This is a genomic window from Ruegeria lacuscaerulensis (assembly GCF_013034745.1).
In the GTDB taxonomy this organism is placed as follows: domain Bacteria; phylum Pseudomonadota; class Alphaproteobacteria; order Rhodobacterales; family Rhodobacteraceae; genus Ruegeria; species Ruegeria lacuscaerulensis_B.
The window spans coordinates 1-54626 of record NZ_WQGP01000006.1 but is presented as its reverse complement, the minus strand read 5'-3'; the positions used below and the strand labels follow the sequence as shown (position 1 = coordinate 54626).

The 54626-nt window shown below is 58.0% G+C and carries 61 protein-coding genes and 1 pseudogene (1 of these 62 running past the window's edge); 41 read left to right on the top strand and 21 right to left on the bottom strand.

The genetic code is table 11. The features are described from left to right. The 3 genes from GOV79_RS12950 to GOV79_RS12940 all read right to left on the bottom strand — a co-directional run. A protein-coding gene (locus tag GOV79_RS12950) for a lytic transglycosylase domain-containing protein (protein WP_170790091.1) crosses the window boundary here: on the bottom strand, positions 1-619 show its 5' portion. 68 nt of this gene lie to the left of the window's left edge; the window shows 619 of its 687 coding nt (coding positions 1-619); its start codon is at positions 617-619; the stop codon falls past the left edge of the window. A gap of 73 nt (positions 620-692) precedes the next feature. Beyond that, the gene (locus tag GOV79_RS12945) at positions 693-1121 is read right to left on the bottom strand and encodes an Lrp/AsnC family transcriptional regulator (protein ID WP_170770997.1); all 429 of its coding nucleotides are present in this window, start codon (positions 1119-1121) and stop codon (positions 693-695) included. A gap of 33 nt (positions 1122-1154) precedes the next feature. Continuing rightward, positions 1155-2375, bottom strand: a complete 1221-nt coding sequence (locus GOV79_RS12940; RefSeq protein WP_170790090.1) for an MFS transporter — start codon at positions 2373-2375, stop codon at positions 1155-1157. A 163-nt stretch (positions 2376-2538) separates the two neighbouring features. Here GOV79_RS12940 and GOV79_RS12935 point away from each other — a divergent pair, with 163 nt between their 5' ends. From GOV79_RS12935 to GOV79_RS12905, 7 genes are all read left to right on the top strand, one after another. Further along, entirely contained in the window at positions 2539-3153 is a 615-nt protein-coding gene (locus tag GOV79_RS12935) for a ribonuclease D (protein ID WP_170790089.1), read from the top strand. Further along, positions 3150-4118: a KpsF/GutQ family sugar-phosphate isomerase gene (locus tag GOV79_RS12930; RefSeq protein ID WP_170770991.1), complete on the top strand. Its 969-nt coding sequence runs from the start codon at positions 3150-3152 to the stop codon at positions 4116-4118. Before GOV79_RS12935 ends, GOV79_RS12930 begins: the two co-directional genes overlap by 4 nt. 12 nt (positions 4119-4130) lie before the next feature. Next, entirely contained in the window at positions 4131-4730 is a 600-nt protein-coding gene (lptC, locus tag GOV79_RS12925) for an LPS export ABC transporter periplasmic protein LptC (RefSeq protein ID WP_170790088.1), read from the top strand. A 3-nt stretch (positions 4731-4733) separates the two neighbouring features. Beyond that, entirely contained in the window at positions 4734-5225 is a 492-nt protein-coding gene (locus tag GOV79_RS12920) for an LptA/OstA family protein (RefSeq protein WP_170770987.1), read from the top strand. Then, positions 5225-5983 carry an LPS export ABC transporter ATP-binding protein gene (gene lptB, locus GOV79_RS12915; protein WP_170770985.1) on the top strand — a complete coding sequence of 253 codons (759 nt, stop codon included), beginning with the start codon at positions 5225-5227 and terminating at the stop codon, positions 5981-5983. The genes GOV79_RS12920 and lptB overlap by 1 nt, the downstream gene beginning before the upstream one ends. 252 nt (positions 5984-6235) lie before the next feature. Continuing rightward, entirely contained in the window at positions 6236-6799 is a 564-nt protein-coding gene (gene hpf / locus GOV79_RS12910; protein WP_170770983.1) for a ribosome hibernation-promoting factor, HPF/YfiA family, read from the top strand. A 60-nt stretch (positions 6800-6859) separates the two neighbouring features. Beyond that, complete coding sequence (locus GOV79_RS12905; RefSeq protein WP_170770981.1) at positions 6860-7324, top strand: PTS sugar transporter subunit IIA; 465 nt, start codon at positions 6860-6862, stop codon at positions 7322-7324. 61 nt (positions 7325-7385) lie between these two features. Here the strand turns inward: GOV79_RS12905 and dalA are convergent, their stop codons facing one another. Beyond that, positions 7386-7901, bottom strand: coding sequence for a divisome-associated lipoprotein DalA (gene dalA / locus GOV79_RS12900; protein WP_170770978.1), 516 nt, complete (start codon positions 7899-7901; stop codon positions 7386-7388). Positions 7902-8070: 169 nt separating this feature from the next. Here dalA and GOV79_RS12895 point away from each other — a divergent pair, with 169 nt between their 5' ends. Both GOV79_RS12895 and GOV79_RS12890 read left to right on the top strand, forming a co-directional pair. Next, entirely contained in the window at positions 8071-8670 is a 600-nt protein-coding gene (locus GOV79_RS12895) for a L,D-transpeptidase (RefSeq protein WP_170790087.1), read from the top strand. A 139-nt stretch (positions 8671-8809) separates the two neighbouring features. Next, complete coding sequence (locus GOV79_RS12890) at positions 8810-8992, top strand: hypothetical protein (RefSeq protein WP_170770974.1); 183 nt, start codon at positions 8810-8812, stop codon at positions 8990-8992. 88 nt (positions 8993-9080) lie between these two features. On the opposite strand, the gene hemH is transcribed toward GOV79_RS12890, so the two are convergent. Further along, entirely contained in the window at positions 9081-10130 is a 1050-nt protein-coding gene (gene hemH / locus GOV79_RS12885; RefSeq protein ID WP_170770973.1) for a ferrochelatase, read from the bottom strand. Between the two features lie 58 nt (positions 10131-10188). Further along, on the bottom strand, positions 10189-11019 hold the full coding sequence (locus tag GOV79_RS12880; protein ID WP_170790086.1) for a methyltransferase domain-containing protein: 831 nt from the start codon (positions 11017-11019) through the stop codon (positions 10189-10191). Positions 11020-11065: 46 nt separating this feature from the next. Here GOV79_RS12880 and GOV79_RS12875 point away from each other — a divergent pair, with 46 nt between their 5' ends. From GOV79_RS12875 to GOV79_RS12860, 4 genes are read left to right on the top strand one after another with little or no spacing between them, the layout of a single operon-like run. Then, entirely contained in the window at positions 11066-11764 is a 699-nt protein-coding gene (locus tag GOV79_RS12875) for a ComF family protein (RefSeq protein ID WP_170790291.1), read from the top strand. A gap of 37 nt (positions 11765-11801) precedes the next feature. Further along, positions 11802-12059 (top strand): glutaredoxin 3, encoded by a 258-nt coding sequence (gene grxC, locus GOV79_RS12870; RefSeq protein ID WP_170790085.1) that lies wholly within the window; start codon positions 11802-11804, stop codon positions 12057-12059. Next, positions 12056-12886 (top strand): carbon-nitrogen hydrolase family protein, encoded by an 831-nt coding sequence (locus GOV79_RS12865; protein ID WP_170790084.1) that lies wholly within the window; start codon positions 12056-12058, stop codon positions 12884-12886. Before grxC ends, GOV79_RS12865 begins: the two co-directional genes overlap by 4 nt. Positions 12887-12900: 14 nt before the next feature. Next, a complete protein-coding gene (locus GOV79_RS12860; RefSeq protein ID WP_170790083.1) occupies positions 12901-13341 on the top strand; it encodes a MarR family winged helix-turn-helix transcriptional regulator in 441 nt (146 codons plus the stop codon). 2 nt (positions 13342-13343) lie between these two features. Here the strand turns inward: GOV79_RS12860 and ubiG are convergent, their stop codons facing one another. Next, positions 13344-14090, bottom strand: a complete 747-nt coding sequence (gene ubiG / locus GOV79_RS12855; RefSeq protein WP_170790082.1) for a bifunctional 2-polyprenyl-6-hydroxyphenol methylase/3-demethylubiquinol 3-O-methyltransferase UbiG — start codon at positions 14088-14090, stop codon at positions 13344-13346. Positions 14091-14138: 48 nt separating this feature from the next. Between ubiG and pip the strand changes: the two genes are divergently transcribed. The 6 genes from pip (at position 14139) to infB (ending at position 21421) form a co-directional block, all read left to right on the top strand. Further along, positions 14139-15116, top strand: coding sequence for a prolyl aminopeptidase (gene pip, locus GOV79_RS12850; protein ID WP_170790081.1), 978 nt, complete (start codon positions 14139-14141; stop codon positions 15114-15116). Then, on the top strand, positions 15113-15931 hold the full coding sequence (locus GOV79_RS12845) for an ABC transporter substrate-binding protein (RefSeq protein WP_170790080.1): 819 nt from the start codon (positions 15113-15115) through the stop codon (positions 15929-15931). Before pip ends, GOV79_RS12845 begins: the two co-directional genes overlap by 4 nt. A 158-nt stretch (positions 15932-16089) precedes the next feature. Beyond that, positions 16090-16680 (top strand): ribosome maturation factor RimP, encoded by a 591-nt coding sequence (gene rimP, locus GOV79_RS12840; RefSeq protein ID WP_170770957.1) that lies wholly within the window; start codon positions 16090-16092, stop codon positions 16678-16680. Then, on the top strand, positions 16680-18290 hold the full coding sequence (nusA, locus tag GOV79_RS12835; protein WP_170770955.1) for a transcription termination factor NusA: 1611 nt from the start codon (positions 16680-16682) through the stop codon (positions 18288-18290). Before rimP ends, nusA begins: the two co-directional genes overlap by 1 nt. Before the next feature lie 24 nt (positions 18291-18314). Next, entirely contained in the window at positions 18315-18938 is a 624-nt protein-coding gene (locus GOV79_RS12830; RefSeq protein WP_170790079.1) for an RNA-binding protein, read from the top strand. Positions 18939-18946: 8 nt separating this feature from the next. Next, positions 18947-21421 carry a translation initiation factor IF-2 gene (gene infB, locus GOV79_RS12825; RefSeq protein ID WP_170770950.1) on the top strand — a complete coding sequence of 825 codons (2475 nt, stop codon included), beginning with the start codon at positions 18947-18949 and terminating at the stop codon, positions 21419-21421. A gap of 426 nt (positions 21422-21847) precedes the next feature. Here the strand turns inward: infB and GOV79_RS12820 are convergent, their stop codons facing one another. Continuing rightward, on the bottom strand, positions 21848-22132 hold the full coding sequence (locus GOV79_RS12820; RefSeq protein ID WP_237215888.1) for a winged helix-turn-helix transcriptional regulator: 285 nt from the start codon (positions 22130-22132) through the stop codon (positions 21848-21850). A gap of 213 nt (positions 22133-22345) precedes the next feature. Between GOV79_RS12820 and GOV79_RS12815 the strand changes: the two genes are divergently transcribed. The 5 genes and pseudogenes from GOV79_RS12815 to GOV79_RS12795 all read left to right on the top strand — a co-directional run bounded on the left by GOV79_RS12815 (position 22346) and on the right by GOV79_RS12795 (position 26411). Then, complete coding sequence (locus GOV79_RS12815; protein WP_170790077.1) at positions 22346-22954, top strand: NAD(P)H-dependent oxidoreductase; 609 nt, start codon at positions 22346-22348, stop codon at positions 22952-22954. Continuing rightward, positions 22941-23660 (top strand): glutathione S-transferase family protein, encoded by a 720-nt coding sequence (locus tag GOV79_RS12810; protein WP_170790076.1) that lies wholly within the window; start codon positions 22941-22943, stop codon positions 23658-23660. Before GOV79_RS12815 ends, GOV79_RS12810 begins: the two co-directional genes overlap by 14 nt. Before the next feature lie 63 nt (positions 23661-23723). Then, positions 23724-24458, top strand: a pseudogene (locus GOV79_RS12805) (DsbA family oxidoreductase). Positions 24459-24515: 57 nt separating this feature from the next. Continuing rightward, positions 24516-25706, top strand: a complete 1191-nt coding sequence (locus GOV79_RS12800; RefSeq protein WP_170790075.1) for a low temperature requirement protein A — start codon at positions 24516-24518, stop codon at positions 25704-25706. Positions 25707-25862: 156 nt separating this feature from the next. After that, complete coding sequence (locus GOV79_RS12795) at positions 25863-26411, top strand: potassium channel family protein (RefSeq protein WP_331252630.1); 549 nt, start codon at positions 25863-25865, stop codon at positions 26409-26411. On the opposite strand, the gene GOV79_RS12790 is transcribed toward GOV79_RS12795, so the two are convergent. Next, entirely contained in the window at positions 26403-26993 is a 591-nt protein-coding gene (locus GOV79_RS12790) for a TetR/AcrR family transcriptional regulator (RefSeq protein ID WP_170790073.1), read from the bottom strand. The two genes, GOV79_RS12795 and GOV79_RS12790, sit on opposite strands and share 9 nt — an antisense overlap. A 92-nt stretch (positions 26994-27085) precedes the next feature. Here GOV79_RS12790 and GOV79_RS12785 point away from each other — a divergent pair, with 92 nt between their 5' ends. Continuing rightward, a complete protein-coding gene (locus GOV79_RS12785) occupies positions 27086-28234 on the top strand; it encodes an aromatic ring-hydroxylating oxygenase subunit alpha (RefSeq protein ID WP_170790072.1) in 1149 nt (382 codons plus the stop codon). Positions 28235-28384: 150 nt separating this feature from the next. On the opposite strand, the gene GOV79_RS12780 is transcribed toward GOV79_RS12785, so the two are convergent. From GOV79_RS12780 to GOV79_RS12760, 5 genes are all read right to left on the bottom strand, one after another. Further along, entirely contained in the window at positions 28385-29212 is an 828-nt protein-coding gene (locus GOV79_RS12780) for an alpha/beta hydrolase (RefSeq protein ID WP_170770934.1), read from the bottom strand. Between the two features lie 3 nt (positions 29213-29215). Continuing rightward, the gene (locus GOV79_RS12775; protein WP_170790071.1) at positions 29216-30097 is read right to left on the bottom strand and encodes a tryptophan 2,3-dioxygenase; all 882 of its coding nucleotides are present in this window, start codon (positions 30095-30097) and stop codon (positions 29216-29218) included. A gap of 63 nt (positions 30098-30160) precedes the next feature. Next, positions 30161-31189: an L-threonine 3-dehydrogenase gene (gene tdh, locus GOV79_RS12770; RefSeq protein WP_170790290.1), complete on the bottom strand. Its 1029-nt coding sequence runs from the start codon at positions 31187-31189 to the stop codon at positions 30161-30163. A gap of 19 nt (positions 31190-31208) precedes the next feature. Next, the gene (locus GOV79_RS12765; protein ID WP_170790070.1) at positions 31209-32159 is read right to left on the bottom strand and encodes a PLP-dependent cysteine synthase family protein; all 951 of its coding nucleotides are present in this window, start codon (positions 32157-32159) and stop codon (positions 31209-31211) included. Then, positions 32156-33343 (bottom strand): glycine C-acetyltransferase, encoded by a 1188-nt coding sequence (locus tag GOV79_RS12760; RefSeq protein WP_170790069.1) that lies wholly within the window; start codon positions 33341-33343, stop codon positions 32156-32158. The genes GOV79_RS12765 and GOV79_RS12760 overlap by 4 nt, the downstream gene beginning before the upstream one ends. Positions 33344-33537: 194 nt before the next feature. On the opposite strand from GOV79_RS12760, the gene GOV79_RS12755 reads away from it, so the two are divergent. After that, positions 33538-33855, top strand: a complete 318-nt coding sequence (locus tag GOV79_RS12755; RefSeq protein ID WP_170786457.1) for a hypothetical protein — start codon at positions 33538-33540, stop codon at positions 33853-33855. Positions 33856-33902: 47 nt separating this feature from the next. Here GOV79_RS12755 and GOV79_RS12750 read toward each other — a convergent pair whose 3' ends face one another. Then, a complete protein-coding gene (locus tag GOV79_RS12750) occupies positions 33903-34472 on the bottom strand; it encodes an XRE family transcriptional regulator (protein WP_170770923.1) in 570 nt (189 codons plus the stop codon). 118 nt (positions 34473-34590) lie between these two features. On the opposite strand from GOV79_RS12750, the gene GOV79_RS12745 reads away from it, so the two are divergent. After that, entirely contained in the window at positions 34591-35766 is a 1176-nt protein-coding gene (locus GOV79_RS12745; RefSeq protein WP_170790068.1) for an acetyl-CoA C-acyltransferase family protein, read from the top strand. Between the two features lie 96 nt (positions 35767-35862). Here GOV79_RS12745 and ubiB read toward each other — a convergent pair whose 3' ends face one another. Together ubiB and ubiE are read right to left on the bottom strand one after the other, a co-directional pair. Continuing rightward, a complete protein-coding gene (gene ubiB / locus GOV79_RS12740) occupies positions 35863-37392 on the bottom strand; it encodes a 2-polyprenylphenol 6-hydroxylase (protein WP_170790067.1) in 1530 nt (509 codons plus the stop codon). Then, positions 37393-38145, bottom strand: a complete 753-nt coding sequence (gene ubiE, locus GOV79_RS12735) for a bifunctional demethylmenaquinone methyltransferase/2-methoxy-6-polyprenyl-1,4-benzoquinol methylase UbiE (protein WP_170790066.1) — start codon at positions 38143-38145, stop codon at positions 37393-37395. It abuts the gene before it with no gap. Between the two features lie 86 nt (positions 38146-38231). Between ubiE and mutM the strand changes: the two genes are divergently transcribed. The 6 genes from mutM (at position 38232) to recF (ending at position 44865) form a co-directional block, all read left to right on the top strand. After that, entirely contained in the window at positions 38232-39083 is an 852-nt protein-coding gene (gene mutM, locus GOV79_RS12730; protein ID WP_170790065.1) for a bifunctional DNA-formamidopyrimidine glycosylase/DNA-(apurinic or apyrimidinic site) lyase, read from the top strand. 66 nt (positions 39084-39149) lie between these two features. Continuing rightward, a complete protein-coding gene (locus tag GOV79_RS12725) occupies positions 39150-39926 on the top strand; it encodes an acryloyl-CoA hydratase (protein ID WP_170790064.1) in 777 nt (258 codons plus the stop codon). Positions 39927-40151: 225 nt separating this feature from the next. After that, positions 40152-40415: a 30S ribosomal protein S20 gene (gene rpsT / locus GOV79_RS12720; RefSeq protein WP_170351928.1), complete on the top strand. Its 264-nt coding sequence runs from the start codon at positions 40152-40154 to the stop codon at positions 40413-40415. Positions 40416-40975: 560 nt separating this feature from the next. Continuing rightward, a complete protein-coding gene (gene dnaA / locus GOV79_RS12715; protein ID WP_170790063.1) occupies positions 40976-42361 on the top strand; it encodes a chromosomal replication initiator protein DnaA in 1386 nt (461 codons plus the stop codon). 228 nt (positions 42362-42589) lie between these two features. Then, a complete protein-coding gene (gene dnaN, locus GOV79_RS12710) occupies positions 42590-43711 on the top strand; it encodes a DNA polymerase III subunit beta (protein ID WP_170790062.1) in 1122 nt (373 codons plus the stop codon). Positions 43712-43770: 59 nt separating this feature from the next. After that, positions 43771-44865 carry a DNA replication/repair protein RecF gene (gene recF / locus GOV79_RS12705; RefSeq protein WP_170790061.1) on the top strand — a complete coding sequence of 365 codons (1095 nt, stop codon included), beginning with the start codon at positions 43771-43773 and terminating at the stop codon, positions 44863-44865. Here the strand turns inward: recF and GOV79_RS12700 are convergent. After that, complete coding sequence (locus GOV79_RS12700) at positions 44862-45428, bottom strand: carboxymuconolactone decarboxylase family protein (protein WP_170790060.1); 567 nt, start codon at positions 45426-45428, stop codon at positions 44862-44864. The genes recF and GOV79_RS12700 overlap by 4 nt on opposite strands. Before the next feature lie 100 nt (positions 45429-45528). Between GOV79_RS12700 and GOV79_RS12695 the strand changes: the two genes are divergently transcribed. Then, complete coding sequence (locus GOV79_RS12695; protein ID WP_170790059.1) at positions 45529-46101, top strand: TetR/AcrR family transcriptional regulator; 573 nt, start codon at positions 45529-45531, stop codon at positions 46099-46101. A gap of 102 nt (positions 46102-46203) precedes the next feature. Further along, the gene (gyrB, locus tag GOV79_RS12690; RefSeq protein WP_170790058.1) at positions 46204-48621 is read left to right on the top strand and encodes a DNA topoisomerase (ATP-hydrolyzing) subunit B; all 2418 of its coding nucleotides are present in this window, start codon (positions 46204-46206) and stop codon (positions 48619-48621) included. A gap of 370 nt (positions 48622-48991) precedes the next feature. Here the strand turns inward: gyrB and GOV79_RS12685 are convergent, their stop codons facing one another. From GOV79_RS12685 to GOV79_RS12675, 3 genes are all read right to left on the bottom strand, one after another. Further along, on the bottom strand, positions 48992-49528 hold the full coding sequence (locus GOV79_RS12685; RefSeq protein WP_170790057.1) for a hypothetical protein: 537 nt from the start codon (positions 49526-49528) through the stop codon (positions 48992-48994). After that, positions 49512-50282 carry a hypothetical protein gene (locus GOV79_RS12680; RefSeq protein ID WP_170790056.1) on the bottom strand — a complete coding sequence of 257 codons (771 nt, stop codon included), beginning with the start codon at positions 50280-50282 and terminating at the stop codon, positions 49512-49514. The genes GOV79_RS12685 and GOV79_RS12680 overlap by 17 nt, the downstream gene beginning before the upstream one ends. 73 nt (positions 50283-50355) lie before the next feature. Then, the gene (locus GOV79_RS12675) at positions 50356-50871 is read right to left on the bottom strand and encodes a DUF805 domain-containing protein (RefSeq protein ID WP_170790055.1); all 516 of its coding nucleotides are present in this window, start codon (positions 50869-50871) and stop codon (positions 50356-50358) included. Between the two features lie 568 nt (positions 50872-51439). On the opposite strand from GOV79_RS12675, the gene GOV79_RS12670 reads away from it, so the two are divergent. The 6 genes from GOV79_RS12670 to GOV79_RS12645 form a co-directional block, all read left to right on the top strand. Next, a complete protein-coding gene (locus GOV79_RS12670) occupies positions 51440-51739 on the top strand; it encodes a hypothetical protein (protein ID WP_170790054.1) in 300 nt (99 codons plus the stop codon). Positions 51740-52039: 300 nt separating this feature from the next. Then, complete coding sequence (locus GOV79_RS12665; protein WP_170790053.1) at positions 52040-52402, top strand: hypothetical protein; 363 nt, start codon at positions 52040-52042, stop codon at positions 52400-52402. Between the two features lie 55 nt (positions 52403-52457). Next, on the top strand, positions 52458-53072 hold the full coding sequence (locus GOV79_RS12660; protein WP_170790052.1) for a hypothetical protein: 615 nt from the start codon (positions 52458-52460) through the stop codon (positions 53070-53072). A 402-nt stretch (positions 53073-53474) separates the two neighbouring features. Continuing rightward, the gene (locus GOV79_RS12655; protein ID WP_170493938.1) at positions 53475-53648 is read left to right on the top strand and encodes a hypothetical protein; all 174 of its coding nucleotides are present in this window, start codon (positions 53475-53477) and stop codon (positions 53646-53648) included. Between the two features lie 120 nt (positions 53649-53768). Further along, the gene (locus tag GOV79_RS12650) at positions 53769-54413 is read left to right on the top strand and encodes a protein-tyrosine phosphatase family protein (RefSeq protein WP_170493941.1); all 645 of its coding nucleotides are present in this window, start codon (positions 53769-53771) and stop codon (positions 54411-54413) included. A 19-nt stretch (positions 54414-54432) separates the two neighbouring features. Further along, positions 54433-54626 (top strand): hypothetical protein (locus tag GOV79_RS12645; protein WP_170790051.1); only part of this gene is annotated, 194 nt, incomplete at its 3' end.

The window sequence follows — 54626 nt, the reverse complement described above, 5'->3', positions numbered from 1 at the left end:
GCGTTTGGTCGGTGTCCTGCGGGATCAACGGCGCAGCCGCCCCGGTGAACGGGTCCCGCGCCGCCAGAGGCGCGTCGATAACCTGCTCTAACCCGGCCAGAACGCGCCTGAACCGGCCGGAATAGGCCTGCGCCAGATCCGGCGTGCGCGAGTGATAGGCACCAGCGGCAGCGGTCCATGACCCAAGCTCGGCATGCAGTTTTTTCAGGAACCGGGCGGCGTATTGTGCGTTTTCAAGTGGGTCGAACATCGCGTCGATCGACCGAAAAGCCTTACCGTGCCACCGGTAGTTGATCTGAAAGCATCCGACATCAAAGCTGCGTTTGCCTGCTTTGAAGATGTTAAAAAGATAGGTTTTCGCCTCGTATTCCGAAGTAAACCAGAACCCCTTGCCCTCAACATTGATGGTCCAAGGCCATGGGGCAAGCTGGCCGTCCACCGCACGGCCTGTTTCGACCCGCGATATGGCGCGCAGCACGTCCAGCGGCACGTCATGCGCCTGTGCCGCGCGTCGGGCGGCATGGTCGCAGATCCCGGCAGTGCGGGCATCTGGCGCGGCGGCTAGCGATTGCGCGACGAAAAGCGCGACAACCAGTCCTGAGATGAAACGATGGGGCATTCTGCCGGTCCGGGATTCTGATCAGTCCCGGCCAAGCTAGTCCCGCTTAGGTTTACAGAGGGTTATCGGCCAATCAGATTCGATCAATCCGCCGCCCGAACACGACGCTGGTATTGGTGCGCAGAACGCCGGGGATTTTGGCCAGCTCATCCACCAGAATGTCCAAATCTTCCAATCTTGGGGCTTCGGCGGATAGCAACAGGTCGAACTCTCCGTTAATGGACAGGCACAGTTTGACCTCGGGGTAGGCCTCGAGCCGCTTGATGATGCGCGTGGTTTCCTTTTGCTGCACCTCCAGCAGGACAACGACCTGTACGCGGGGGCTGTCTTCGGGTGTAGTCAGTACGACGGAGTAACCTGCGATCACGCCGCGCTCTTCCATGCGGTTGATCCGCTCGTGCACGGTGGTGCGGGCTACGCCCAGCTTGGCCGCGATCTTGGTGGTCGACTCGCGGGCATTGTGTTGCAGGGCGGCGATGATGCGGCGGTCCAGTTGATCCATGACGCCAGATGTAGTGCAAGGGCGGGCAGAGGCTCAAGGCTTGTTATGGGGCGCAGGGGTCAGGGACCGGGGCCACAGAAAGCCCATAAACCCGATCCCCCAGGCCGCCGCAAAGGTCATCCAGGCAAAGGTTTGGGTTGTGCCCTTGTCTGTCATCAGCCAGCCCGCAAGGGGATAGAGCACCAACCAGCATAGATGCGACAGTGTGAATTGCGCGGCGAAAAGCGCAGGGCGATCCTCAGGCGGGGCCGAGCGGGTCAGCAAGCGGCCTGCCGGGGTCAGCGTTGCCGAATAGCCAAACCCGACGCAGGCCCAGATCAGCGCGAGGCCGGGCAGCGAGATCAGTGACAGCGCCGACATCGCGGCGGCCACGGCCATCGACAACGTGCCAAAGCTCGCGCCGGTCAGCATGACGTCGCGGTCCCGCAGTTTCTCTAACAGGGCGGGCAGGGCAAAAGCGGCCAGCATTGAACCGCCTCCGAACCCGGCCAGAGCCGTTGCCACTGCGCTTTCCGACAGTCCCAGATCGCCGCGCACAATAACCACCGTGTTGACAATAACCGTCGCGCTGAGGGCTGCAGCCGTCCAGTTCAGCGCCAGCAGCCCCCTGAGGCGTGGTGTGGCCAAATAGATGCGCAGGCCGCGGGTGGTGCGGTCAAAGATACCGCGGGGTTGTTTGGGTTTGGGCGAGGGCAGGACGACCGAAACCACCAGCAGGGCCGAGGCGACAAAACCAACCCCAGTGCCCCAGAACAGGCTGTCAAAACTGACAATCGTCAGCAAAGCAGCGGCAAGCAGTGGGCTTACGACGCTCTCCAGATCATAGGCCAGCCGGGACAGCGATAGAGCCTTTGTATAGTCGTGCTCATCCGTAAGCACATCCGGGATCGTGGCCTGAAACGCGGGCGTGAACCCGGCCGAGGCCGATTGTAGGATGAAAATCAGCACAAAAACCTGCCAGATCTCGGTTACGAAGGGCAAGCAGACAGCCACAGCCGCACGGACCAGATCCAACACCACCAGCATTTTGCGGCGATCCAGCCGCTCGGCCACGGCGGCGGCAATGGGCGCGACCAGCACATAGGCGACCATCTTGATCGTCAGCGCCGTGCCCAGCACCATGCCAGCGGCATTGCCCGCAAGATCAAATGCCAGAAGTCCCAGCGCAACCGTCGCCAAACCGGTGCCGGTCAGCGCCACGATCTGGGCAGCCAACAGGTGGCGATAAACGCGGTTTCGCAAGATGCTCAGCATTGTCCGGGCGGTCCTTTCCGGTGGAAACGGATACATGGTTGGTTTTCCCAGCCCAGTCTCGGATGGTCAAGAATCGCGTATCTTTGTTGCATTCTATGGATGGCGTTGAGTTCACGGGCCAAACCGCCTATCTCGGGGGCGATACCGCACAAAGGAAGACCCCGTGGCGAACCATCTTTATCAAAACGACCTGCCGGACGGGTTGGACCTTGGCCCTGTCGTGGCCATCGACTGCGAAACCATGGGGCTTAACCCGCATCGCGACCGTCTGTGTGTGATCCAGATGTCGGGCGGCGATGGCAACAGCCATATTGTGCAGGTCGCCAAAGGTCAGACCGAGGCCCCAAACCTGTGCGCGATGCTGGAAAACCCCGACGTACTGAAGCTGTTCCATTTCGGACGCTTCGATATCGCCGCGATGTATCACGCCTTTGGTGCACTGGCCGCGCCGGTCTATTGCACCAAGATCGCCAGCCGTTTGGTGCGCACCTATACCGACCGCCACGGGCTGAAAAACCTGTGCCAGGAACTGATCGGGGTCGATATCTCGAAACAGCAACAGATGAGCGACTGGGGTGCCGAAACCCTGACAGAGGCGCAGCTGGACTATGCGGCCTCGGACGTTTTGTATCTGCACCGTCTGCGCGAGGCGCTGGACGGTCGGCTGGCCCGCGAAGGCCGGACGGAAATGGCCCAGGCCTGTTTTGAATTCTTGCCGATGCGTGCGAAGCTTGACCTCGCCGGTTGGCCCGAAACGGATATTTTTGCGCACTCATGACCGATACAGACGCCTTCCTGAAAACCGCCCGACAGGTGATCACCGACGAAGCCCGCGCGCTGGACGTGCTGGCCGACAGCCTGAACGAAGACTTTGCCGAGGCCGTGCAGCTGATCCTGCAAGCCACAGGCCGCATTATCATCAGCGGCATCGGCAAATCAGGTCATATCGGCCACAAAATCGCGGCAACTTTGGCCAGCACCGGCACGCCCGCCTATTTCGTTCACCCTGCCGAGGCCAGCCATGGCGATCTGGGCATGGTGTCCAAGGGCGATGTTGTTCTGGCTATTTCGAATTCTGGCGAAGCGCCGGAACTGGCAAACTTGCTGGCCTTTACCCGCCGGTTTGGGATTCCGCTGATCGGCTTGTCCAGCAAGCCTGAAAGCACGTTGATGAAACAGGCGGATGTGCACTTGCTGATCCCCTCGATGGGCGAGGCGTGTGGATTTGGCATGGTGCCCTCGATCTCGACCACGCTGACATTGGCGATGGGCGACGCGCTGGCGATCGCGCTGATGAAACATCGCGATTTCAAGCCCGAGGATTTCCGTGCTTTCCACCCCGGAGGCAAGCTGGGCGCGCGGCTCAGCACGGTGCGTGACCTGATGCATACGGGCGAGGCCCTGCCCCTGCTGGCATCCGATGTCGCCATGAGCGATGCGCTGATAGAGATCAGCCAGAAAGGGTTCGGCGTCGCGGGCGTGACAGAAAGCGGTGGCCAGCTTTCGGGGATTATCACCGATGGGGACCTGCGCCGTCACATGGATGGTTTGCTGTCCAAAACAGCCGCGCAGGTGATGACCGAGAACCCGACGACAATCGGACCCGATGCATTGGCTGAAGAAGCCGTGGCGATCATGAATGACCGCAAGATCACCTCGTTGTTTGTGGTCGAACCGGATACGGACGGCCCCGCGCTGGGTCTGCTGCACATTCACGATTGCCTGCGCGTCGGGCTGGGATAAGAGGGCGGGGCCGTGGACAGCCACTCTCGGATGGTGCAGTTCTTGAAGGTGGTCCTGCCGCTGGCGGCCATTGTGCTGTTGTCCACCGTGTTCCTGCTGTCGCGCAGCATCGAAACCGACGTGACGGTCCCCTTCACCCAACGCGATATCGAGGAACGTCTGGCCGATCAGGTGGTCACCAATCCCAGCTACCGTGGCACCACGCGCAAGGGCGAAGAGGTACTGATCGAAGCCACGCAAGCCACGCAAGGAACCGAGAGCTCTGTGCCCACGGCATCCGAGTTTCAGGGCAGGCTGGGGCTTTTGAATGGCGGTATCATCACGCTGGATTCCAATTCGGGCACGATCCGACCTGACAAGAACACGGCAACCTTCGTGGGAGATGTCGTGATTACCACGACCGACGGTATTCGGGTGACAACCGATCACCTGAACACGGCCTTGGACGAAATTCGGGGTGATACGCCGGGTCAGATTGACGGAACTGGCGCGATCGGCGATTTCTCGGCCGGTCGCATGACATTCGGGGCGGAAAAAAAGGACGGTCCGGTCCATATTCTTTTTACAGATGGCGTGAAGCTGATATACCAGCCGCAACAAGCAGAAAGATAAGCTGTGTTCGATTTTCGTACTGTCCTTCTTACCGTCTCTTTGCTGGCCGGTGCCAATCTGGCTGCGGCGCAGGGAACCCAGGTCGCGTTTGGTGCCGTCAAGGCAGACCCCAGCCTGCCGGTCGAGGTGACATCGGAATCGCTGAACGTGAACCAGGAGGACGGCTCGGCCGAGTTCGTGGGCAACGTGATCGTCATCCAGGGAGAAATGCGGCTGACTGCGGGTCGGGTACTAGTGATCTACAATGAGGACCGCTCGGGTATCGAGCGGATGGAGGCCACGGAAGACGTTGTTCTGGTCAGCCCGCCCGATGCGGCGGAAGGGGATTGGGCGGAATATACCATCGACTCGGGCCAGATCGTCATGCGCGGTAACGTTCTGCTGACCCAGGGCCCCAGCACGATCAGCGGCGATCAGATGAATGCAAACCTGACCTCTGGGTCGGCAACGGTGACGGGCAACGTCAAGACGATCCTTCAGCAGGGGGCCAACTGATGGCGCGACCCAGTCTGAGCGTGACCGAGGGCACATCGGGGCTCAGGATCGAAAAGCTGCGCAAATCCTACCGGAAGAAAACGGTTATCCGCGATGTCTCGATGACATTGGGCCGGTCCGAGGTTGTGGCGCTGTTGGGCCCCAACGGGTCGGGCAAGACCACGACCTTTTATTCAGTGGCTGGGCTGGTTTTTCCCGAGGCCGGAACCGTGACCATCGACGGTCAGGTGGTGACGACCCTGCCCATGTACCGCCGCGCACGGCTTGGTATTGGGTATCTGCCGCAGGAAATGTCGATTTTCCGGGGTATGAGCGTTGAAGAAAACATATCTGCCGTGCTGGATATCACCGTAAGACACGCGCATCGCCGCAAGGAACGGCTGGAAGAGCTGTTGTCCGATTTCTCGATCGAACATCTGCGTCGCGCGCCTGCGCTGGCCCTGTCTGGTGGCGAACGGCGCCGGGTCGAGATCGCGCGTTGTCTGGCGGCTGACCCCAAGTATTTGCTGCTGGACGAACCTTTTGCCGGTGTGGACCCGATCAGCGTGGGCGACATCCGTCACCTTGTGGCCGATCTGAAAAAGCGCGGGATTGGTGTTCTGATCACTGATCACAACGTGCGCGAGACGCTCGAGATCGTAGATCGCGCCTATATTCTGCATGATGGTCAGGTACTTATGTCCGGAACGCCGGACGAAGTAGTCGAAAACGAAAACGTGCGCCGCGTCTATCTGGGTGAAAACTTCCGTATTTCATAGGTTTGCGCGGTATTGCGCCGGATGCATGGCGGAAATCTCGTATATACACGCCTGTTTTGATTGACTCTTCCTCCGTCTCTTGCCTCAATTGGGGCATGGCATTTTCTCGGTTCCAGTCTGGATCACGATGCCCCTTCTTCGAAGGGATCAAGTTCCGGCTACCGCGGAACATGTCGATACCCCCCACCCGATAAAAAAAAGCGCGTTGTATTTCACAGCGTCTAAATGGGTGTGAATTGTGAAGGAGATCACATGCGTTACCAAATCAGCGGAAAACAGATCGACATCGGCGAAGCACTTCAGACCCATGTGCAGACCGAACTTGGCGAGGTGGTGGGCAAATACGCCCAGCGACCGACCGACGCCAATGTCGTCTTTTCCCGTTCTGCGCATGAATATGTGTGCGAGACCACCGTACATCTTTCCACCGGCCTGACGGCGCAGGCCAAAGCCCACGCAACCGAGATTTACGCAGCATTCGAGGGGTGCTGTGACAAGATGGAAACACAATTGCGCCGATACAAACGCCGTCTCAAGGACCATCACAAGGATCGGTCCGAGCCGGTTGAACTCTTTGGAGCTTCCTCTTATATCCTCGCCTCTGACGAATCTGAGTCGGCGGATGAGCCTGAAACTCTGCAGCCGATGATCGTGGCTGAGATGGAAACCAAGATCCCATCGCTGAGTGTTGGTGAAGCCGTTATGCAGATGGAACTGGCTGGTGCCCCGGTGCTGGTGTTCCGGAATGAGAACAAGGATGGATTGAATGTCGTGTATCGTCGGGAAGACGGAAACATCGGCTGGATTGATCCGTAACAGGCAAGATTAGAAAGACGTGCCCCTGCGCCAGTGGGGGCTTCGTCATGGAGCGTTATCATGGAGCTTTCGAGCATTCTGAAGCCCGAAGCAGTGCGTGTGTTATCCGCCGCATCCAGCAAGAAGCGGTTGTTTCAGGAAATCGGCGATGTTGCGGCTGCGACACTGGGTCTGGACGCGCAGGTCGTTGTGGATGCGCTTCTGGAGCGTGAAAGCCTTGGGCCCACAGGCGTGGGCCATGGCGTTGCTCTGCCTCATGCGCGGCTGACCGAGCTACAGGATGTCTCGGGCGTGTTTGTCATGCTGGAAAAGCCGATTGATTTTGGGTCGGTAGACCGGCAGCCTGTTGATATCGCTTTTGCATTGTTCGCCCCCGAAGAGGCGGGAGTGGATCACCTGAAGGCACTGGCGCTGGTATCTCGGACGCTGCGCGATACCTCGGTTTGCGCCAAGCTGCGGGCCAATCCCGATCCAGTCAAGCTCTATGCGATTTTGACCGAAGCGCAATCCATGCAGGCGGCTTAATCGTCTGATTGAAAAAGAAAAGCCCCCGAATATTGGGGGCTTCTTATTTAAGTGGCTGTGGTCAGCCGCCGGTCCCCATTTCCAGAGTCCACCAGATTTTCCCGCCATTCTCCTGATGCCAGGCAAAGCCCATTTGTGTGGCCTTTGGGTCCAGAATAACCGAGCGTGGCCCCGGTTCCTGCATCCAGGCGGCCAGCGTTTCGGTTTCGGTTTCGAATGTCTCGGAAATCGCCTCGCCCAGAAATGTGCCGAAATATCCCACACGCGCCGCCCGGTCGATTGGCGAAGAGCCGTCGGACCCGAAATGCCATGGCCGGTTCTGACGCGCCATGTCCTTGGAGTGGGTCGCGGCAGCGGCGTTCAGCTGGGCATTCAGTTGAACCGGTTGTAGTCCCGACGCCTGACGCAGCGCGTTGACCGAATCAAGCATGCGGAATTGCAGTTTTTCGGGATTGCCTCGAATCTTGTAGACAGTCGGCAAAGGACGCCCGTCGGCACCGTAAGTCGGCGTGCTGCTGGGGGTACATGCTGCCAGAGCAACGAGGCAAGCAAACAATAAAGAAATAATACGCGTCATGGTGGGCCTGATGTTTCTGTTGTCCTAGGGCATAGCGCGCTCGACGGGGTTGGGCAAACCTGCAATAGCCGATTCTCGCGTGATTTTGCCGGTTTGGTTTGCGAAAGACGCATTCTGGCAATAAAATACGTCAGTTTTTCAGATTTGGTATAGAGAGGGACCGCTCGATATGGTCAAGAAACCTATTCCGGTGACAAGTCGCCGCGTATTTCTGACGACCGCCACGGCGGCGCTGGCGTCACCTGCGATTGCGCAATACATCCCCGGTGATCCGCTCAGGCCGGCCCCAGAGCCCGAACCTCAGGTGCGCCGCAATATTTCTGGCTTCCGCGCTTTGGATTGGAAACCCTATTTCGACAACACTCGAAACGGCGCAATTTTGGTCGATACCATCTCACGGGCGCTACATTATTGGTCAGAAGATCAAAGTGTGTACAAACTGTATCCGTCTTCAGTGCCCTTGACCGAGGAATTGACCCGCCGGGGACGCACCAGCGTGATCCGAAAAGTCGAAGGTCCAAGCTGGGCGCCGACGCCGTCGATGAAGAAACGCAACCCGGAATGGCCGGACTATATTCCACCGGGTCCGGATAACCCGTTGGGAACGCACGCTTTATATCTAAGCTGGAAATACTATCGCATTCATGGAACCCACGATACGCGCAAAATCGGGCGTAGATCATCCAATGGTTGCATCGGTCTTTTCAACGAAGATATTGCCGAGTTGTTTTCGATGGCCAATGTTGGCACGCAAGTGTTGCTAATTTGACGACAAAATCGCGCGTGAACCCGCTTGCGACGCAAGTTCCATTTGCATTCCAGTCGGATAGCTGGTTAGAAAAATATACGAGGTAAGTCTTGGGTGTGCGGTTTCGCTAGTTGGAGCCGTACTTATTCTGGAGGTTAATATGAAGAAACTCGTTCTCGCCGCTGCACTGACCGCTGCTGCATCGACCGCTTTTGCTGGCAACCTGGAAGAGCCGGTTGTTGAAGCACCTGTTGTTGTCGAAGAAACTCAGGGTTCGTCGCAGGGCATCATCCTGCCGCTGGTCCTGCTGGTTGTGGTTGCCGCAGCTGTTGCAGCAAGCTAATTCGACGAGCGAAATACATAGAAAAGGCGGTGGAGCATTCCACCGCCTTTTTTTTATGCGCTCATGCAGGCGCCGGATCAGGTCGGGTTTAGTCCAGCCAGCCCTTCAGATTGTCTTCGATGACCTTGCCAAGAGCTGCGATATGCGCGTCGTCGTCATTGAGGCAGGGGATGTAGGTAAAGCTCTCACCGCCGGCTTCTTCAAAGCTTTCCTTGATCTCTTCGTTGATCTCTTCCAGCGTCTCGATGCAATCGGCGGAAAAGGCCGGAGCGATCACGGCGATGTTTTTCTTCCCCTGACGTGCCAGGTCCGCCACGTGATCGACCGTATAGGGTTTCAACCATTCCTCGGGCCCGAATCGCGACTGGAAGGTTGATACAAGCTGATCATCCGCCCAGCCCAACCGTTCTTTCAGCAGGCGAGAGGTTTTTGCACATTGGCAGTGATAGGGATCGCCCTGCTGCAAATAGCGGTCCGGCATCCCGTGATATGAGCAGACCAGAATATCAGGCTTGGTTTCCATCGCGGCGTAAGCCTGTTCCACAGATCCGGCCAGCGCGTCGATATAAGCGGGTTCGTCGAAATAGGCGGGCACGGTGCGTGACGCAGGTTGCCAGGCTTCTTCCATCAGGGCGCGGAAGAACTGGTCATTGGCGGTGGCGGTCGTGGCGCCCGCATATTGCGGATAGAGCGGGAAGAACAGGATGCGCTCACAGCCCGCTGCCACCAATTCGCGCACCTTGGATTTGGTCGAGGGATTGCCGTAGCGCATACAGAAATCGACCATCACCCGATCGCCATAGCGCGCTTGCATCGCATCGCGCATCTTGGCGGTTTGATCCTTGGTGATCGTCATCAGCGGGCTTTCGCCTTTTTCGTGATTCCAGATCGATTTGTAGGCCTCGCCCGAACTGAAGGGCCGCTTGCTGAGGATGATCCCCTGCAAGATCGGCTGCCATTTCCATTTCGGATAGTCGATGACGCGCTGGTCCGAAAGAAACTCGTTCAGATATCGGCGCATTGGCCAATAGGTGTAATCGTCCGGAGTGCCCAGATTGGCCAGCAGGATGCCGACGCGGCCCATTTTGACCTTGGGGTGGTCTTCGGGGGCATGAGCGGGTCGAGTGGCGTCAAACATGGGATTGTTTCCTGAATTCGTCGTGTTCCGAGCTGAGATAAACGGAAATGGTCCGCCGTCAATCGGACAGTTTGCCTTCTTTTGTCCCCAATGCTTCGGCAAGGCGGGTTTGGGCCGATCCCGGGCGAAGGGGCTTTTGCTGACTGTCATCTGGGGACCAGCCGGTCAGGCAAATCAGTTCATAGGTGGTTTTCAACCGCCCTTGGGGGGTTGCGAAGTGTTCGGCGTATATCTGCTGGGCGCGGTCAAAGACCTGTCGCCGAGTGGGGCGTCTAATGCGGTCGGTTAGGCTGTTGGTCTCGCCCATTACGCGCAGATCCTGCATCAGATGTCGCAGGTCGCGGTATTCGGCCGTCAGTCGCGCCGTGTCGGCCACCGGCAGGGCCAGCCCGGCCCGTTGCAGCAAGCCGCCCATATCACGCAGCTCTCCCATCGGCGCGATGCGTGGGCTGAGCCCGCCCGAGACCTCGATCTCGGCCTGACCCAATGCTGCGCGCAGCTCGTGCAGGGTTTCTCCGCCCAGACTGACCACCAGCAGCAGCCCGTCAGGCTTTAGCGCCCGATGGCATTGGATCAACTGGCCTACGGGGTCGTTGGCCCAGTGCAGCGCCATAGCGTGAATCACCAGATCATGCGCACCGGGGGTCAGGGCCAGCACCTCATCATCGGCCACGATCTGTGCCTCTGGGAACACATCCCGCCAGATATGGGCAAACGGCGTCACCACAGCCGGGGCCGTAAAAGTTTTGTTAACCATGCTGAGTCGATCCTGAACCTCGTCCACGGCGGCGCGGTGCAGGAACAGCGCCTCGTCCTGCGCGCGGGCGCGATGCAGGGTCAGGGCCTTGCGGTCGAACAGAGAGGGTGCGTTGGAGGCAGGCAGTTTCATAGGGCGCAAGTATCGCATCTGGCCGCTGATTCAAACCGCCCTTCAGATGATCTATCCACCGCGTTGCATGGGCTGCGGCGAGTTGACCGAGTCTGACTTTGGCCTTTGCGGCGCGTGCTGGCGTGACACGCCGTTCATCGGCGGGGTCGTCTGCGAAAGCTGCGGGTTGCCTCTGCCGGGCGAGGCGGATGGGTACCGGATCGAATGCGATGACTGCATGAAGACGCCCCGGCCATGGCGGGATGGACGGTCGGCATTGTTGTATGACGGCAAGGCGCGAGGACTGATTTTGGCGTTCAAACACGGGGACCGGCCCGAACTGGCGCGCCCCGCTGCGCGCTGGATGACCGAGGCAGGTCGGGATTTGTTCCGCGAAGACATGCTTGTGGTGCCGGTGCCCTTGCATTGGTCCCGATTGCTGAAGCGACGCTACAATCAATCCGCTCTGTTGGCGCAGCACTTGGGCCAGCAAACCGGGCTGGAGGTCTGCCCCGATCTTCTGACCCGCCGGGTCAAAACGCCGGTTTTGGACGGGAAAACCGCCGCGCAAAGGGCCGAGACGCTGGAAAACGCCATCGCGCCCCATCCCAGGCGCATCAGCCGGATACAGGGTCAGGATGTCCTGCTTGTCGATGACGTGATGACCTCGGGTGCGACGCTGGCGGCCTGTGCCCGTGTCTGCATGGATGCAGGGGCAAATCATATTTTCGTGTTGACCCTAGCGCGCGTTGCCAAGGATGCCTAATTCGCGCAGGATTACGCGAAACCCGAAGGGATGATTTATGAAACCGGTTGAGATCTACACATCGCCTCTGTGCGGCTTCTGCCATGCGGCCAAGCGTCTGCTGAAGCAGAAAGGCGTCGAGTTCAAAGAGGTTGACGTCTTCATGCACCCCAAACGCAAGCCCGAGATGATCAAGCGCGCCGGCGGCAAACGCACCGTGCCGCAAATCTTCATCGGCACCCAGCACGTGGGCGGCTGTGATGATCTGTACGAGCTGGACCGTCAGGGCAAGTTGGATCGCCTGCTGGCGGCATGAAGACTGCGCTGCTGCAGATCACCTCGTCGGATGATCCGTCTGACAATCTGAACATGGTGCGCGCCCTGATGGCCGAGGCGGCCACGCAGGGCGCGCTGTTCATTCTGACGCCCGAGGTGACGAACTGCGTCTCGACCTCGACCACGCGGCAACGCGAGGTGTTGCAGCACGAAGAAGATGACCAGACGCTGGCGGGCTTGCGCGAACAGGCTGCTGCGCTGGGCGTGTGGTTGTTGATCGGCTCGCTTGGGATCAAGACGCACGACGCCGATGGGCGCTTTGCCAACCGGTCGTTCATGATCAATCCGCGAGGGCAGATCGTGGCGCGCTATGACAAGATCCATATGTTCGACGTGCAGGTCTCGGAAACTGAAACCTTCCGCGAGTCGAAGAACTATCGCCCCGGCGACCGGGCCGTGATTGCGCAGACCGATTTCGGTAAGGTCGGTATGGCCATTTGCTATGACATCCGTTTTCCGCATCTCTTTGCTGCCTTGGCGCAGGCAGGTGCGCGAATTCTGACCGTTCCGGCGGCGTTTTCTCCGGTCACGGGCAAGGCGCATTGGGAATCGCTGCTGCGCGCGCGGGCGATTGAGACCGGCTGTTGGGTGCTGGCTCCGGCGCAAACGGGTGCGCACCCTAAAACGCGCGGAAAAACACGACATACGCATGGCCATACCATGGCCATTGCCCCGTGGGGAGAGGTCGTCATCGACGCAGGCACTGATCCGGGCATTCACATTTTCGATTTGGATGATAGTTCTGTGTCAGAGGCGCGCCGCCGAGTGCCCTCACTGACGCACCTGCGGCCCTTCGATGGGCCCTGACTCAAGATCGGACCATGGCAAACGACACCAATGCCCTTGCGGTCACGCTGTTCAGCGAGATCCTGACCGCCGACCAGCTATTGCGCAACCGGCTAAGCCGGGTGCTGCCAAAGGGTATGGAGATCTCGCATTTCTCGGTCCTGAACCATCTTGTGTTCGTCGGCGATGAGCGCAGCCCGGCGCAACTGGCCAGCACGTTCCACGTCACTCGCGGGGCGATGACCAACACATTGGCCAAGCTGGAATGGGCCGGATACATCCACATCCGCCCCGACTGGGACGACGCCCGCCGCAAGATGGTTGCCATCAGTCCCGCCGGTCGTCGCGCGCGCGATCAGGCGATTTCGTCGATTGCCCCGCTGATCAACCGCGTGGTCGGAGAGCTGGGGTTGGAGCGCGTCCGCAGCACGCTGCCCGTACTGCGGGATTTGCGGTTGCAGTTGGAGGGGGAGTAGCCTCAGGTAGGCTTCACACTCGCCGTCACATAGTTCACGCTCAAATCCCGGTTCGAGATCGACCAGCTCCACAGGATCGGGTTGAAGACGAAACCCTTGCGGTCCACCGGCTCCAGCCCGGCCTGACGCAGCAGGTCGAATAGCTCATCGGGGGTAATGAACTTGTTCCATTCATGCGTGCCGCGGGGCAGCCAGCGCATGACGACCTCGGCCCCGAAAATGGCCATCGCAAAGGATTTCGGGTTGCGGTTGATGGTCGAACACACTTGCAACCCGCCGGGTTTCAGCAATTGCTGCGTGGCGGTGAGATAGCCGAGGGGGTCGGCTACGTGTTCGACCACCTCCATGTTCAGCACCACGTCGAATTGCTCACCCGCGGCGGCCATGTCCTCGGCGGTGGTGTGGCGATAGTCGATCTCAAGCCCCGATTGTTCGGCATGGATGCGGGCGACGGGCAGGTTGCGTTCAGCAGCGTCGGCACCCACGACCGTTGCGCCCAGACGCGCCATTGGTTCGCTCAGCAGCCCACCGCCGCAGCCGATATCCAGCAGGCGCAGGCCCTCGAACGGTTTTTCGGCCTTCAGATCACGGTCAAATTCACCGGCAATCTGCTGTGTGATATAGTCCAGACGGCATGGATTGAGCATGTGCAGAGGTTTGAATTTCCCATGCGGGTCCCACCATTCGGCGGCCATCGCCTCGAATTTTGCGATCTCGGACGGGTCAACCGTGTTCGGATGCGCTTGCATTCCTGTCTCCGTGTGCTCTTTTACGTTTAAAGACTATATAGGGCCCTAATGGATAAGTACCCGGACCAAAAGCGCGCAGTTCAATATCTGTACCCGCCGATCGACCCGTTCGATCAGCGCATGGTCGATGTGGGCGATGGGCACCGTATTTATATGGAGCAATGTGGCAATCCCGTAGGCTTGCCGGTCGTGATCCTGCATGGCGGCCCCGGTGGCGGGTGCAGCCCAGCGATGCGGCGGTATTTCGATCCGCGTGTGTTCCGGGTGATTCTGTTTGATCAGCGCGGGTGTGGCCGGTCGCGGCCGCATGCCTCGGTGGTGGATAATACGACGTGGGATCTGGTGGATGACATCGAACGCCTGCGGACTCTGCTGGATATCTACGACTGGACGGTGTTTGGCGGCAGCTGGGGGGCGACCTTGGCGTTGATCTATGCACAGGCGCATCCAGACCGCGTCAATCGGCTGGTGCTGCGCGGCGTATTTCTGGCCACTCAGGCCGAGCTGGATTGGTTCTATGGCGGCGGCGCGGGCAAGTTCTGGCCCGAGCAATGGGCGAAATTCACCGCTTTGCTGACCGAGGATGAGCTGTCGGATACCATAGGCGCCTATCACAAACGACTGTTCTCGGGCGATCGGGCGACGGAAATACTGTATGCGCGGGCCTGGTCGGCGTGGGAGAACGCGCTAGCTTCGATCCACTCGCACGGGTCCACGGGGGAAAGCCCCGGAGAATACGCGCGTGCCTTTGCGCGGCTTGAGAATCATTACTTCACCCATGGCGCGTTTCTTGAGAAGGACGGTCAGATTTTGGATCAGGTGGATCGGATCGCCCATATCCCCTGCCATATCGTGCAGGGGCGCTATGACATGATCTGCCCGCCGCAGGCCGCGTGGTCTTTGGCCGAACGTTGGCCCAATGCTGAGCTGAAGATGGTGCGACAAGCAGGCCATGCCCTGTCCGAACCCGGCATCAGCGCCGAGCTGGTGCGCATCATGGACCGCGTGGCGGAGGGCATCGCATGACCCGGATGGACCGTCGTGCCTTATTTGCCTCGGGTGCCGCGGCGGCTTTGCTGGCGGCCACGGGGGCCTCGCTGGCGGATACGCCCAAAAAGGGCGGAACGCTGCGGCTGGCCGTGCCACGTGATGACAGTTTGGAGCAGATTGCGCGTGGGGCTGTCTTTGACACTCTGACCGAGATCGCGCCCGATGGCACCTTGCGCGGCGAATTGGCGACCGGGTGGCACACGAATGCGGATGCGCGGGTCTGGAGCTTTGATCTGCGGGCTAATGTGACCTTCCATGACGGCGCGGCGCTGGATGTTGCAGATGTGGTGTCGGTGCTGCAACTGGTCGGGCGGGCTGAGGCGCTGTCGGCAGATTCACTGCGACTGGAACTGACCGAGGCCAATCCCGGCCTGCCGTTCCTGCTGGCCGATACCCGGTTCGTCATCACACGCGATGGGCAGGGCGTGACGCCTTTGTGCACCGCCAATGGCACCGGGTGCTACCGGGTGGAACGGGCCGAGGACGGGCGGAATTTTCTGGGCCGCCGGGTGGCGGAACACTACAAGGACGGACAGGCCGGTTGGGCCGACGCGCTTGAGGTTATCGTGATCCCTGACGCCCGCGTCCGGGCTGAGGCGTTGCGCGACGGGTACGTGGATGTCGCGGCGCTGCCAGATCGTGATGGGCTGATGGATCAGCGCGGCCTGCGCTATCACCCCAGCCAAGATGACATGGCGCTGGCCGTGGCCGGACAGGTGGGTATGCCACGCCAGATCGGGGGCCGCGCGCTGGACGACGGGCGCATCGCCGAACGGTGGTGGCTGGCCTGACCTGATCACGTTTCACGCCGGGGGTTGCAGACTCGGGAAAGCCTGCGTATATGCAGTTGCAACAGCGGCGCGTTGGACTTCTGGTTCAAGGCTCCACCGGAAAATACGACGGGCCGCGCGCCCGTTTTTTTGTGCCCGATTGAAGGGTAGAGATCTGAATGACAAACGACCTGATTGCCAAAGCTGCCATCGACCGGCGACTGGCCGAGATCATCACCCCGGTGATCGAGGATCTGGGGTATGAGCTTGTGCGCATCCGCCTGATGAGCGGCAAGACCACCACGTTGCAGATCATGGCTGACAAGCCCGATGGTGGCATCGAAGTGGATGACTGCGCTGAGATTTCCAACGCCGTCAGCGCCACGTTGGATGTCGAGGATCCGATTTTGGACGCCTATACGCTAGAGGTGTCCAGCCCCGGTATCGACCGCCCTCTGACCCGTCTCAAGGATTTTGAGAATTTCGAAGGGTATGAAGCGAAGATTGAAACCGCGGAACTGATCGACGGCCGCCGCCGCTTTAAGGGTGAGCTGGCCGGGATCGAAGGGGATGAAGTTCTGATCAATATCCCCGAGGGAGATGAGACGATCACCATCGGTCTGCAATTCGACTGGCTAAGCGATGCCAAGCTGGTTTTGACCGATGACCTGATCAAGGAAATGCTGCGCCAGCGCAAAGACGCTGGATCCTTAAACGAAAACGCTTTCGACGAGATTGAGACCGAAGGGTCCGAAGAGGAGACGAACTGATGGCAATCACCTCAGCCAACCAGCTGGAGCTGCTGCAGACCGCCGAGGCCGTGGCCCGCGAAAAGATGATCGACCCCGGTCTGGTTGTCGAAGCGATGGAAGAATCGCTCGCCCGTGCCGCCAAGAGCCGCTACGGCGCCGAGATGGACATCCGTGTCAGCATCGACCGCAAGACAGGTAAGGCGACCTTTACCCGCGTCCGCACCGTGGTTGAGGATGAAGAGCTGGAAAACTATCAGGCCGAGTTCACCGTCGAACAAGCCAAGCAGTACATGGAAAACCCCGAGGTCGGTGACGTCTTCGTCGAAGAAGTGCCGCCGGTTGAAATGGGCCGGATCGCGGCGCAATCGGCCAAGCAGGTGATCCTGCAGAAGGTCCGCGAAGCGGAACGTGATCGCCAGTACGAAGAGTTCAAGGATCGCGCAGGCACCATCATCAACGGTGCGGTCAAGCGCGAAGAATTTGGCAATGTCATCGTCGATCTGGGCGGTGCCGAGGCCGTTCTGCGCCGCAATGACAAGATCGGCCGCGAAAGCTATCGCCCGAATGATCGCGTGCGCGCCTACATCAAGGAAGTGCGCCGCGAGGTTCGTGGCCACCAGATCTTCCTGTCGCGCACCGCGCCGGAATTCATGGCCGAGCTGTTCAAGATGGAAGTGCCGGAGATTTATGACGGCATCATCGAGGTTAAGGCCGTGGCCCGCGACCCCGGTTCGCGCGCCAAGATCGCCGTGATCTCTTATGACGGCTCGATCGACCCTGTCGGTGCCTGCGTTGGTATGCGCGGCAGCCGTGTGCAGGCGGTTGTGAACGAGCTGCAGGGTGAAAAGATCGACATCATCCCGTGGAACGAAGATCAGCCGACCTTCCTTGTGAACGCCCTGCAGCCCGCGGAAGTCTCCAAGGTGGTTCTGGATGAAGAAGCTGGCAAGATCGAAGTTGTCGTACCCGAAGAACAGCTGTCGCTGGCAATCGGCCGTCGCGGTCAGAACGTGCGTCTGGCCAGCCAACTGACCAACCTGGACATCGACATCATGACCGAGGCCGAAGAATCGGCACGTCGTCAGAAGGAATTCGAAGCCCGAACCCAGCTGTTCATGGAGACGCTGGATCTGGACGAGTTCTTTGCCCAACTGCTGGTGTCCGAAGGCTTCACCAACCTCGAAGAGGTGGCCTATGTCGAGCTGGACGAGCTTCTGGTCATCGACGGCGTTGACGAAGGCACCGCTCAGGAATTGCAGACCCGGGCCCGTGAATTCCTGGAAGCACAGGCCAAGGCGGCTCTGGACGCAGCCCGTGCGTTGGGCGTCGAGGACAGCCTTATTGAATTCGAAGGCCTCACACCCCAGATGGTAGAGGCGCTGGCCAAGGATGACGTGAAGACTCTGGAAGACTTCGCCACCTGCGCCGACTGGGAACTGGCCGGTGGCTGGACCACGGTCGACGGCGAGCGCATCAAGGATGATGGTGTTCTGGAACCTTTCGGCGTGACGCTGGAAGAGGCACAGGACTTGGTCATGACGGCACGCATCATGCTGGGCTGGGTTGACCCGGCCGAGCTGGAGCAGGCGGACGAAGACGGCGAAGCAGAAGAGGAGGCCGAGGCCTGATCTCAGGGCCTCGGGGTGGCGTTAATGGGTCGCGGTGGCGTCCATAAGGATCGGTCGGACGGACCCGAACGCAAGTGCATAGCCACGGGCGAGGTTCAGCCCAAATACGGGCTGATCCGCTTTGTAATGGGTCCGGAGGGTCAGGTCTTTCCCGATGTTGCGGCAAAACTGCCGGGGCGCGGGGTCTATGTGGCGGCGGATCGCGCCGCGCTGGACAAGGCCGTTGGCAAAAAGCTGTTCTCGCGCGGGTTCAAGACGCAGGCGACTGCGCAAACGGACCTGGCGGATGAGGTTGAAAAGCAAGTCGCGCGACGGGTGATCGAGCTGATCAGCTTGGCGCGCAAGTCCGGTGACGCGGTCGCCGGGTATGAAAAGGTCAAGACGTGGCTGGACCGGGAAGAGGCTCAGGTACTGATTCAGGCCAGCGATGGATCGGGGCGCGGCAAGTCGAAACTCAGCACGCCGCACTTCGGAAAATACATCGGATGGCTGACTGCGGATGAATTAGGGGCGGCATTTGGGCGCCAAACCGTGATTCATGCGGCGCTGGCCTCTGGCGGACTCGCCAAACGTGTTGTAGAGGAAGCGCAGCGCCTGCGTGGCTTGCGCGAAACGGATGACGGCGGCAAGGGCCGCACGGAAGGGTAAGAAGCTTTATGAGCGATAGTGACGGCAAAAAGACATTGGGTCTTCGTGGCGGGGCACGCCCCGGAAATGTGAAACAGAGTTTCAGCCACGGACGCACCAAGAATGTCGTGGTGGAAACCAAACGCAAACGCGTGGTGGTCCCCAAGCCGGGTGCCGGAAAGCCGAGCGGCGGTGCAACGCCTTCGGGTGATCCGTCGCGCCGTCCTGCCGGGATTTCCGACGCCGAAATGGCCCGCCGGATGAAGGCGCTGCAGGCCGCCAAAGCGCGCGAGGTCGAAGAGGCCGCCGCCCGTGAGGCTGCTGAAAAGGCGCGTGAAGAAGAACGCGCCCGTCGCCGCGCGGAACAGGAAGCCAAGGAACGCGAACAGCGTGAGGCTGAAGAAAAGGCACGTGCCAAGGCCGAGGAAGAAGAGCGCAAGCGTCAGGAGGCAGAAGAAGCCGCCAAACGCGCCGCCGCTGCCCCCGCGCCCGAAGAGCCCAAAGCCGCGCGCAGCCCAGCCAGCAAGCCCGCACCTGCGGCTGCTCCGCGCAAGCAGGATCGCGAGCGTGAACAGCGCGGTCGTGGCAAGGGCCGTGATGACAACCGCCGCTCGGGTAAACTGACTCTGGGTCAGGCCACCGGTGGCGAAGGCAACCGCCAACGCTCGATGGCTGCGATGAAGCGCAAGCAGGAACGTGCGCGCCAGAAAGCCATGGGTGGTTCGGTTGAACGCGAAAAGGTGATCCGCGACGTTCAGCTGCCCGAGGCGATCATGGTTTCGGAACTGGCCAACCGTATGGCCGAGCGTGTCGCTGATGTTGTCAAATCGCTGATGCAGATGGGCATGATGGTCACGCAAAACCAGACCATCGACGCCGATACCGCGGAACTGATCATCGAAGAGTTTGGCCACAAGGTCACTCGTGTCTCCGATTCGGATGTGGAAGACGTCATCAAAGAGGTCGAGGACAAGGACGAGGACCTGCAGCCGCGTCCGCCGGTCATCACCATCATGGGTCACGTTGACCACGGTAAAACCTCGCTGCTGGATGCGATCCGCGACGCGCGCGTTGTGGCCGGTGAAGCCGGGGGCATCACCCAGCATATCGGCGCCTATCAGGTGAAAACCGATGGCGGCACCACGCTGACCTTCCTGGATACTCCGGGCCACGCGGCCTTTACCTCGATGCGCTCGCGCGGGGCTCAGGTCACGGATATCGTGGTTCTGGTGGTTGCCGCCGACGACGCGGTGATGCCGCAGACCATCGAGGCGATCAACCACGCTAAAGCGGCCGAAGTGCCGATGATCGTGGCGATCAACAAGGTCGACAAGCCGGATGCAAATCCGGACAAGGTGCGCACCGATCTGCTTCAGCATGAAGTGATCGTCGAGAAAATGTCAGGTGAGGTTCAGGACGTCGAAGTCTCCGCCATCACCGGTCAGGGTCTGGACGAATTGCTGGAAGCCATCGCGCTGCAGGCTGAGATTCTGGAACTGAAAGCCAACCCCGACCGCGCCGCCCAAGGTGCTGTGATCGAGGCGCAGCTAGATGTGGGTCGTGGCCCCGTGGCCACCGTTCTGGTTCAGAACGGTACGCTGCGTCAGGGCGATATCTTTGTTGTGGGTGAGCAATACGGTAAGGTCCGTGCGCTGATCAACGACAAGGGCGACCGCGTCAAAGAGGCAGGCCCCTCGGTTCCGGTTGAGGTTCTGGGTCTCAACGGCACGCCCGAAGCCGGTGACGTTCTGAACGTGACCGAGACCGAAGCGCAGGCCCGCGAGATTGCTGCCTATCGTGAGCAAGCCGCCAAGGACAAACGCGCCGCCGCCGGTGCCGCGACCACCCTTGAGCAGCTGATGCAGAAGGCCAAGGAAGACGAAAATGTCACCGAGCTGCCGATTCTGATGAAGGCGGACGTACAAGGTTCGGCCGAAGCCATCGTTCAGGCGATGGAGAAGATCGGCAACGAAGAAGTGCGCGTGCGCGTTCTGCATTCGGGTGTCGGTGCAATCACCGAGACGGATGTCGGTCTGGCCGAAGCCTCCGGCGCACCGATCTTTGGCTTCAACGTCCGTGCGAACGCCTCGGCGCGGAACACTGCGAACCAGAAGGGTGTGGAAATCCGCTATTACTCGGTGATCTATGACCTCGTGGATGACGTGAAAGCAGCTGCTTCGGGCCTGCTGAGTGCCGAGATCCGCGAGAAGTTCATCGGTTACGCCGAGATCCGCGAAGTCTTCAAGGTCACCGGCGTCGGCAAGGTTGCTGGTTGTCTGGTTACAGAAGGTGTCGCACGTCGTTCCGCAGGTGTCCGCTTGCTGCGCGACAACGTGGTGATCCACGAAGGCACGCTGAAAACGCTGAAGCGATTCAAGGACGAAGTGACCGAGGTTCAGTCGGGTCAGGAATGCGGTATGGCGTTCGAAAATTACGACGACATCCGCGCAGGCGACGTGATCGAGATCTTCGAGCGCGAAGAGGTCACGCGGACGCTGGACTGATCCGATTGCTACAGAAGAAATTGACAAAAGCGGTCCCATTGGGCCGCTTTTTTTGCTTTTGTTAAGCTCCAACGACTGAACTGCGGGACAAAGCGGAAATCGCAATGCGTATCGACTGGCCTTTGCGGCCACTTACTTGGCAAAGCCGCTGCCGCGGCGCGGCCGTAAAAGCAGCCGTTTGCTGTAGATGCCAGAACCTAATTCAACAAAACTCTCGGCCTGCGGGACAGGTGTTACGTCACCGTTCTGTTCAAATGGCGCTGAGCGACCGGCAGAAATTTGTTCGCACTACACTCTTCGGGAAAACAAACCCTTGGGAGACTGTTTCAAGTAACCTTGTCACTTCATCCGCAGATTGGTGAAAACCTCGTTTGGTATATGGTCGGAAAAAGCTCTAGCTTTCTGATCATTAAACAAAGACCAAAGTCATCGCTTTAAGCCGTTAGGCAGCTTCTCGCTCCACTTTCGCAATTCGTCGAGAAACCCAAGTGCCGTGCGGCCAAGGTCAGTGATAGAATACTGCACGGAAACCGGCGCGGTATCCATCACGTGTCGGCTCACCAGCCCCTGATCCTCTAGTTGGCGCAGCCGCTCGGCAATCATCTTTTTGCTGGCCCCGCCCAGCAACCGAGCAAGATCGTTGAAACGCACCGGACGATCCTTCAGGTGCCATAGGATGGACCCGGTCCATTTGCCCCCGATGATCCGCATGCCCTGCTCAATTGCGCATGGCTCCTGACAGGCCTCTGTCACAATTTTGCGCCCTTTTTCATCTTCGTCCACCCGCGCCCGCATCGCTATCCATTTCCTTATGCATAAGGTTACAAAAAGTATACTAGTTGATTTTTTTCACCTCAATACTCAAATGCTCTCAACCCCCTCATTCGTCAAGGGGTTCATACAGTGCACATATAGGATATGGACATGAGCAAAATCCTGATCGTGAACGGCACTCAGCCGTATGAGTTCGCCCCCGGACAATTGAACGCTAGCCTGGTCGAACGCGCAGGCAACACGTTGGACGCAATGGGCCACGAAGTACGTATGACCACCGTTGCGGATGGCTATGACGCAAATTCAGAGGTTGAGGCGCATGTTTGGGCCGATACGGTCATCATGCAGTTCCCGGTAAACTGGATGGGCGTCCCATGGATCTTCAAGAAATATATGGATGAGGTCTACACAGCCGGGATGGATGGCCGCCTATGCGATGGTGATGGTCGCACCACCAACGCACCAAAGGCCAATTACGGCATGGGTGGGTCACTGCACGGCAAGACATACATGCTTTCGGTGACATTTAATGCGCCGAAGGAAGCATTCGACAACCCCACCGAGCCGTTCTTTGCCGGGGCAAGCGTTGACGATCTGCTGCGCCCCATGCATCTGAACGCCAAGTTCTTTGGTATGCAGGCCCTCCCGACATTCGCTGCCTTCGATGTTATGAAGAACCCCGAAATCGAGGCTGATTTCGCTCGATTTGACGCGCATCTGAAAACCACTTTTTCCGAGGTCGAACATGTCCCAGCCTGATATTCACCTTTATACTGCAGGCACGATGAACGGCTACAAACCGGTCATTTTTTTGGAGGAGGCAGGTGTTCCCTACGACCTGACTCATATCAATTTTTCCAAACAGGAACAAAAGGCGCCGGACTATCTGGCGCTGAACCCAAATGGAAAGATCCCGACAATCGAGGATCGTTCGGAAGGCCGCGCGATCTTCGAATCCGGTGCGATCCTGTGGCATCTGGCTGAGAAATACGGAAAATTCCTGCCGTCGGACCCGGTCAAGCGGTCCGAGGTTATGCAGTGGATGCTGTTTCAGGTCGGCCACGTGGGACCAATGATGGGACAGGCAATGTATTTCCAGCATATCGCCGCCCCCAATGGCCATGAAGAGCCATTCTCGATCCGTCGCTACGTGGACGAAAGCCGCCGGTTGATGGAGGTGATGAATACACGTCTGGAGGGGCGTGAATGGATCGCAGCGGACGAATACACAATTGCCGACATGATGCTGTACCCGTGGGCGCGTGCCTATGTCTGGGCCCGAGTGGATGTGTCGGACTTTCCGCATTTGAACGCCTGGTTCGACCGGATTGATGCCCGACCCGCTGTGCAGCGAGCGCTGACCATCCCCAAGGCCAACCCACAATTCTGGGATGCTGACGCAGATGCCAGCGCTTTTGCCAAGGAAAACGCAGCGCGTTTTTCCGGCGACGTGAAAGGAACCTAAGCCATGCCAGTTGCGCCCTCTATCCGTGTCGATGTCGTGTCAGACGTTGTTTGTCCATAGTGTGTGATTGGCTACCACCAGCTCGCCAAGGCCGCCCGCGACACAGGCGTCGAACTTGATATCCACTGGCACCCATTCGAGCTGAACCCTCAGATGACAGAAGGCGGAGAGAACCTGCGCGACCATCTGGTACCGAAATACGGGACCACTTTGGAAGGCTCGAACCAGGCGAGAGCCCGCCTGACCGAGATGGGCGCGGCACTGGGATTCACGTTCAATTACGCCGATGACATGCGGATGTATAACACCTTCCGCGCGCATCAATTGATTGACTGTGCAGCCGAGCAAGGCAAAGGCCACGACATGTAGCAGGCCCTCTTTTCGGCGTTCTTTACACGTTGCGAAAACGTCTCTGATGTACAGGTTCTGGCCGAAGTGGCTGCAGGCATCGGGCTGAACCGAGCGGATGCGTTGGACATGTTGCAAAGCCAAGATCGAGCCAATCTCGTGCGCCAGAAAGAGCAATTCTGGATCAGCCAAGGTGTTCGGGGCGTGCCCGCAATGGTGTTCGACCAACATCACCTTGTGACCGGCGCACAGGGCGAGCAAAACTACGCCCGCATCTTGCTGGATTTACAAGACGACAGGGCCGCGAAAACCCGTGAATACCGGGCGCTTCCAGCGCAAAAACCCACGATCGGACGGGTGTTGCCCGGCATGCCACCGCTGAGAAACCATAGCGGGGGGTCGCATGACGTAAGTCTCCGCGACAACCTTCCTCTTGTAGAAAAAACCTAGTCGGAGTGGCCGCATGTCGGCCACCATAGCCTTTCAATCTTGAAGAGTTCCCAATTTATGACACTGCATGACCACCCCATGTGGCGAAAGCCCCAACATCACCAGGACCTCGACCACGCACATGATCATGTCCACTGGGCCGAGCTGTTCTACGACCTGATCCATGTCGTGACGATCTTTCTGCTGGGCAACTACTTGTCGCATCATCTTGATCTGCATGGTTTTCTTGTCTTCGCTGGGGTCTTCATCACGCTCTGGTACGCGTGGGGCGAACTCAGCATATTCAACTCGATCTACGTCAGCACCGACTTCTGGCACCGGCTGATTATGGCCGTGATGGTCTGCACGGTGATGTTCATGGCAGCGGCGATCCCGGCTATTGAAGGAAAGGGTTGGGTTTTCTTCGCGCTAGGATTTGCAGCGAACCGGGCCATGATCGCAGCGCTGTACTATCGCGCTCGGCGGGCCAATTCATCAGGCGAGTCAATGTCCTCGGCGCAAATCCGCAATTTCTCGGTCTTTGCGGTGATCTTTGCGATTACAGCATTTTTGCCCACACCTCTTGCTTACTGGGCGTTTGCCGCCGCAATGGTGGCTACACAGGCAATGTACATGATCCCCGGTGTAACAGTCCTGCGTTTCGAGAGGTTTGTCCCGCGCCTTGGTCATATGGCTGAGCGGTTTGCTCTGTTGACGTTGATCATATTGGGGGAAGGGTTCTTCAAACTGGTCGTTACCTTGTCCGAAAAAGGAATTTACAAAGTATCGCCGGACGTATTGGTCAACTTCGTCATCGGCGGCGTCTCGATGTTCGTGATGTGTTGGGTCTATTTCGACTTTGTCGGCAATGCCAAACCAAAGGACAAAAAGGTATCGACGTTGGTCATCTGGTGGCTTGCGCACCTGATCTTGATGCTTTGCGGCGTCATGGTCGGCGTGGCTCTTGCTGCCGAGGTGAAAGTCGGATTTTGGGAACCATACCCAACAGAATATGCTGCCATTGGCTGTTTCGGACTTGCCGGTTACATCGCCATGCTGTGGGTGCTGCAAAACGTAATAGAACATCGTTTGGCGACGGATTTCGGGCGATGGGATGTGCGTGTATTCGGGATAGTGCTGGCAATCATCTGTTTCTTTGTCGTCCCACATGTCCCCTCCTTGGTTGGCAATCTGATCTGGGGGACAGCTTTGCTATCGCAAATCGCGATCCCCCTCACGCGCGCCTGGGCGCAGTTTCGACATGAGTGAGGCAGTCACAAGTTCGGGCTATCTAAGAAGGAAAGTATATTGGTGACTCGAGCGCCCGGACCGGGCGGCCATCGGTCCCTGGTTGCTTGAGATAGCACTGATTGCCCTAATCACGCTGAATGTGGCCGCCGTTATCCTAGAGACGGTCGATTCCATATACACCAGCTGGGGCCTGGCGCATTCTTTGCAGGTTTCTTCATCCTGATGGCGATGCTAATCTTTGCGGCCAGCGGTGCTTGGCTGGCAGAGCACGAGGCACAACCGGAGGCATTCGGCTCGATCCCAGCGGCGATGTGGTGGGCGATGGCAACGCTGACGACCGTTGGTTATGGCAACGTGACGCCCGTGACAGTTGCCGGTAAGGTCTTCGGCGCTGCGATCACCGTGATTGGCATCGGCATGGCTGCGTTGCCTGCAGGGATCATTGCCAGCGGCCTGAACGACCAGTTGCACCGCCGACGGGCCAGCCTGGAACGTGAATTTCGAAAGGCCTTGGAAGACGGCGACATCTGCGAGGCCGATGAGAAAGAAATTGATGCAGTTCGCAAGCAATTGGGTCTCTCGCGCCGCGCTGCAGATCATATCCGAAACCGAGTACATGCCGGAACCATGTCACAGGTTGATCACTGTCCCACCTGCGGTCAGCCAACGAAGCAAAGTGACAAGCCCCGAACGTTCACTTCCGTTCGGCACGCGTCAGTTTGACCGCCCGAACAAGCTGTCTACTGTGTCTGAGATTTGTTTTGAAAACCGAGCCGTCAATTCACCGGCCTGCGTTTTGCCGTACATCCCACCAATCGCATTCATTGAAATGGCAAAATACTGCACCGCTCCGATCAATTGAAATACCCGGGCGCGCAGTTCGGTTTCACTTGCTTCTTGCCCGACCGGGGTATGGCTGGCGATCTCAATCAAACTGTCCAGATAGACCTTCATCGGCCAAACTTTGGCATTCGCCTGAACGTCTAGTAACGCTCGAACAGTCAGCCGCGCGTCGTCGGGCAGCGACAAGTTGGACGCCAGAAATCGATCAAAATAGGTCTTTAGGTGCATCACTGGATCGGGCTGTTTCGCCGCTTCGATTTCAGCAAATTGCCTGTTGGCGAGACCGGATAGAACCTCGGAATACAGCTTTTGCTTCGTTCCGAAGAAATGCAACAAGGCCTGTTTTGACACACCTGCTTCGCCGGCCAAAGCGGCAAGGCTTGCGCCATGATAGCCGTGGGTTGCAAACTGTTTTGTGGCGACCGTCAAATAGCCAGCCCTAGGATCGTTTTGCCTGTTCATGGAACGCTCTGCTTCTGTGACGCTACGTATCAGAGGAATTCTGGCTTACCAAGTGGTAAGTAGATTACCGAACGGTAAGTAGAGGCATATTGATGGACAGGCAAACAGAAATCGAGCTGATAAAAGAGATCATTGGACTGGCCGATCAGAAATCGGCTTTCCTGGATGATGCGATCGCGCATTCCCCGATTTCACGCTACTCCAGCTCGGAACGATTCGAGCGTGAGCGGGCTATGATCTTCACGCGGCGCCCTGTTATCGTCGCGCAAAGCTCGGAGCTTGAAGTGCCTCGTGCTTTTCTGACCAAACGGTTTTTAGACTTGCCTGTTTTGCTGACACGCGACGAAAATGGGAATGTTCGTGCTTTCCTTAACGTTTGCCGTCACCGCGGCGCGAAATTGGAACGCGAGGCAAAGGGCTGCAAGCGAGTCTTTACTTGCCCCTACCACGCCTGGAGCTGGACCAACGAAGGGGAATTGCGTGCAGTGCCGCAAGAAGCGCAGGGTTTTCCCGACCTTCCACGCGCTGAGCGCGGCCTGCGTCGATTGCCCTGCGCCGAGAAAAATGGGTTCATTTGGATCGTTGCAGACCCAGATATCGCTGAGATGCCGGATATTGATGGCTGGCTTGCGGGGATCGGTGCGGAGCTGGATTGGATCGGGCTGGATCAGCACCGTATCGCCGCGATCGAAGAGATTGACATTAAGGCAAACTGGAAGTTGTTGATGGAAGGTGGAATGGAAGCTTATCACTTCCGGGTCGCCCACAAGAACACGATAGGTCCCTATTTCCCCGACAATCTGCTGACCTACCAGATGTTCGGTCCGCATATGCGCGCAGTTCTGCCTCGGATTTCAATGCCAGATATGCGCGATACGCCCGAAGACAAGTGGGAAATACGACGGGATGCCAATATGGTGTATACCTTGATGTCAAACTCTCAGCTTTTAGTGCAACAGGACCATGTTATGTGGTTCCATTTCGAACCCATTGCCCATGACTTGACCCATGTCCGAATGGCAACGCTGGTTCCACGTGCCTTGCCAGATACGGCGGAGATGCAAGCACATTGGGACAAGAACCAAAAAATCACAGTGACAGCATTGATGGAGGATTTCGAATTGGGCGAAGAAATCCAATCCGGCTTTGCCTCGCGCGGCAACCCAAGCCATCTATTCGGACGTTTCGAAGGCGCGCTACACCGATTTAACGCGAGCGTCGAAGAAATGCTTGCAGGCTAAAGACCTTTGACCTTCTTGTTAGCGGCCTGGAAACTCACAGCTACACGGGCTTTGTGCAGTCGTTCGCTGCGGAATGGCGCAGTTTTGTCAATTGAAGGTCCGCTAAGGGCTCGAACCGGACGCTCCTAGCGTCGCAGAAAATGCCCTTGCCTATTTCGTCGCCGCCCAAAACGTCCCCGGATGCATGATGATATCGAAATGCTGCAAGCCCTTTTGCAGATCGAAATTGACTGAATGCCCACCCTTGCGCAGCAGTTCAGCATAGTCCCGGCTTTGGCGAATGAATTCGGGTGTGTCTCGTTCGCCGACGGTTACTCGATAGCGCGGGCCGGGTGCTGGGAGGTGCAGGATGGGGGACAGGTCGTGCACTTCGACAGGGGTTAGTTGCAGAGGATCGTTGACGGGCGTCAGGCTGATCGGCTCCAGATCGTACACCCCGCTGATCAGGATCACATCGCGCACGCGCAGTCCGGCGCGGGCCAGCGCGTCAGCTGAGGTGGCCATGACCATCGCTGCCAGATGCGCCCCGGCGCTGTGACCAGACAGAGTGATGCGCGCAGGGTCAAACCCCAGATTACCGGCGTTTGCGGCCAGCCATAGCAGGGCGGTGCGGCATTCTTCGATCATGTCGCCGATCCGCGCATCGGGGGCCAGAGTGTAGTTGAGGGTGGCAAAGGATTGCTCGGCCTCGATCATCGCCGGGGCTACCATAGCGGACTCGCGCTGGCTTAGCGCCTGCCAATAGCCGCCGTGGATGAACACATGCAACGGTGCGCCTGTGCCTTTTGCTGGGAAGAAATCCAGCACCTGCGTGGGGCTATCACCGTACGCGAGGTTCTCATGACAGTCCAATTGCGCCCGGTGCTGCGCGCTGAGCGCGGCCCAGCTTTCAACATAAGGCGTTAGGTCGCCGCCAATCATCGAGCGGGGGGAATATTCCTGATCCAGTTCGGCCTGTGTGAAACCTCGGTACAGCATGGGCTACTCCTGATCCGCATACATCAATTCGGTGCGTACATCGTAGAGATCATGAAAGAACCGCAAATCCAAGGCTTTGCGCAGGAATGAAACGCCGCTGGAACCTCCGGTACCCGGTTGGTTGCCGATTACGCGCTCGACCGCGGTGACGTGGTCAAAGCGCCAGCGCTGGAACAGGGATTCAACGTCCATCAGTTTTTCGGCCAGCGCATAGAGGTCCCAATACTGCGCGGTGTTGCGGAAGACCTGTACCCACAGTTTCACAACGCGCGGATCGCCCGAATAGGGCTGCGCATAGTCTCGGTCCAGCAGGTCCTGGGGCACATCAAATCCCTGCCGCGCCATCATCTGCAGCACTTCGTCATAGAGCGAAGGTTTGGTCAGCGCGGCGGTCAGCATCTGCATCACTTCGGGGTCATGTGCGTGTACTTTCAGGGTGGCGGCGTCCTTGTTGCCCAGAATGAACTCGATCTGACGGTAGCCATAGCTTTGGAACCCGGATGAACTGCCAAGGGCCTGCCGGAAGGTCATGTAATCGGCCGGGGTCATGGTCAGCAGGGTTTCCCACGCGGCGATCAACTGCCGCTGGATCGCCTTCACCCGGTCCAAATTCTTCATTGCCGGGCCGAATTCGTCCTGTTGCAGAAAGTGGCGCACCTCGACCAGTTGGTGGTGCATCAGCTTCAGCCACAACTCGCTGACCTGATGGATGATGATGAAAAGCATCTCATCGGGTTGGGCCGGGTCTTGAAAGGTTTTCTGCAGGTTCAGCAGCGTCTTGAGCTGAAGGAAGTCGCCATAGCTTTTGCGGTGGGTCTGGGTGAAATCGGTCACAAGGGATGGTTCGATCCCACGTTCCAGATATCTGTCGGTCTTGTCGCTCATGACGCCCCCTTGATGCGGTATTTCGCACCTGTCTAAGGCGTCATTTTGCAACTATCCAGCGCGTCAGGTCCAGTCCAGCACCACCTTGCCCGATTGGCCGGATTTCATCGCTGCGAAGCCGTCGGCAAAGTCGTCGACTTTCATTTGGTGCGTAATCACCCGGCTGACATCCAGACCGTTCTGCAGCATGGCGATCATCTTGTACCAGGTCTCGAACATCTCACGGCCATAGACGCCCTTGATGGTGATGGCTTTGAATACGATCCGCGACCAGTCCACAGGGGATTTGCCGGGCGGAATCCCCAGCAGAGCGATCTTGCCGCCCATCACCAGTGCCTCGACCATCTGGTCCAGCGCGGCTTGCGAACCGGACATTTCCAGGCCCACATCGAACCCCTGCGTCATACCAAGATCCGCGATGACATCTTGCAGGTCTTCCTTCGATACATCGACGCTGCGCACGGTTGGCACCACATGTTCGGCCAGTTTCAGGCGGTCGGGGTTGATATCGGTGATCACCACATGGCGCGCACCGGCATGGCGGGCCACGGCTGCCGCCATTATGCCGATGGGGCCAGCGCCGGTGATCAGAACATCCTCGCCCAGCAGATCAAAGCTGAGCGCGGTGTGAACGGCATTGCCCAGCGGATCGAGGATTGCCCCGATCTCATCCGGGATATCGTCGGGCAGCGGCACCACGTTAAAGGCGGGCAGTTTCAGGTATTGGGCAAAGGCACCCTGTTCGTTCACGCCAATTCCGCGCGTGCCAGGGTCCAGATGGAACTTGCCCGCGCGACTTTGGCGACTGTCATTGGTGATAAGATGCCCCTCGCCCGAGCATCTTTGACCGACTGCCAGACCGGTCACGTTGCGCCCCAATTCCACGATCTCACCGGCGAATTCATGGCCAGTGATCATCGGAACCGGCACAGTGGCCGAGGCCCATTCATCCCAGTTCCAGATATGAATGTCGGTGCCGCAGATGCCAGTCTTGTTGATGCGGATCAGAACTTCATCCGGGCCGATCTCAGGCACCGGGGCCTGTACCATCCACAGACCTTCCTTGGGTTTGGATTTCTCAAGCGCTTTCATGGTGTTGGGTCGCATTGGATTACTCCCACAAATCGGTCGACAGGTATTTCAACCCGCTGTCACACATCACAATCGCAACGCAGCCGCCCTTTTCCGGGCCACGCAGCAGCTGGATCGCGCCGGCAAGGTTGGCACCCGCCGAATAGCCAGCGAAAATGCCTTCGGTTCGGGCCAGCAACCGCGCCCCATCCCGCGCCGCGTCGCCTGACACGGACAGATGCCCGGCCAATGAGATGCCGTTCAGGTGAACCAGATCATCCATTGCGTATCCGCCGCCTTGGATTGGGTGATCGGGGTTTGTGATGGCTTCGCCAGCGATGGCCCGCGCGCCTTCGGGTTCCACGGCATAGCAGCGCACGCCATGCGGCGTCAGATAGGCGGCGGCCCCGGCCAGAGTACCGCCAGAGCCCGCAAAATCGCAAAAGGCTGTGACGGTGCCGCCGGATTGCTCCCAGATTTCGGGTCCAGTGCCGGTTGCGTGGGATTTGGGATTGCCGGAATGTCCGAATTGATCGGCCCGGAAGGCGTTACGCTCGGCCGTGATGCGTTGCGCGGCCTCGTCCACCAGCGCCAAATCCGCGCCCGATACCTCGCCGGTTTTGCTGCCCTCGGCTTGCGGCACGATCACAACTTCTGCCCCAAGGGCGCGCATCATCCGCGCCCGTTCGACCGAGTTTCCGGCGCTCATCACCGCTACAAAAGGATGCCCCAGAATTCCGCAGACAATCGCCAGCCCGGTGCCCATATTGCCCGAGGTCAGCTCGACCACCGTCTGCCCCGGTGACAGGGTGCCATCCGCGCGGGCCAGTTCGATGATCGACCTTGCGGCGCGATCCTTTTTCGAGAACCCCGGCAACAGGTAATCCAGCTTGGCCAGAATGCGGCCTTCCAGACCTAGGTGCTGACAGACGCGCGACAGGTCAACAAGCGGTGTATTCCCAATCGCGTCGATGACAGAGGGCAGGATCACGAAATCACTCCTAGTTCTTTGCCGACCTTGCCAAACGCGGCCAAGGCGCGGTCCAACTCTTCGCGGGTCAGCGCCGCGTTCATTTGTGTTCTGATCCGAGCCTGTCCGCGCGGGACGACCGGGAAGAAAAAGCCCGAGACATATACGCCCTCTTCAAACAGCCTGTTGGCCATGTCCTGCGCCAGCGTCGCCTCGCCCAGCATCACCGGGATGATCGGGTGTTCGCCGGGCAGCAGGTCAAAGCCCAGTTTTTCCAGACCTTCCCGCCAGTTTTTGGCGTTGCCGAACAGTTGGGCGCGCAGCATGTCGCCTTGTTCGACCAGACGGATCGCTTCAAGCCCGGCGGCGACGATCGAAGGCGGCAGCGAGTTCGAGAACAGATAGGGCCGCGCCCGCTGCCGCAGCAGGTCGATCACTGGCTGCGGCCCGGCGATATAACCGCCGATTGCCCCCCCAAGTGCCTTGCCCAAAGTTCCCGTCAGAATGTCCACATCGACGCCGAAATGATCCGGCGTGCCGGCACCGTTCGGCCCCATGAAGCCGGTGGCGTGGCAGTCATCGACCATGACGATTGCGTCATACATATCGGCCAGTTCACGGATTTTTGGCAAGTTGGCCAGATAGCCATCCATGGAAAACACGCCGTCGGTGGCGATCATGATATGCCGCGCCCCATCCGCGCGCGCCTGTTTCAGCCACGCCTCCAGATCGTTCATATCGTTGTTCATGTAGCGATAGCGCTTGGCCTTGCACAGCCGTACCCCGTCGATGATCGAAGCGTGGTTCAGACTATCCGAGATGATGGCATCCTCAGGACCCAGTAGCGGCTCGAACAGCCCGCCATTCGCATCGAAACAAGCTGCAAACAAGATCGCATCATCCTTGTTCAGGAACTGCGCCAGCTTCTGTTCCAGCTCGCGGTGGATGTCTTGTGTACCGCAGATGAACCGGACCGAGGCCATGCCGAACCCTTTGGGGCCCATCGCACCAACGGCGGCGTCGATCAGCGCAGGGTGATCGGCAAGACCCAGATAGTTATTGGCGCACAAGTTTATGACCTGCTTGTCGCCCACCGTAATCTCACCGCCCTGAGGCGAGGTGATCATGCGTTCGCGTTTATACAGACCCTCGGATTCGATCTGCGAAAGCGTGTCCGTGATGTGTGATAGGAATGCATTTGCCATCTGGGCCTCCATAGCTCCCCGGTGTCTAGCATAGCGGATGCATTTCCGAAATAGAAGAATTGCAGTATTACGGAAAATTTTCTTACATTGCGGATTGAAGGAAGCTTTAAGTGATAACTTTTTGCTGAACTCAATGTGATCCACTTTTTTCCACGCCGCGTATTCATTTGCATATCAACTGGGAGGGAAACGATATGACTAAGATCTCAACAGTCGCGGCATTGGCTCTGATGTTCGGTGCAACAGCGGCTTTCGCAGGGCCTGGCAAAGGCAACACCGGTGGTGGTAACAGTGGGCTTGCTCAGTCGATGGCCGGGGCTGTTTCAGGTGGCGCGGCCACGCTCGGTCGGGACTTTGGAAGCAAAGGCAAAGGAACGGCTTCGGCGGTGAGCGGCGGCGGAAATGGCGGCTGGGGCAATATTGGAAGCAGCCTCAGCAGCATTACCGGTACAGACGGTCAGGTGTCCAACCGTGGAGGAACCCGCGGCGCAAACGACCTACCCGACGAGTAATAATTTATCAATCCGGACTGGCCGCCTGTTCAGGCGGCCGGTCGATCCTATAGACCGGTTTTCACAATTAGAAAAACGCGTGCCGGTCCATTATGTGCAATGATCGAGTGCGCAACATCCGCTGCATAACGCCCTGTGTCGCCTTGATGCAGAACCTCAGTTGCGGTGCCTGATTCAATCTCGACCGATCCCATCAAAACAGTCAAATGTTCACGAGAGCCTTTTGCATGCGGTTGGCTGATCAGTTTTCCGTCCGGCTCGAACCAGATATCGTACACTTCGTGCCCACCGGCATCTTCTGGCGGGGAGAGGATGCCGATCCGACAGCCATACCCCATATTGTCGATACTGGGCACATCCGACTGTTTCAGTACTTCAATTGTGTCGCCCTGAACCTCTTCATCCAAAAGCCCGGCAAAGTCTACATTCAGCGCACGTGTCAGGTTCCACAATGTCGCAATGGTGGGGCTGCTTTCCCCGCGTTCGATCTGGCTGACCATGGAGCGGGACACGCCACTGAGGTTAGCGACGGCCTCAAGCGACAGGCCTTTGGCGCGGCGCGCTTCTTTCAGGCGGGCAGGCAGGCGTGTCAGGATATCGTCTGTGGTTTCCGTCATTACGGAAACTCATGCGCCTTTGGAGGAGCGATGTCAATTCTGCTTGTGACGGTACGTCGTATAGGACAGCTACGCTGCAGGACGTAATAGTGCCGCCAGACCCAAGAGGAGATGAGATATGAAAGACATCGTTATTCTGGATGGTGCCCGCACCGCGGTTGGTACGTTTGGCGGGGCACTGGCCTCGACCGCGCCGATTGATCTGGCGACCGTTGTGACTGAGGCCGCGATGGAGAAGTCGGGCGTCGAAGGTGGTCAGATCGGCAATGTTGTGTTCGGCCATGTGATCAACACAGAACCGCGTGATATGTATCTGTCTCGGGCCGCTGCCAAACAGGCGGGAATTCCGGTCGAAACGCCTGCGATGAACGTGAACCGACTATGCGGTTCGGGTGCGCAGGCGATTGTGTCGGCAGTGCAGTCGCTGATGTTGGGTGATGCAGATTTTGCTGTGGCCGGTGGTGCCGAAAGCATGTCGCGCAGCCCCTATATCCTACAGCAGGCGCGCTGGGGTGCAAAAATGGGCGATATCAAGTCGCTGGACATGATGCTGGGTGCGCTGAATTGTCCGTTTGGCACTGGTCATATGGGTGTCACGGCTGAGAACGTCGCGGATGAGCACCAGGTCACGCGCGAGCAGATGGATGAGTTCGCCTTGACCAGCCAGACCCGTGCTGCTGCCGCGATTGAGGCTGGGTACTTCCAGAGCCAGATCACGCCGGTTCAGGTCAAAGTCAAGCGCGACATGGTCGATTTCGTGGTCGACGAGCATCCCAAGACGACCTCAATCGAGGCGCTGGCGGGTCTGCGCCCGGCGTTCAAGAAGGATGGTCGGGTGACGGCAGGCAATGCGTCGGGCATCAACGACGGTGCGGCGGCGATGGTTCTGGCCACGGCTGATGCGGCTGAAAAGGCGGGTCTGAAGCCCAAGGCGCGTATTCTGGGCTATGGCCACGCCGGTGTGCGCCCTGAGGTGATGGGTATTGGTCCGGTGCCTGCGGTGCAGAACCTGTTGGCCCGAACGGGTCTGTCGATCGAAGATTTCGACGTGATCGAGAGCAACGAAGCCTTTGCCTCGCAGGCGCTGGCGGTGAACAAGGAGCTGGGGCTGGACGCAACCAAGGTGAACCCGAACGGCGGCGCGATTGCGCTGGGCCACCCGGTGGGGGCAACCGGGGCGATCATCACGCTGAAAGCGCTGTATGAGCTGGAACGCATCGGCGGCTCGAAAGGTCTGGTGACCATGTGTATTGGCGGCGGTCAGGGTATCGCCATTGCATTCGAACTGCTCTGATCTGAGACCGTGTCGGGGGGCTGTCTGCCCCCCTTCGCGCCTTTGGGCGCGAATCCCGCCGAGGATATTTTCAGCCAGATGAAGGGCGGATCGGTTTCAGCTGAGCACCGAAAGAATCAGCACGATGGCTGCGCCTGCGGCGGCTCCGATCGTTGCAGGAAGCGCCGCGGACCAGAAGCGAGCAGACTTGGGGTCGTCTTTTTGGGTTTGGGCGATCAGCGCGTTTTCGACTAGCGCAGGCAGGCGGGGGCCGAAACGGGCAAGGACCAGTGCAGTTTTGCTGAAATCGCGCAGGGCGGCACGGGGGCCGATGGATTTCTTGATGTAGTCCTCGACCACGGGGCGGGCGACTTCCCAGATGTTAACCTGCGGGTCGAGCGAACGGGCCACGCCTTCGACGACGACCATTGTACGTTGCAGCAGGATAAGTTCGGTGCGGGTTTCCATACCGAAACGTTCGGTCACTTCGAACAGGTAGTTCAGCAGGCGGCCCATCGAGATATGGGTGGCGTCCATGCCGAAGATGGGCTCTCCGACTGCGCGCAGGGCGCGGGCGAACTCGTCGACATCTTGATTGGCGGGGACATAGCCCGCTTCGAAATGCACCTCGGCAACCCGTTTATAGTCGCGGCGAATGAAGCCAAAGAGGATTTCGGCGTAAACCCGGCGGGTATATTCGTCGATATGCCCCATGATGCCGTAGTCATAGGCGATGATGTCGCCATTGGCCGCGACCTTGAGGTTGCCTTGATGCATGTCGGCGTGGAAATAGCCGTCACGAAGCGCGTGCAACAGGAAAAGCCGCAGGACGCGTTCGCCCAGATCGCGACGGTTATGATTGGCGGCGTCCAAGGCGTCATTGTCGCCCAACGGGATACCGTCCGCCCAGCTAAGGGTCATGACCCTGCGGGCAGAGAGCGACCAAACCACCGGAGGCAGCCAGAACCCGGAATCATCTTTGGTGTTGGCCGCGTATTCCGAGGCTGCGGCGCTTTCCAGACGCAGGTCCAGTTCGCCCCGCACGACACCGTCGAAATGTTCGATCACCTCCATCGGGCGCAAGCGGCGTGCACCGGGGGCGAACAGCTGCACGATGCGGGCGGCGAAATAGAAGGCGTCCACATCCTTGCGGAAGGCGCGTTCGATGCCGGGGCGCAGGACTTTGACGGCGACATTCTCACCGTTACTAGACAGCTTGGCCTTGTGAACCTGCGCGATGGAAGCCGCGGCGATGGGTTCGCTGAATTCCGAAAACACCTCATCCACGGGTTGGCCCAGTTCTTTGGCGACTTCGGCCATGGCTTCATCGCGGGAAAATGGGGGCAGTTTGTCTTGCAGCACGCGCAATTGGGCGGCCAGTTCATTGCCAACCACGTCAGGGCGGGTCGAAAGCACCTGACCGAATTTGATATAAGCCGGACCCAGCGCCGTCAGGGCGCGGGTGGCGGGGGGCATGTCGGGGTCGCCCTTGTAGCCCAGCCATTGAAAAGGTTTGCCCAGAGCGTGGGCCACAAAGCGAAGCGCAGGCGGAGCCTCGAACGCGTCCAGCACCACGCTCATGGCGCCCGTGCGCTCCAGCGTGGCGCCTGTGCGGATCAGGCGGATGATGTTGTGAGGGCCGCGCATTTAGATCTTCCAACCGGAATGCAGCGCGGCGATACCCATGCTGAGATTGCGGTATTTGGCGTTTTCGAACCCGGCCGCGCGGACCATGCCCAGAAACGTTTCCTGATCGGGGAATTTGCGGATCGATTCGACCAGATATTGATAGCTGTCGTAGTCATTGGCGATCAGCTTGCCCATGCGCGGGATGACGTTGAAGCTGTAGAGGTCATAGAGCTTTTGCAGCCCGTCATTTGGCAACTGGCTGAACTCCAGTACCATCAGGCGGCCGCCGGGTTTCAGCACACGGTAGGCTTCGTTCAGTGCCACTTGCGGGCGGGTCACATTTCTGATGCCGAAGGAAATCGTGTAGACGTCGAAGGTGTTGTCCTCGAAGGGCAGGGACATGGCGTCGCCCACCACCCAGTTCAGGCTGTCGGCCATCTGATCTGCTTCGGCGCGTTGGCGGCCTTCGACCAGCATCGGCTCGGTCAGGTCCAGAACGGTGGCGTGGCCGTGCCCCGCGCGCTTGAGGAAACGAAAGGAAATGTCTCCGGTACCGCCCGCGACATCCAGAAGGCGCTGACCGGGGCGCGGAGCCAGCCAGTCCATCATCGCGTCTTTCCAGACCCGATGGATCCCCATCGACATGACATCGTTCATCACGTCATATTTCGAGGCAACCGAGTTGAACACGCCTTGCACACGCCCGGCCTTTTCAGCCTCGCGTACGGTTTCGAACCCGAAATGAGTGGTCTTGTCGCTGTTGTCGGACATAAGCCTTGCCGTTCTTCGAATTTCGCCTCTGTTATAGGGCCATAAGAGGCGGGCACAATGCGGCCCTTTGGAATAGGAGCCATCTAATGCCCGAATTGCCCGAGGTCGAGACAGTAAGACGCGGTTTGACCCCGGCGATGGAGGGGGTGGTGATCGAACGCGCCGATGTGAACCGTCCCGATCTGCGCTGGCCCTTTCCCGACCGTATGGCCGAGCGGCTGACGGGGCAGCGGATAGATCGGTTGCGGCGGCGGTCAAAATACATTCTGGCCGATCTTTCCAGCGGCGAGACCTTGCTGATTCATCTGGGCATGTCGGGGCGGATGACGGTCTCGGGCGATCCGTTGGGTCAGTTCGTGCATGATCATCCTGCGGCGCAAAAACATGACCATGTGGTCTTTCACATGGCTAATGGTGCGCGCGTCACCTTTAACGACCCGCGCCGGTTCGGGGCGATGGACCTGTTGCCCACCGCGAATGCCGAGGCGCATAAGCTGCTCTCGGTTCTGGGGCCGGAACCCTTGGGCAATGACTTTCACGAGCAGCACCTGATTGATGCGTTCATAGGCAAGAACACCCCTGTCAAATCCGCACTGCTGGATCAGGGAATCGTTGCCGGATTAGGGAATATCTATGTCTGCGAGGCGCTTTATCGCGGCAGAGTGTCGCCACGTCGCAAAGCTGGGAAAATTTCGACGCCGCGTGTTGCAGCACTGGTCCCGATTATCCGGCAGGTCCTGCAAGATGCCATTCAGGCCGGCGGGTCGTCCCTGCGTGATTTCCGTCAAGCCGATGGAGAACTTGGATATTTTCAGCACAGCTTTGATGTCTACGGGCGCGAAGGCGAACCCTGCCGCACCGAAGGCTGCGGCGCGCCGATCAAGAGAATCACCCAGTCCGGTCGCTCATCCTTCTATTGCGCGCAATGCCAAAGATAACTTGATCCAGCTTTTGCGCGTGATAATGAATCGTATCTGAACGGAACAACCGGAAGCTTACACCTCATGGCTTTTGAGACGATCATCGTCGAAATCGAAGACCACGTCGCTCTTATCAAGCTGGACAGACCCGATGCCCTGAACGCGCTGAATTCGCAGCTTATCGGCGAATTGTGCGCGGCATTGGAAGATGCCGATAGCAATGACAAGGTGCGCTGCATCGTCATCACCGGCTCGGACAAGGCATTTGCTGCAGGCGCGGACATCAAGGAAATGTCCACGATGAGCTTTGTCGACGTCTACACTACGAATCTGTTTGCGGATCTGAACGACCGCATGACGGCCATCCGCAAGCCGATCATTGCAGCCGTGGCAGGCTATGCGTTGGGCGGTGGGTGTGAACTGGCGATGCTTTGCGATTTCATCATCGCCGCGGACAGCGCCAAGTTCGGCCAGCCCGAGATCAATCTGGGCGTGATCGCAGGTTTGGGCGGCAGCCAGCGACTGACCCGCTTCGTGGGCAAGTCCAAGTCGATGGACATGAACCTGACCGGTAGGTTCATGGACGCGGACGAGGCAGAACGAGCCGGTCTTGTCAGCCGCGTGGTGCCGGCCAAGAAACTTCTAGAAGAGGCGATGGCCGCGGCACAGAAGATCGCAGAGAAGTCTCAGCTGAGTGCAATGGCCGCGAAAGAGGCGGTCAACCGCAGCTACGAACTGACGCTGAGCGAGGGGATGCTGTTCGAACGCCGCGTCTTCCATTCGATGTTTGCGACTGAAGATCAAAAAGAGGGTATGGCTGCGTTTCTTGAAAAACGCGCCGCGCAATTCCGCGACAAGTAAGCGGGCGGCATATCGGATCAGGCGGGCAGGGCCCGCCTTTTTTCATGTCTGATACGCGGCTACAAGAATCTGCTTGGCAAACCCCGGCAGTTTGGATAGTAAGCGCCGCTATACATGCGCGTGCGGCCCGCTAGGCCCGACTCACACTCGTGATTTCTGATCCGGTGCGGATAATTCCGTGGCGCGCAACCCTAGATAACCGTACCGAACAAAGGTCAGAGACACATGGCTAACTCGCCCCAGGCAAAGAAACGCGCACGTCAGAACGAAAAGCGTTTTGCAATCAACAAAGCACGCCGTTCGCGCATCCGCACTTACCTGCGCAAAGTCGAAGAAGCGATCGCTTCCGGAGACAAGGACGCAGCAACTGCTGCCCTGCGCGCAGCACAACCCGAACTGATGCGCGGCGTCACCAAAGGCGTTTTCCACAAAAACACCGCATCGCGTAAAATGTCGCGGCTGTCGGCCCGCGTCAAAGCGCTGGGCTGAGTCGCACAGTGACCGCTGGTGACCTTAGGTCACGTAAGCAAGACTGATCTATTTAAAGGGCGTCGCGCAGTGCGGCGCCCTTTCTGCTGTTGCCAGAATACCGCGTCCTCACGAAACCGAGAGATTCTTTCGCCCCCAGACCCGAGTCAATATCAGAGTTTCGTTGCCCCGAGCGTCACCCTCTTGCTACCACTGTTTTAGCGATTCACTCGCTTGGGGGGACAGGCTGTTTCACCGACCGGACTGACGGGCATCAGGATGGTCAGGGAACAATTGTCGGCAACCGGTTGCACCGGATTGCCGGTCTGCTGTGGGACTTGGCGCACCAAGAACCTAGGCCCTGTCGAAAATTGAGATTGCGAGCCACGACCCGGTTTTCGGGGCGATCCGGTTATGGAACGTCTGCGAAATTGGTCTGTGCAGGCTTTCTGGGACGAAGGCGCCGAACTTTGCGGGTTCGGCGGGTGGGTATCCTTTTGCGAGTGAGCGTCAGAACCGGGCAACCGGACACATTAATAAGGCCGACAGGCCAATAAAGAATGGGATGCGTGAGGCGCTGAATGACACAAGAGAAATGGGGACTACTGCAAAACAATTTGCTCAAGGCAATCGGCAAGAACAATTACACGACCTGGATTGAACCTCTGCAATTCCAAGAAGTTCAGGATGGCGTTGCGGTGTTCTCGGTGCCGACGAACTTTATGGGCAATTACGTCAGCCAGAATTTTGCCGACCTGATTCTGTATGAGATGAATACATCCGGGGAATCCGTTCAGCGTCTGGCCTTTCGGGTCGCGGCCAACTCGCCTGCGCGCCCTTCGGTCGAAGCTACACCTGCGGTCGAAGTCCCGCAGGATGAGCCTCTGTCGCAGCAGGCCGCCGTCGGAAATGAGGCGCTTGAGTCCCTGCAAGCTGCTCCCCTGGATGCCCGTTTTACCTTTGATACGTTTGTTGTCGGCAAACCCAACGAATTGGCCCATGCCGCCGCGCGCCGCGTGTCCGAAGGCGGTCCGGTGACCTTCAACCCGCTGGTTCTGTATGGTGGTGTTGGTCTGGGTAAAACCCACCTGATGCACGCCATTGCGTGGGAGTTGAAGACCAAGCGCCCTGATCTGAACGTGCTGTACCTGTCAGCAGAACAGTTCATGTATCGTTTCGTTCAGGCCCTGCGCGAACGCCGGATGATGGATTTCAAACACCTGTTCCGCTCGGTCGACGTGCTGATGGTTGATGACGTGCAGTTCATCGCAGGCAAGGATTCCACGCAGGAAGAGTTCTTTCACACCTTCAACGCGCTGGTGGATCAGAACAAACAGATCATCATCTCGGCCGACCGTGCGCCGGGTGAGATCAAGGATCTGGAAGACCGTGTCAAATCGCGCCTGCAATGTGGTCTGGTTGTGGATCTGCATCCCACTGACTATGAGCTGCGTCTGGGCATTTTGCAGAACAAGGTACAGCACTATAGCGCCACCTATCCCGACCTGCAGATCGCTGATGGCGTGCTGGAATTTCTGGCCCACCGCATCTCGACCAATGTGCGGGTGCTGGAAGGTGCGCTGACCCGTCTGTTTGCTTTTGCCTCGCTGGTAGGTCGCGAGATCGATATGGAACTGACGCAGGATTGTCTGGCTGACGTGCTGCGTGCCTCAGAGCGCAAGATCACCGTCGAGGAGATTCAGCGCAAAGTGTCCGAATACTACAACATCCGTCTGTCGGATATCATCGGCCCCAAGCGCTTGCGGTCTTATGCTCGCCCGCGTCAGGTGGCGATGTACCTGTGCAAGCAGTTGACCAGCCGCTCGCTGCCCGAGATCGGGCGTCGGTTTGGCGGGCGCGACCACACCACCGTTATGCATGGTGTGAAGCGCATCGAAGAGCTGAAGACCACCGACGGTCAAATCGCCGAAGACGTGGAAATGCTGCGCCGCGCTCTGGAGGCGTAGGACGTATCTTCAGAAAACAGGAAAACGCCCCGGAGCCTCACATCCGGGGCGTTTTCTTGTGCGATAAACTCCACGGTTGATTGGGAACTGTGCCCAAGCGGCCACGTGGCCCTTGACCCTTTGGGCAATCCGACTCAGAAATCCATAAAAAATCCTTGTGCCTCAGGGTGGAACCGCTAACGTGCCAGTCCCGCCCCTATCGGCACGCAAGTCAGAGGAATTGAGGGTATGAAGATCAGCATCGAACGCGGCACCCTTCTCAAGGCCGTTTCGCAGGCCCAATCCGTTGTGGAGCGTCGCAACACCATTCCGATACTGGCCAATGTGCTGATCGAGGCCGAAGGTGATCAGGCCATGTTCCGCGCCACCGATCTGGATATCGAGGTGGTCGACAAGGCCCCTGCGCAGGTAGAACGCGCGGGCGCGACCACAGTGGCCGCCACCACCTTGCATGAAATTGTGCGGAAACTGCCCGATGGCGCGCTGGTTACGCTGACAGCTGACAGCGCCGCAGGGCGTCTGACGGTCGAGGCCGGGCGGTCGAACTTCTCGCTGGCGACGCTGCCGAAAGAGGATTTCCCGGTGATGGCGTCCTCGGAATATCAATCGAACTTTACAGCCTCTGCGGCGCTGCTGCGGCGGCTGTTCGACAAGTCGAAATTTGCAATCTCGACGGAAGAGACGCGCTATTATCTGAACGGCGTCTATATGCATGTGGCCGATGGGTCAGATGGCGGCAAGGTGCTGCGCTGTGTGGCCACCGATGGGCATCGTCTGGCGCGTATTGATGCCGATTTGCCGGACGGCGCGGCAGATATGCCCGGCGTGATCGTGCCGCGTAAAACCGTAGGTGAGCTGCGCAAGTTGCTAGACGATGACGAGATGGACATCGCTGTCTCGGTCAGCGAGACGAAAGTCCGTTTTGCCACGCCGGATATTACGCTGACCTCCAAGGTGATCGACGGCACCTTCCCCGACTACACTCGTGTTATTCCGCAAGGCAACACGCGCCAGTTGGAAGTGGATGCCGCCGAGTTCGCTCAGGCTGTGGACCGGGTGGCGACCGTCTCGTCCGAACGCTCGCGCGCGGTGAAGTTGCAGTTGGATACGGATAAACTGGTTTTGTCGGTCAATGCGCCCGATAGCGGTGCGGCTGAGGAAGAACTGGCCGTGGCATATGGCGATGAGCGGCTGGAGATCGGGTTCAACGCGAAATACCTGCTGGAGATTGCGTCTCAGGTGGATCGCGAGAATGCGGTGTTCCTGTTCAATTCGGCCGGTGATCCAACCCTGATGCGCGAGGGCAATGACCAAAGCGCGGTTTATGTTGTCATGCCGATGCGCGTCTAGTCGCGCTGGCGCGCGATGCCTCCGGCGGAGGTATTTTTGAACAGAAGAAGGGAGGGGTCATGGGATTGGCCCTGACCGAGCTTACGGTCTCGCATTTTAGGTCTCATAAGCTGGCGCGTTTGTCTCTGGATGGGCGGCCGGTGGCGATCCATGGGCCGAACGGGGCCGGGAAGACCAATATTCTGGAAGCGGTGTCGTTGTTTTCGCCCGGTCGCGGCATGCGGAGGGCGAGTGCCGCTGAGATGACGCGACGACCCGAAGCGCTGGGGTGGAAGCTGTCAGGCCTGCTGAACGCACAGGGGCAAGGCTATGAGATCGAGACATGGTCCGAAGGGGGCGCTGCGCGGCAGGTTCGGATTGATGACAAGGCGGCCAGTCAGATTGATCTGGGCAAGCTGGCGCGCGTGGTCTGGCTGATCCCGTCGATGGATCGACTGTGGATCGAAGGGGCTGAGGGGCGACGGCGGTTTCTGGATCGTATTGCGCTGAGTTTTGATCCCGCCCATGCCGAGGCTTCACTGATCTATGAAAAGGCAATGCGCGAACGCAACCGCCTGCTGAAAGAGCAGGTGCGAGATGCCCATTGGTATGCCGCGTTAGAAGGGCAGATGGCCGAGACCGGGCACCGCATCCATGTGACGCGTTTGGCGGCCTTAGAGCATTTGCGCGGAGCGCAGGAGCAAGCTGAAACCGCGTTTCCCTCGGCTGATCTGGAATTGGTGCAGTCTGAGGGTGCGATGCCGGGTACGGTTGAGGATCTGCGTGAGGCGCTGAATGAAAGCCGGTTTCGCGATCTGGCGGCGGGGCGGACCTTGGTGGGGCCGCATCGATCGGACCTGTACGGTGTCTTCGCGGCCAAGGGTGTTCCGGCCAAGGATTGCTCGACCGGAGAGCAAAAGGCCCTGCTGGTCTCGCTGATCCTGTCGAATGCGCGGGCGCTGGCGGGGATGGTGGGTGCACCGCCGATTGTGCTGCTGGATGAGGTGGCCGCCCATCTGGATGCCGGACGGCGAGCGGCGCTCTATGACGAGATTTGCGCCTTGGGTGCGCAGGCCTGGATGACGGGCACCGGGCCTGAGCTGTTTGTGGAATTGGGCGACCGGGCCCAGACGTTGGTTGTGACCGAAAGCGACGGGGCCTCGGTCGTCGCTTAGGCAGGTTCGCTGACCTTGCGTTCCCACAGGAAGCCGCGCATCACCTGATCGACCGGGGTTTGCGCCATGTGATTCATGTAGTTCGACATGGTTTTCTGAGCCAGACCCAGCACCACGTCCAGCACCGTGCGGTGCGAGTAACCTGCGTCAAAGAAGGCTTGCAGCTGTTCCTCGCTCGGGTTGCCGTGGCTTTGCATCACTTGCAGGGTGAAGGTGCGCAGTGCCTCAAGCTTGGCGGACGGCAGCGGGGTTTCGTCGCGCAGCGCCTCGGTGATTTCGTCCGAGACCTTCATCATCTTGGCGATGCCGGTATGGGCGGGCACGCAGTAGTGGCATTCGTTTTCCACGTTGATGGTCTGCCATACGACGGTTTTCTCGTCATTGTCGAAATCGGTTTGCAGAAACAGGTGGTGCAGCATCTGGTAAGCTTCCAGGTGCTGGGGGCTTTCGGCCATTACCTTGTGCAGGCCGGGCAGGCGCCCAAATGCGGCCTGCGACTTTTCCAGCAGCGGTTTGGACCCTTCGGGCGCTGTTTCGAGGTCATGAGAGGGGAAGTTTGCCATGTCAAAGCTCCTGTTTCTGGCGAAGTGAATCACATTTAGGCTTTCTTGAGTGATCACTCAAGTATATATTTGAGCAAACGTTCAAGAATTGGTGACGGCGATGCCAAGAAAACCCTCATACGACCGGGATGCGCTGATTGCGCAGGCGCAGGATATTTTCTGGCGACAGGGGTGGGCCGGCACGTCGCTGAAAGATCTAGAACGCGCGCTGAACCTGAAACCCGGCAGTTTTTATGCCGCATTCGGGTCGAAGGATGCGCTCTACGCACTGACGTTAGAGCGATACGCGCAGGACGGCGTAGCGCGTCTGATGGCAATGGCCGATGAGATGGGTCCGTTGCGGGCACTAAAAGCGCAACCGCATGTGGTGATCGACGCGGGTGCTGTGCCGACGCATGCCTGTATGCTGGCCAAGACCTATGCGGAATTGCAGGCCAAAGGTCATGAGTTGGCGGACAAGGCGAGTGGCCACATGGTCGAGATGAAAGAGTGTTTCGCCACGCTCTTCCGTCGTTCCCAGCAAGCCGGAGAGATCGGGCCGGATCACGACCCGGATCGGCTGGCTGCACGGTATCAGTCGGACATTCTGGGCCTGCGATTGTCCGCCGAACGCAACGATGTGAATGCCGCAGAAATCGCCGCAGATATCGCGGCGGATTTGGACCGGCTTTGATCGGCCGAAAACGGCAGAGAAAACCACAAAATCTTGGGGGAGCGCGTGACATTCCCCACCAGAAAACGTATAAGTTACCAAAATAATATAGGTACTAACGGCATGTCCGACGACGCACAGGCACCACAGGAATACGGCGCTGATTCCATTAAAGTTCTCAAAGGCTTAGAAGCTGTTCGCAAACGTCCAGGTATGTATATCGGGGATACGGATGATGGCTCGGGTCTGCACCATATGGTGTATGAGGTCGTCGACAACGGAATTGATGAGGCGCTGGCCGGTCACGCCGACCATGTAACCGTAAAAATCCACGCCGATTCCAGTGTTTCAGTCAGCGACAATGGGCGCGGGATTCCGGTGGATATTCACCCCGAAGAGGGTGTGTCCGCCGCTGAGGTCATCATGACCCAACTGCACGCGGGCGGTAAGTTTGACAGCAACTCGTACAAGGTGTCGGGCGGTCTGCACGGCGTGGGTGTCTCGGTGGTGAACGCCCTTTCCGATTGGCTAGAGCTGCGCGTCTGGCGCAACGGCAAGGAACATGTGGCGCGCTTTGAAGGTGGTGAGACGTCGGAGCACTTGAAGGTGGTTCAGGAATGCGGTGAACAGACCGGGACCGAAGTGCGGTTTCTGGCCTCGACCGATACGTTCTCGAACCTGAACTACTCGTTCGAGACGCTGGAAAAACGCCTGCGCGAGCTGGCTTTCCTGAACTCGGGTGTGCGGATCATCCTGATCGACGAACGCCCGGCTGAGCGGCTGGAGACCGAGTTGTTCTATGAGGGTGGCGTTAAGGAATTCGTCAAATATCTTGACCGGTCCAAGGCGCCTGCGATGCCCGAACCGATCTATATCAAGGGCGAGCGCGATGACATCGGCGTGGAAATCGCGATGTGGTGGAATGACAGCTACCATGAGACGGTTCTGCCCTTTACCAACAACATCCCCCAGCGCGATGGCGGAACGCACGTGGCGGGCTTCCGGGGTGCTTTGACCCGGACAATCAACAACTATGCGCAGTCCAGCGGGATCGCGAAAAAGGAAAAGGTCAGCTTTACCGGAGACGACGCACGCGAAGGTCTGACCTGCGTGTTGTCGGTCAAAGTACCTGATCCGAAATTCTCATCCCAGACCAAGGACAAGCTGGTGTCGTCCGAGGTGCGCCCGGCGGTCGAAGGTCTGATGAACGAAAAGCTGGCTGAGTGGTTCGAGGAAAACCCGAACGAAGCCAAAGGGATTGTCGGCAAGATCATCGAGGCCGCGCTGGCCCGTGAGGCCGCCCGCAAGGCGCGCGAACTGACCCGCCGCAAGACGGCGATGGACGTGAATTATCTGGCCGGCAAGCTGAAGGATTGTTCCGAGAAGGACCCTTCGAAGACCGAAGTTTTTCTGGTCGAGGGGGACTCGGCCGGTGGTTCTGCCCAAACGGGTCGAGACCGTCTGACCCAAGCCGTTCTACCGCTGCGTGGTAAGATTCTGAACGTCGAACGCGCGCGGTTTGACCGGATGCTGTCGAGCCAAGAGATCGGCAATCTGGTCATGGCGCTGGGCACCGGCATTGGCCGGGATGAGTTCAACATCGAAAAGCTGCGCTACCACAAGATCGTCATCATGACGGATGCCGATGTGGACGGCGCGCATATTCGGACTCTGCTGTTGACCTTCTTCTACCGGCAAATGCCAGAGCTTATCGAAGGTGGATACCTTTATATCGCGCAGCCACCGCTCTATAAGGTTTCGCGTGGTAAATCAGAGGTTTACCTGAAGGATCAGGCGGCTCTGGATGACTACCTGATCAATCAAGGGGTCGAGGGCGCGGTGCTGAAGCTGGGCTCGGGCGAGGAAATCATCGGGCAGGACCTGACTCGCGTGGTCGATGAAGCGCGTCAGTTGAAACGTGTTTTGGACGCCTTCCCAACCCACTACCCGCGTCACATTCTGGAACAGGCTGCGGTGGCAGGTGCCTTTGTGCCCGGTGCGGTCGATGCCGACCTGCAAGGCGTCGCGGACAAGGTGGCCGCTCGTCTGGACCTGATCGCGCTGGAATATGAACGCGGCTGGCAGGGCCGGATCACACAGGATCACGGCATTCGTCTGGCCCGCATCCTGCGCGGCGTCGAGGAGGTCCGTACACTGGACGGCCCCATGCTGCGGTCTGGCGAGGCGCACAAAACCGGCAGCTTCACGCAAAGCCTGCAAGAGGTCTACAACACCCCCGCCACCCTGATCCGCCGCGACCGGACGCAGGCCATCCACGGCCCGCTGGACCTGTTGCGCGCCATTCTGGAAGAAGGCGAAAAGGGCCTGTCTCTGCAGCGCTACAAGGGTCTGGGCGAAATGAACCCTGATCAGCTGTGGGAAACCACGCTGGACCCGGATGCACGTACACTGTTGCAGGTCCGCGTGGATGACATGGTCGAGGCGGATGACCTGTTCACCAAACTGATGGGCGATGTAGTCGAACCGCGCCGAGAATTCATCCAGCAAAATGCGCTAAGCGTGGAAAATCTGGATTTCTAGGGATGTTGTAGGTGCGCCCATAGCTTTGCATTTCGCCCAAAGAGTTACATTTTTAGCCCAAAACTTTGGGCGCATTAACCTTCAACTTTCTTGGTTCGAGGCTCCATATCTTCGGGTCTCATTCTTTGCTTGTTTCGCGCCATCGCCGTATTGCCGGGGAAGGTTTTCGGATGGCCGCTTCCAGCCCAAAGCGGACCTTCGTAACAAGACGTTGCAATTTCCGAGACCGGATGTGGGTACGCTCATAACGCTGCGTTTCTGACATTGATTTCATAAAAGAAAAGCTTGGAAGTTTGCCAACAGGTTTGCATGCCACTGAGGAACCCGAACATACAGGCTCTCAGGCTTATATGCGGTGCCCAATTACAGTTTACTCCCAATCACCAGCAGACGAGCGCCACGTCTTTGCTTCCGCATCCCAAACACTGGCTGTTGCGCAAGGCGTCGGGTTTATTCCGTCACAATTAGTTCCGTGGACATCTGCAAGGACAATGCGTTGACGCCCGAATTCGACAACCGTCCAGCCTCGATTGAGCAAGGAGTGAACTTCCTCTTCAATCAAGAAGTGCGACATGCATCCACCAGTTCCGCAATAAAGAGATGCAGCACTCGAACACGCGAATCCAGATTCATTCAGAACCCAGTCGGGTTGTAGATCTCCGTCGAGATCGACCCTCTCAACCGCACCCCAATCTAAGTCAAACTGACCGTCGTTGAACTCTGCGCAGGCTTTTTCTGCCAGATCAACCTTAGCCCGCAAACCAGTTGGAAGTTGCGAAACATCAGCCGCGACAGCTGGTGAGGTCCATACTGGGCTCGAAACCAGCACAATCCCGGAAACCAACCCTTTCAACAGGCCCACTAATTGGGAAGCCGGTTGGAGGGTGGCATCAATTGCACTGATCATACCTGTAGTCCCCATATTCCAGCCAGTTTGCCGAGCCTTCGCTAAAAATCAGAAACTCGGACCTGTCCTCCCCAAGCAGGGCAACGACAAACCCGGCGGGCGGCTCATAGTTTCCGAAGTAACTGTAGGCCGTCATGGCTCTGATCGACTCGCCGTTGACCGTTACTCGCGCGTCCCACTCTCCTTCCGGATTGTCCAGAATTACATATTCGATTTGGCGTTTTATCGCTCCGCCACCACAATAGACGATGCCTTCGGGGGGTTCGTAGGAGGCCCCCTGGCTAGCACCTGAATCGCAGGCGGAACGAAGGGACTGAATTGCCGCGCTGGAACCTTTCAAGTCAAAGATTCCGTAGCTGACATCTTGATCAATCATCGACAGATTAACCGATGCATTGGCCGCAAGCTGGTCCAGTACAAAACCATAGTCCTCTTGACTATTGAAACTGACCTCGACGGGATAGTTGTCGACGATCTGCACGGCAGCGTTTTCTGCGCCAACCTGAAATGCCCCAACTTCGGTGGTGCCGTTCTTCAAAAAACGAATGGAAAGCCCTTGTTTGTCCACAATGTCCTGGCTGTCCTCGTATCCAGCCGGAGCAAAGCGGATACGGTCACACTGAAGTTCCAATGTCATGTTTCCAGTCTGAATAAATGCATTGGGATTAGGCCCGGAACTGAACGACCATTCTGCTGATGCTGTGGTCGCCATAGCCATCAGTAGCGTTCCAATGGGAATCAGCTTGAAACTCATTTTCTCTCTCCCTGGTATTAAGAATCGAACTGTCATTCAGCAGAGATTCTGACCCGCTGCCTGCGCAACCAGGTCAGGAAACAGGTGCGCCGTATTCGTTTGCGCCTTCTTGAGAAGGTCGCGTCAGCCACCAGATCATCAGGATGGACAGAACCAATTGAAGAATTGAGACAACAACAATACCGGTCACGCCCAAAACTGCCGCGGGTCCTCGCAATGCATCGGGGTTTTCGGCCCCTTGCTCCAATGCCGAGAAGAACGCCACGCCACCCAGCATAACAAAAAGCGTTGTAATGCTGAGCGCCATCGGCAGCAGCAAGTACCAGCCAGGTCGCCCTGTATCATGCAACCTCCGCCAACCGGCGGCCAGCATAGGGATGATAACGGCCAGTTGGAAAACAGAGGACAGAACTCGAGATCCTTGCCCTGTTTCTGGGTTGGTCCCGAATATGATCGCATCCACCACAGCTAAAGCAGAACTCACGAGAACCACAAACAAGAAGAACCACCAGTATTCTGAGCGCATAGCCCGACCGGAGAACTGGAAGTATTTCGAGAAACACGTTTTGACGGCTCCAACAAAACCCATTTTCAATCCTTTCTTGGTTTCTGCGCGACCTCAGAACGCCTCGCCGACCCAAAAGAACACATTCGCCCTCATGGGTGCTCCCACCTACCTTTTTGTTTGAGGGCAGACGCCTATCGTACGAGAGCGTAATGAAGTTTACGCGCGGAAAAAATGTTGATCTATTAAAAATTAGATTCAAACATGTGAATTTGACACAACTTTCATTTTACCTCCGTTGTGATCGCTGTCGCCCGACTTGTCGGGCCCTACCGGCCGCTGGAGTGAGTGCTGGCGGTCGGAAGGCACTTTACAATGATTGAGCGTTGGGAGGACGCGATGCTTATACTTAGTGTACTCGGCCTACCTCCAGAATTCGCTCGAGCTTCTGCCATTGTCGTCATTCAGCCTTCACACGTTGTCGGCGGTCTCGGTTGTCAAAGTAATATAGCTCCGCCCGCCACCCCCCGCGACAAGTTGTTGGGAAGGGAAGTTACAGGGCCGAAGTATGTTTCATAGCCTGCTCTGACGCGAGAACTTCAAACAAGCCATCCAATTTCACCAATTTCAACGGAACCAGAGGGAGAAGAAAATGTCTAAAAAGATGGTGATGATTGCGGGCGCAACTTGTTTCGCACTGCTTGCGGCCTGCGACGATACGAGTACATCCAGTGCGTCCGCCGAACTCACACCCGCTCAGCAGGCGTGTTTGCGAGATGTAGCCAGCACAACGAACAATTCGCAAGTCGTGGTGCTCTCATCCGCGTTTAGCGAGGCGGGGACACAGGTCACTGTAGGCGTTGGCGAGGATCGTGCTCCTTGGAATTGCATTGCTTACAGTGATGGCACGACAGCTGGTATCGAGTTCCTGGGCGACGAAGGCGCATTGTGACCAGTCTGCTGCGTAGCCGAAAACGGCTGCGTAGCACTGGCTTGATTTGCTGAGGCTCGACTTGGTTTGTAGAACCACTATCATTGTATTCGCGATCCTTTACCTGTTGGCGTTGATTGCATTCTTGACGGGCACATTTGGCTGGTTGGGACAGGAAAGAGACCCTTTGTCCGGGGTGTTCCTTCTGCCGTTGGGACTACCTTGGATACTTGTAGCGGACTCGATCTCAGAGTCGGCCAAACCGTGGTTCGCGGCGCTCGCACCGGTGCTCAACCTGTTAGCGCTGGTCTTGATTTGCAGATGGGCACATGGTTTGCGCCGGTAGTGAAAGCCGCGCTTATTCTCACCAAAAGGGAGGAAAACATGGGAAAAGTGATCTTGGGTATTGTGATCGGGCTCGTCCTCGGCGTGGTTGGGGCGATGACCTTAGGTGGCGGGGCCGCAGTGGGTGTCGGCGTTGCGACAGGCTTGTCCGCCGGTGTCTGCACCACATTGAAAGGAGCACAAGCAGAGAACCTGATCACCCCCGAGCAAGCGGATCAGATCCTCAATCGCGTAAATTCCGAGATGGCATCACTGCAAGGAATTGAAACGACAGACGAGGTCGTCGGCAGCGCACAGGCATGCGATGAGTTTCTATCAAAGTTGAGGGATGCAAAGTGAGGTTCCGCTTAGTACGGAACAAAACTGTAAGGACAAGCCAACAGGGAACCATCTGATGAAACTCGTTTTACTCAAACTCCTCACTCCCATGTTCGCAATCGCGGGCACTGCTGCTTTTGCAATGTCAGAAGCCGATGACGCGTGTATCGACCAATTACGGCAGGTTGGAGGACCAGACGGTCAATCAGGTACGATAGAAAGCTCAGAGTTCTCGGAAGCAGGTACGCTCGTCATGCTACGAGATGCAGGTGGAACACTTTGGCGCTGCATCGCGTACAAGGATGGAAGCATTGGAGAGATGTCGGTTGTCGAGGCGATGGATGATGGCGGTGGAGCCATTGCAGGCGTCGCCGGTTCTACCGGTAGCCAGCGTGTCAAATTCGATGTCGGTTCCACTGGCGCCGAACTTGGCGGCCAACTCGCGCCCGGAGCGTCGCAGCAATACCTTCTCGGTGCAAAGAACGAACAGTTCCTTTACGTCCGCGTTGCTCCGCGAAATGGCTCCTTGGACTACGTCATTCGTAACCCCGATGGTTCTGAACTGTTGGGATTGATGTCGGCGGACAAGGAGTATCGAGGACAGCTTTGGCAATCCGGTGATCATGTTGTGGAAGTTATCAATCGCAGCAACTCTTCCGTCGACTACAACGTAATTTTCGGAATTGAATAGGTGATCAATCAGAAACCCTGGAACGCAAGTCCAAAAAAGCGAGGGAAACACAGATGAATCCCAAGGTCCTATTGGTGATCGGCACGACGTGTATTACTGCGCTTGCAGCATGCGACGAGAGTGGCGGATCAGTGGATGCAAGTGCACCAACTGTGGGCAGCTCTAGCGATCTTTCGTCATTTGAAGGGGCAAGAGCGGGACAGGCTGAAATGGGCATCCAGAGTCTCGGATTTGAACTCATCCGAAGCGAAGGGCTCACCTCGTACTGGTTTAACACGGATACTGGTGCATGTGCTCGGATCACGACATCTGAGGGAAGGTACTCAGATGTAGCTATGCTGCCATCAGGTGACTGCTGACACATTTTTCATAAATCAAACATCTGCAAAAGGGAGCTTAAGTTTGCATTTTGATCTGGCACATGCGGCGGTCATCGTTGTCGCTCTGATTGTCACAAACCTGGCATTGAAGTCGTCCGGCGTGATCAACGAAGAAAGCAAACACCAATGGAACTGGAAAGTTTTTCTGGCCTACTTCGTGGTCGTCTTTATCATCAATCTGGTGTGGCCGATTTAAAGCTTCAGGTCGGAAAGTCTATCCCGCACTTGATACGGCTGTTGAGAATGAGCCGCTCCAATAGATTACCAAGTAGGAAGAGTTTGAGCATAACAGGCTGAAAAATAGAAAGGAGCTGGCATGCGGTTTTTGACGTCCCTCATATTCATTGGTGCTCTGGCAACCGCGGCGAATTCTGACGTAACCAGTCGAAACGGTGGCCCAAGCAACAGTCAAATGCTTTCAAAGGGTGGCGACGGAGGTGTTGATGGCGTCGCTTTCTTTCGCCCAGTCTTAAGCGGAGTATTGTATCGCTCTGGTTTCAAAGGCGGCGACAAGGATCGAACGGGTCTGAGTAAAGTTCAACGCGAGACCCTTTGCGATGAAGGGTTTTCAACCGGGTTTTACGCAGACTTCGGCAAGAACACCGAATACGGCCGCACAAGTTGCGGAAACGGATCTTTCGACTATCAAAGCGCCAGATCCTCCCGACCCAGTGCTGTCATGGCGTCCATACACGAGGTGATTCAAAACCCTGGAAAGGGCCCTGTTCTGGTGCACTGCATGTGGGGCGTTCATTCCTCAGGTGCATTGTCGGCGATGGCGCTCGTTCAGTTTTGCGGTTGGACAGAAGAAAGGGCCAAGGAATATTGGAATGAGGCCCGAAACGGGGCCCCATGTTCAGGCGGGTGTGACCAGTGGATTGACTCAAAGTTCTCCAACTTCAGTGTCGACCCCAATTTGAAGATCTCTACCGAACAACAGGCAGCGATTTGCCCCAAATGATATTGGGAGAACTATCCAAATGAAGTTCATTCTTCTGGGGTCACTTGCTTTCATTGCACCCACCGTCTTGTGGGCGAACGACGATGTCCTCGGTGAAGCCACGACATTTGATAGTCCCAACGGCGTTACTGAACGCTGTATTCGGATCGAAAAAGTTTCAACGGGCGAGTATAAGAAAAGCGATCTTGAGGAAGAAACGGCCTATTGCGAGAT

Excerpts from the sequence above, each read along its gene's own strand:
- GOV79_RS12780 (WP_170770934.1), bottom strand. The coding sequence starts at position 29,212 with ATGCTGTACCGAGGTTTCACACAGGCCGAACTGGATCAGGAATATTCC.
- GOV79_RS12725 (WP_170790064.1), top strand. The coding sequence starts at position 39,150 with ATGGCTTTTGAGACGATCATCGTCGAAATCGAAGACCACGTCGCTCTT.
- pip (WP_170790081.1), top strand. The coding sequence starts at position 14,139 with ATGGATAAGTACCCGGACCAAAAGCGCGCAGTTCAATATCTGTACCCG.
- mutM (WP_170790065.1), top strand. The coding sequence starts at position 38,232 with ATGCCCGAATTGCCCGAGGTCGAGACAGTAAGACGCGGTTTGACCCCG.
- GOV79_RS12670 (WP_170790054.1), top strand. The coding sequence starts at position 51,440 with ATGTCTAAAAAGATGGTGATGATTGCGGGCGCAACTTGTTTCGCACTG.
- GOV79_RS12750 (WP_170770923.1), bottom strand. The coding sequence starts at position 34,472 with ATGACGGAAACCACAGACGATATCCTGACACGCCTGCCTGCCCGCCTG.
- recF (WP_170790061.1), top strand. The coding sequence starts at position 43,771 with ATGGGATTGGCCCTGACCGAGCTTACGGTCTCGCATTTTAGGTCTCAT.
- gyrB (WP_170790058.1), top strand. The coding sequence starts at position 46,204 with ATGTCCGACGACGCACAGGCACCACAGGAATACGGCGCTGATTCCATT.
- GOV79_RS12895 (WP_170790087.1), top strand. The coding sequence starts at position 8,071 with ATGGTCAAGAAACCTATTCCGGTGACAAGTCGCCGCGTATTTCTGACG.
- GOV79_RS12930 (WP_170770991.1), top strand. The coding sequence starts at position 3,150 with ATGACCGATACAGACGCCTTCCTGAAAACCGCCCGACAGGTGATCACC.
- GOV79_RS12680 (WP_170790056.1), bottom strand. The coding sequence starts at position 50,282 with ATGAGTTTCAAGCTGATTCCCATTGGAACGCTACTGATGGCTATGGCG.
- dalA (WP_170770978.1), bottom strand. The coding sequence starts at position 7,901 with ATGACGCGTATTATTTCTTTATTGTTTGCTTGCCTCGTTGCTCTGGCA.
- dnaA (WP_170790063.1), top strand. The coding sequence starts at position 40,976 with ATGACACAAGAGAAATGGGGACTACTGCAAAACAATTTGCTCAAGGCA.
- GOV79_RS12940 (WP_170790090.1), bottom strand. The coding sequence starts at position 2,375 with ATGCTGAGCATCTTGCGAAACCGCGTTTATCGCCACCTGTTGGCTGCC.
- GOV79_RS12945 (WP_170770997.1), bottom strand. The coding sequence starts at position 1,121 with ATGGATCAACTGGACCGCCGCATCATCGCCGCCCTGCAACACAATGCC.
- GOV79_RS12745 (WP_170790068.1), top strand. The coding sequence starts at position 34,591 with ATGAAAGACATCGTTATTCTGGATGGTGCCCGCACCGCGGTTGGTACG.
- GOV79_RS12685 (WP_170790057.1), bottom strand. The coding sequence starts at position 49,528 with ATGATCAGTGCAATTGATGCCACCCTCCAACCGGCTTCCCAATTAGTG.
- GOV79_RS12815 (WP_170790077.1), top strand. The coding sequence starts at position 22,346 with ATGAGCAAAATCCTGATCGTGAACGGCACTCAGCCGTATGAGTTCGCC.
- GOV79_RS12665 (WP_170790053.1), top strand. The coding sequence starts at position 52,040 with ATGGGCACATGGTTTGCGCCGGTAGTGAAAGCCGCGCTTATTCTCACC.
- nusA (WP_170770955.1), top strand. The coding sequence starts at position 16,680 with ATGGCAATCACCTCAGCCAACCAGCTGGAGCTGCTGCAGACCGCCGAG.
- lptB (WP_170770985.1), top strand. The coding sequence starts at position 5,225 with ATGGCGCGACCCAGTCTGAGCGTGACCGAGGGCACATCGGGGCTCAGG.
- GOV79_RS12845 (WP_170790080.1), top strand. The coding sequence starts at position 15,113 with ATGACCCGGATGGACCGTCGTGCCTTATTTGCCTCGGGTGCCGCGGCG.
- GOV79_RS12865 (WP_170790084.1), top strand. The coding sequence starts at position 12,056 with ATGAAGACTGCGCTGCTGCAGATCACCTCGTCGGATGATCCGTCTGAC.
- GOV79_RS12775 (WP_170790071.1), bottom strand. The coding sequence starts at position 30,097 with ATGAGCGACAAGACCGACAGATATCTGGAACGTGGGATCGAACCATCC.
- grxC (WP_170790085.1), top strand. The coding sequence starts at position 11,802 with ATGAAACCGGTTGAGATCTACACATCGCCTCTGTGCGGCTTCTGCCAT.
- ubiG (WP_170790082.1), bottom strand. The coding sequence starts at position 14,090 with ATGCAAGCGCATCCGAACACGGTTGACCCGTCCGAGATCGCAAAATTC.
- hpf (WP_170770983.1), top strand. The coding sequence starts at position 6,236 with ATGCGTTACCAAATCAGCGGAAAACAGATCGACATCGGCGAAGCACTT.
- GOV79_RS12800 (WP_170790075.1), top strand. The coding sequence starts at position 24,516 with ATGACACTGCATGACCACCCCATGTGGCGAAAGCCCCAACATCACCAG.
- GOV79_RS12755 (WP_170786457.1), top strand. The coding sequence starts at position 33,538 with ATGACTAAGATCTCAACAGTCGCGGCATTGGCTCTGATGTTCGGTGCA.
- ubiB (WP_170790067.1), bottom strand. The coding sequence starts at position 37,392 with ATGCGCGGCCCTCACAACATCATCCGCCTGATCCGCACAGGCGCCACG.
- GOV79_RS12700 (WP_170790060.1), bottom strand. The coding sequence starts at position 45,428 with ATGGCAAACTTCCCCTCTCATGACCTCGAAACAGCGCCCGAAGGGTCC.
- GOV79_RS12675 (WP_170790055.1), bottom strand. The coding sequence starts at position 50,871 with ATGGGTTTTGTTGGAGCCGTCAAAACGTGTTTCTCGAAATACTTCCAG.
- GOV79_RS12880 (WP_170790086.1), bottom strand. The coding sequence starts at position 11,019 with ATGAAACTGCCTGCCTCCAACGCACCCTCTCTGTTCGACCGCAAGGCC.
- GOV79_RS12820 (WP_237215888.1), bottom strand. The coding sequence starts at position 22,132 with ATGCGGATCATCGGGGGCAAATGGACCGGGTCCATCCTATGGCACCTG.
- infB (WP_170770950.1), top strand. The coding sequence starts at position 18,947 with ATGAGCGATAGTGACGGCAAAAAGACATTGGGTCTTCGTGGCGGGGCA.
- rimP (WP_170770957.1), top strand. The coding sequence starts at position 16,090 with ATGACAAACGACCTGATTGCCAAAGCTGCCATCGACCGGCGACTGGCC.
- GOV79_RS12760 (WP_170790069.1), bottom strand. The coding sequence starts at position 33,343 with ATGGCAAATGCATTCCTATCACACATCACGGACACGCTTTCGCAGATC.
- dnaN (WP_170790062.1), top strand. The coding sequence starts at position 42,590 with ATGAAGATCAGCATCGAACGCGGCACCCTTCTCAAGGCCGTTTCGCAG.
- GOV79_RS12695 (WP_170790059.1), top strand. The coding sequence starts at position 45,529 with ATGCCAAGAAAACCCTCATACGACCGGGATGCGCTGATTGCGCAGGCG.
- GOV79_RS12650 (WP_170493941.1), top strand. The coding sequence starts at position 53,769 with ATGCGGTTTTTGACGTCCCTCATATTCATTGGTGCTCTGGCAACCGCG.
- GOV79_RS12810 (WP_170790076.1), top strand. The coding sequence starts at position 22,941 with ATGTCCCAGCCTGATATTCACCTTTATACTGCAGGCACGATGAACGGC.
- GOV79_RS12860 (WP_170790083.1), top strand. The coding sequence starts at position 12,901 with ATGGCAAACGACACCAATGCCCTTGCGGTCACGCTGTTCAGCGAGATC.
- GOV79_RS12875 (WP_170790291.1), top strand. The coding sequence starts at position 11,066 with ATGATCTATCCACCGCGTTGCATGGGCTGCGGCGAGTTGACCGAGTCT.
- GOV79_RS12905 (WP_170770981.1), top strand. The coding sequence starts at position 6,860 with ATGGAGCTTTCGAGCATTCTGAAGCCCGAAGCAGTGCGTGTGTTATCC.
- GOV79_RS12830 (WP_170790079.1), top strand. The coding sequence starts at position 18,315 with ATGGGTCGCGGTGGCGTCCATAAGGATCGGTCGGACGGACCCGAACGC.
- GOV79_RS12890 (WP_170770974.1), top strand. The coding sequence starts at position 8,810 with ATGAAGAAACTCGTTCTCGCCGCTGCACTGACCGCTGCTGCATCGACC.
- GOV79_RS12660 (WP_170790052.1), top strand. The coding sequence starts at position 52,458 with ATGAAACTCGTTTTACTCAAACTCCTCACTCCCATGTTCGCAATCGCG.
- hemH (WP_170770973.1), bottom strand. The coding sequence starts at position 10,130 with ATGTTTGACGCCACTCGACCCGCTCATGCCCCCGAAGACCACCCCAAG.
- GOV79_RS12790 (WP_170790073.1), bottom strand. The coding sequence starts at position 26,993 with ATGAACAGGCAAAACGATCCTAGGGCTGGCTATTTGACGGTCGCCACA.
- tdh (WP_170790290.1), bottom strand. The coding sequence starts at position 31,189 with ATGAAAGCGCTTGAGAAATCCAAACCCAAGGAAGGTCTGTGGATGGTA.
- GOV79_RS12785 (WP_170790072.1), top strand. The coding sequence starts at position 27,086 with ATGGACAGGCAAACAGAAATCGAGCTGATAAAAGAGATCATTGGACTG.
- ubiE (WP_170790066.1), bottom strand. The coding sequence starts at position 38,145 with ATGTCCGACAACAGCGACAAGACCACTCATTTCGGGTTCGAAACCGTA.
- rpsT (WP_170351928.1), top strand. The coding sequence starts at position 40,152 with ATGGCTAACTCGCCCCAGGCAAAGAAACGCGCACGTCAGAACGAAAAG.